The sequence below is a fragment of the Clostridium estertheticum genome (genome assembly GCF_018861295.1).
Classification (GTDB): Bacteria; Bacillota; Clostridia; order Clostridiales; family Clostridiaceae; genus Clostridium_AD; species Clostridium_AD estertheticum_D.
The window spans coordinates 1-57671 of the sequence record NZ_JAHLDM010000013.1 but is presented as its reverse complement, the minus strand read 5'-3'; the positions used below and the strand labels follow the sequence as shown (position 1 = coordinate 57671).

Below are 57671 nucleotides of genomic sequence, written 5' to 3'. Positions count from 1 at the left end.
TGTTTTAAAAATTTCATTTATGTATTCATCAAACTCATGATAATGTATTTCCTTATCATTGTAAGTCGCATATCTCGATATATAATCAATATGGCCTAAGCTATCAATGAAGTCATACTGCTTAACATTCGCAATCATACTTAAAAAATATTTGTCATAGGCTTCTTTTTTTGTCTTACCTTCATAATATTTTGAGCAGTAAATATCTTCCCCACCTGCTGCGTGTATAGACCCAATTATATAGTCAAAAGGATATTTGTTTGCAACTTCTCTATTTTCCTCTAAACAAATTTCTTGCATTCCAATTTCAATTCCAAGCATAAGCTTTTTACTCCTATATTTTTCATAGTCATTAAAATACTTATCTATATCAAACCCAATATCTACTCCTGCTTCAAATTTTAAATCTAGATGCTCTGTAAAAGTCATACCTATACCACTTTTTCTTGATTGTTCCAAAGCATTCTGAACTTTCATTTCAGAGTCATTTGAAAAATCTGTGTGTATATGTGAGTCAATCATAATTCATCCCCCTAGCATTTTTTTCTAATGTTTAACAACCTTCAATTATATTAATACCTTAATTATATCAAAAGCTAGCATAAAAACATACAGCAGCAACCTAAGTAAATTAGGTTACTGCTACTTTTTATTCTTTCTATTTATATAATGGGAATCTACTACATAACTCTTTTACTTTTTCTCTAATTGGTACTAAATTTCCTTCTCTATTTTCTATAGTTTCATTTATGAGTTCAGCTATTATTTTCATTTCTTCTTCTTTAAATCCTCTTGTAGTTACAGCCGGTGTACCAATTCTTATACCACTTGTAATAAATGGACTTAAAGTTTCATTTGGTACAGTATTTTTATTTACTGTAATCCCAACGATATCTAATAACTTTTCAGCTTCCTTACCAGTAATATTTTTATTTGTTAATTCTATTAATAAAAGATGATTATCTGTACCACCAGATACTAATTTAAATCCATATTTTTGAAGTTCTTTTCCAAGTAGCTTAGCATTTTTAACCACTTGATCAATATAAACTTTAAATTCTGGTTTAAGAGCTTCTCCGAAACAAACAGCTTTGGCTGCTATAGTATGCATTAAAGGTCCTCCTTGCATACCTGGGAAAATTGATTTATCTATTGCCTTTGCATATTTTTCTTTGCATAAAATTACTCCACCTCTAGGACCTCTCAAAGTTTTATGAGTTGTTGTAGTAACAAAATCAGCATATGGAACTGGCGACTCATGTGCGCCCGTTGCAACAAGGCCTGCTATATGTGCCATATCTACGAACATATACGCATTAACCTCATCACATATTTCTCTAAATAGTTTAAAGTTTATAGCTCTTGGGTAAGCACTAGCTCCAACAACTATCATTTTAGGATTATGTTTCTTAGCCAAAGCTCTAACTTTTTCATAGTCTATTGTTTCTGTCTCTAAATCAACACCATAAGGAACAAAATTATATAATATTCCAGAGAAATTTACCGGACTTCCATGAGTTAAATGTCCTCCATGGCTCAAATTCATACCTAGTACTGTATCTCCTGGTTTAAGCACAGAGAAATATACAGCCATATTAGCTTGAGATCCTGAATGAGGTTGCACATTAGCATGTTCTGCACCGAAAAGTTCTTTAATTCGTGTGCGAGCTAAATCTTCTACTTTATCAACTACTTCACAACCGCCATAATATCTTTTTCCAGGATATCCTTCTGCATATTTATTAGTTAATATAGATCCATTTGCTTCAAGTACAGCTCTACTAACAAAATTTTCTGAAGCAATTAGTTCAATATGATCCTCCTGTCTTGTATTCTCTTCCTCAATTATTTCATAAATTGCTAAATCACTGTTTTTTAAATATTCTTCCATGTTCATACCCTTCCTCTCGTCTTTTAAATTAAACAATCTAATAAAATGATTCCGTTAATAATTATAAAAATCAATAAAAATAATACTCTGAAATTTCAGAAATAAATAGTATAAGTATATTATAAAATTTTATACGATAATTATCAACTAAAACATGCTAATTTCATGAATTTTTATTGTTTTTCTTATAAAATATTATTAATATAAGAAATTAGCGCTACCTAAATCACATTTTTTAATCATAAGTTACATATTAAAATCCGCAAAATAATAAATAAGATAACTTAATTTTCTAACTAATAAGAATTTATTAGCTTTATGGTATATACTGATAGAGCAATTTTATTATTATATACTATATAATATCTAAAGTTAAATTTATTCAGAAAGGAGATTATATGTATACTGACGATATCATTCAAATCGCTGCTGAAGCCGGTAAAATCATTTTAGAAAATGGTGGGGAAACTTATAGGGTAGAGCAAACAATAACTATGATATGTAAGTCTTACGGCGTATCACGAACCGAGAGTTTTGTTACTCCTACGGGCATTATGATTTCTATAACTAATAGTAAAAATCATACCATTTCATTAATTAGAAGAATTCACATTAGGACGGTTAATCTTCGCAAGGTTTCCATGATTAATAATCTATCAAGGCAAGTTGTATCGGCCCCTTTATCAATAGTTGATATAAAAAAAGAAATTGAATATATTAATAATTTACAACCTTATTCTGAAAAGACTACTACTTTTTTTTCAGCTTTCTGCGCAGGATTTTTTACGTTACTTTTTGGTGGAAATTATAAAGATTTCTTTGTAGCCTTTATAATCGGAGCCCTTATTAATTATTTAAGTTTATTTTTAGATAAATTTGAAATAAATAGTTTTTTAAAAAATACGCTTAGCGGTTCTGTAGCTGCACTCATAGCGCTAATAGCTAATTCACTTCATTTAGTAGGTAATATGGATACTATAATAATAGGATCAATAATGTTATTAGTACCTGGCATAGCCATTACAAATGCAATAAGGGATACTATTGCTGGAGATTTAGTTTCTGGTATATCTAGATCAATAGAGGCTTTATTTATAGCTGTTGCCATATCTTCTGGCACGAGTATAATTTTCAAAATTTGGTTCTTATTGTTTGGAGGTACTCTTGTATGATTCTTAATTCTTTTTACGCATTTTTAAGTTCTCTATGTTTTGGAGTACTATTTAACATCCGTGGTAAAAACCTAATAATTGCATCACTTGGAGGTGGACTTGCTTGGCTAACTTATCTTATTTCTGGAAGACTTCAACCATCCCTCGTTTTTTCATTGTTTCTTGCATCAATGGTTGGTAGCATATATTCAGAAATAATGGCAAGATTATATAAAAATCCTGTGACTATGTTTGTAATCTGTGCAATTATACCCCTTGTGCCCGGTGGTGGAATGTATTATGCCACCCTTGAAGCTGTAAAAGGTAATTTTACTGTTGCCCTAACCAAAGGCGCTGAGACACTATTTAGTGCAGGTGCAATTGCAGTTGGAATAGTATTAGTAGCTTCAATAAGTACGATTTTTAAAAAAATAAAAATAAAGAAGTAAAATTTGATATCAAATTTTACTTCTTTATTTTTACTTTAAAAACATAAGAAAAGTTGAGACTAGCTCTTCAATTTTAGCTTTTTCTTCATTCTTTTCTTCATCACTACCATTATCTTCATGTAAAAGACAGTTCTTTGTATATCTTTCTAAAACAAGTCCACCAACTTTATTCATAGCGGCTCTTGCTGCGGCAACTTGAACCAATACGTCTTTGCAGCAAGCTTCACTTGTTATCATCTTTTCTATACCTTTAACTTGTCCCTCAATCTTTCTCAATCTAACTTGAATATTTTTTACTAATTCGTCATTTATTGATTTATCATCATCATTTATCATTTTACCTCAGCTTTTGTAATACCAAGTTCTTTTAACTGTTTGTCATCGACCATGTTTGGTGCCTCACTCATTGGACAGTAAGCATTTTGATTTTTCGGGAAAGCAATAACATCCTTGATATTATCTGTTCCTGCTAAAAACATTATCATTCTATCTAGTCCAAAAGCAAGTCCGCCGTGAGGTGGTGGTCCAAATTTAAATGCTTCTAGTAAGAAACCAAATCTTTCCCATGCCTTTTCCTGCGTAAATCCTAAGACTTTAAGCATAGTTTCTTGAAGCTTAGAACTATGTATTCTTATACTTCCTCCACCTAATTCTTCTCCATTTAAGACTATATCATAAGCCTTAGCACGAACTCTACCTGGATCTGATTCAAGATACTGTAGATCCTCATCCATTGGCATTGTGAAAGGATGATGTGCTGCTATATATCTATTTTCTTCTTCGCTATAATCAAATAAAGGGAATTCTGTAATCCATACAAAATTAAATTCCTTATTATCTTTTAAAATTTCTAGTTCTTTAGCTACATGTAATCTTAAGGCTCCTAAACTTTGTAGTGTTATACTATCCTTATCTGCAACAATAAGGACTAAATCTCCAGTTTTTGCCTCTACCTTATCGAGTATTTCTTGCATTTGCTGGTCACTAAAAAACTTAGCCATAGGTGATTTTATTCCATCTTCTTTACATGCAATCCAGGCAAGCCCTTTTGCTCTATAAGTCTTAACAAACTCACCAAATTTGTCTAGTTTCTTTCTTCCCATATCTGCAGCATTCTCAACTTTTATAGCTCTTACTGAGCCACCATTTTCTATAGCGCTTTTAAACACTACAAATTCAGAATCTTTTACAACGCTTGTAATATCGTTAATTTCCATTCCAAATCTTATATCTGGCTTATCTGAACCATATTTACTCATAGCTTCTTTATACTTCATTCGCCTTATAGGAAGCTTAACATCTTCATTCACAACTTCTTTAAATACTTTTTTAATTAGTGCTTCGTTAATAGCCATAACATCATCTTCTTCAACAAACGACATCTCTATATCAATTTGTGTAAACTCTGGTTGTCTATTAGCTCTCAAATCTTCATCTCTAAAACATCTTGCAAGTTGAAAGTATTTATCATATCCAGACACCATTAGTAATTGTTTAAATAGCTGTGGTGATTGTGGAAGTGCATAAAACATACCTGGGTAATTTCTACTTGGGACTAGATAATCCCTTGCACCCTCAGGAGTACTTTTTGTAAGCATAGGTGTTTCTATTTCTAAGAATCCATTTTCATCTAAAAAGTCGCGAACAACCTTAGTTGTTTTAGATCGTATCATAAATATTTTTTGCATATCTGGTCTTCTTAAATCTAAGTATCTATATTTTAGCCGTATATTTTCTGCTGCATCTAGACCTTCTTTTATATATATAGGTGGTGTTTCTGATTCAGACAATATTTTTATGTTCTCGCCTTTAACCTCTACAAGCCCTGTTGGGAGATTTTCATTTGGAGATTGTCTTTTAACAAGTTCACCAGTTACAGCAAGGCAGTACTCTGGTTTTACTTTATCTGCTTTTTCAAAAGCTTCCTTGTTTATTTCTTCTCCAAATACTAATTGAAGTATTCCTGTTCTATCTCTTAAATCTATAAAAACAAGTCCCCCTAGATTTCTTTTTCTTTGAACCCAGCCCATTACTGTTATTGTATTTGATATGTGTGATTCTCTAAGATCTCCACACATATTGGTTCTCTTTAAACCATTTAATGCTTCTGCCATTTTATTTTTCTCCTTCCTTATGATAAATTATATTAACACTTAAATCAGTACCCTTAGGCGCTTTAATATCCATTATATTTTAAGTATATAATGTATTTAGTAATACAATTTTCTTATCAATCATTTCATCTGCTCTTTTTATGTATTCACGAACATCCTTTACGTTTGCGAACCTTTCATGTCTATTTTCATCTAAAAACACGACTTTAGAAACCGCATCTGCACCTAGTGCAATGACTGTCTGTTTTTCTTCAATCATTTGAATATTATAGATTCCTTCTTTAGAAAGAGCTGTGTATCCTATATTTTCCATATTGCCTATCATATTTTTCTGCTTATACATATAATATGGTTTCATATCAAGTTTTTTTGTTAATTCTACAGTAAGCCCATACATTTTATTTAATTCTTCTTGCCCTGGAACTTCAAACCTATAATTATTAAGCATATTTTCATGAAGTCTTGAAGCTCTTTTTATAGACATACCATGAATTGTAATACTATCTGGTTTAATCTTATAAATTTCATTACAAGTTTTAATCATATGTGAAATTTTTTCTCCAGGTAGACCTACTATCAAATCCATATTTATATTGTCAAACCCTAATTCCCTTGCCATTTCAAATTTTTTGAAAACATCTTCTACAGAATGATTTCTTCCAATTAATTCCAATGTATCATCATTCATAGTTTGAGGGTTAATGCTTATTCTATGTACCCCATATTTTTTCATAGTAATTAATTTTTCACGTGTTATGCTATCCGGTCTTCCACATTCTACTGTAAATTCGCGCACATTGTTTTGCAAAATAAATGCATCATATATATAATTCATTATAAACTCAAATTGTTCATTGTTTATTGATGTGGGGGTACCCCCTCCAAAATATACACATTCTATATTTAACTTCTTTACGCGTACATAATTACCTATACTCTTAATCTCATGAGCCAAAGCCTCAAGATAAGGCATAACAATATTTTTACATTTACCTATAGGATTAGAAGTAAAAGAACAATATATACACCTAGTAGGACAAAATGGCATATCAATATAAATACTTATATTATTTTTTTCTTTATTAACAATATTTCGCTCAAACTTTGCAACATCGATACAAAGTTGTGCTTTATCTTCTCTTGTAACATGTTTTTCTTTAAACTCTGCGATTATTTTATCGTCTGTTATTCCCCTTTCGAGCAAGTCAAGAGCTTTTTTAGAGGGTCTAATCCCTATTATGGTACCCCAGGGAAGTTCCTGAGTTGTGTTTTTTGAAAAATATATAAAAACAGCCTTTTTAACTTCATCCTTAAGTTTATATGTATTATTAACAAAATACTTAAAGCTTTCAGGCTCGCCTTGTATATCTATTACAGTTTCTCCTACATTAATATTAAAATCATAATCTTCTTCTACGAATTTAATGTCCGGAAAAAAATAAAATAAATTTATGATTTGAAATACATCATAATTAAATTGTTTATCACTTAATTTTACTTTTATCATCTTAACTCCTTAATAAACATAGTGTATAAAATTCTAATATATTATACACCATATTACTCCTGTAAAAATGGATTATTTAATTTTTCTTTATTTATAGTGCTACCAGGTCCATGACCAGGATAGACCAATGTGTCACCTGGAAGGCATAAAAGCTTTGATTTAATACTATTAATTATAGCATTAAAGTCTCCACCTACGAAATCTGTTCTCCCAATAGAACCTGCAAAAAGTGTATCACCAGTAAACGAATATTTGCCTGTTAAAAAGCTCATACCACCCGGTGTATGCCCTGGAGTATCTACACAAGTAATTTGAATGTTTTCAATTTTTATTATATCACCATCACTTAATAATTTATCTGCACCACCTTTAATAAGAGGTCCAAATAAATACTCACCTTTAGTTATTAAATCATCATCTTTTTTGCTTATACAAACTATTGCATTTGTTATTGCTTTAAGTTCGCAAACTCCAGATGTATGATCTACATGACCATGTGTTAAAAGTATATACTTAACTTTCGCACCCATATTGTTTATTACTTTAACAATATCATCAACATCTCCACCTGGATCAATCACTACCGCTTCACTTGTGTTCTTATCCATTACAATATAACAATTGGCTCCATATATTCCTGCTATAACTTTTTTAATTTCCATTCTAATCCTCCTAGAAATCTTTTTTACTCTCTAAAAGTAGAGTTACTGGGCCATCATTTTGGATATAAACCTGCATATCCGCCCCAAATTCTCCAGTTTTAACTTCGCCTATTACTTCTGAACACTGTTTTACAAACTCTAAATACAATTTTTCGGATTGCTGACCACCAAGGGCTCTCATAAAACTTGGTCTTCTGCCTTTCCTACAATCTCCATATAATGTGAATTGTGAGACTATAAGAAGTTCTCCGCCAACATCTATTAAAGATTTGTTCATTTTATCATCTTCATCAAAAATTCTAAGATTTAAAATTTTATCCTTTAAGTACTTTATATCATCAAATGTATCTCCATCGCATATTCCAACTAAAACATTTAAACCCAGCCCTATTTCACTAACTACTTTGCCACTCACTTCAACCCTTGATGATTTAACTCTTTGAACTACTGCTCTCATAAATACATCTCCTAAATAAAATAAAACAATTCTTAATTTTTAATCCTATAAACTTCTAATACACCAGATAATTTAGCTATTTTCTTTTGTAATTCTTTCAAATTATCTATACCTGCAACTTTTAACTTTATATTTATTAAGGCAACATTATTTTTTAAAGTTTTTGCATTTATTGAATAAAGTTGGGTTTTAGTTAATGTTATTATCTCCATTATACTAGATAATAGACCATATTTGTCATCTGCTTTAATTTGAATTTCGGTAATATAACCTTTCCCCTCTGAAGCTCCCCAGCTTACTTCAACCACCTTATTTGCATCATTATTCATTAGAGATTTAGCGTTTTTACAATCACGTCTATGAACAGAAACTCCACGTCCCATTGTTATATAACCTATTATTTCGTCTCCTGGAACTGGGTTACAGCATTTAGCGAAACGTACAAGTAGATTTCCTTCACCTTTAACTATTAATCCTGAATAATCCAATTTCTTTTTATCATCTTTGCCTATAGTCTTAGTTATCTTTTCCTCAATATCCTCAACCGTCATATTTTCTTGTTTGTTTTTATTCTCATAAACTTCTTTCAATCTATTAACTACAGTTGAAGGCATAATATCTCCCACTCCAACATATGCAAATAAATCATCTAAACTTCTAAAATTATATTTTTTATATATTTTTTCTATTGCTTCGCCCTTAGCAATCACTCCAAAATTATATTCTTGTCTTTTAGATTCTCGTTCTAATAATTCTTTACCTTTTTCAATGCTTTCTTCTCTTTTGGACTTTTTAAACCAGGCCTTGATTTTACTCTTGGCTTGATTACTTTTTGTTATATTTAGCCAATCAATATTAGGACCCTTAGCCGTAGGTGAAGTTATAACTTCAACTATTTCTCCAGTTTTTAAGTGATATTCAAGTGGCACCATTCTTCCATTTACTTTTGCACCCATACACTTATTACCAATATCTGTATGTATTCTATATGCAAAATCAATTGGAGTTGCATCTAATGGCAAGTTAATAACCTCACCTTTTGGTGTAAATACGAAAACTTCATCTGAGAATAAATCAATTTTAAAACCTTCCATAAATTCTTCTGCATCAAAAGTTTCTCCTTGCCATTCAAGAATATCCTTTAGCCATGAAAGTTTAGAATCAAGATTTTTATCATCACTTTGATCTGTACCCTCTTTATATTTCCAATGAGCTGCAATACCATACTCTGCAGTTTTGTGCATCTCATAGGTTCTAATCTGTATTTCAAAAGGTTTTCCATGTGGTCCTATTACTGTTGAATGAAGTGACTGATACATATTAGGTTTTGGCATAGCAATATAATCTTTAAATCTTCCTGGAATTGGTTTATAAACTGTATGTACTATCCCTAAAGCCGCATAGCAATTACCAATATCATTAACTAAAATTCTAACTGCAGTCAAATCAAAAACTTGATCTATAGTCTTATTTTGGGTAACCATCTTTCTATATATACTGTAAAAATGCTTTGGTCTTCCATCAAGTTCAGCTTCTATTCCAACAATATTTAAGTTATATTTTAATTCCTCCATTATATTGTTAATGTTATCTTCACGCTCAACTCTTTTTTCAGCAATTTTTCTTACTAGATTATAATATTCATTTGGGTTTAAATACCTAAGTGATAAATCCTCAAGTTCCCATTTTATTTTAGACATTCCAAGCCTGTGTGCCAGCGGAGCATAGATATCCAACGTTTCTTTTGCCTTTTGTTTTTGTTTTGCAATCGGCATATATTTAAGCGTTCGCATATTATGAAGTCTATCTGCAAGCTTAATAAGAATAACTCTAATATCTTTTGCCATAGCAAGTAACATTTTACGAACATTATCAGCTTGTTCCTCTTCCTTAGTCTTATATTTTATGAGACCAAGCTTAGTAACGCCTTCCACTAAATTTGCTACTTCTATATTAAATTCTCTGCTTACATCTTCAAAAGTATATACTGTATCCTCAATTACATCATGAAGTAAGCCCGCAACAATTGTACTAGTATCAAGTCCCATTTCTGCTAAAATACATGCTACTTCTACTGGATGAACTATATATGGTTCACCAGATTCTCTCTTTTGCTCTTTATGTGCAGCATAAGAAAAATTAAATGCTTTAATAATAAGGTCTTTGTCTACATTATTACAATTATTTTCAATCTTAGATAATAATTTTTCTAACATGCTTATACACTCCTAAAATCAAAGGCTGGTTAAATAACCAGCCAATACTTTTTACTAATATTATATAGTAATTTGTAGAATTATGCAATTTTAATTTATTCACTAAATAAACTAGACTAACTATTATATTTTACAAGAGACATTATATCATAATCCTTAAGTTTCTCTTTCCCATGAAGATCTGTAAGCTCTATTACAAAGTTTAAAGAAATAACATCTCCACCCATTTGTTCTATAAGTTTTGTTACCGCTGCAACTGTCCCACCAGTAGCAAGTAAATCATCTACAATAACTACTCTTTGTCCAGGCTTTATTGCATCCTTATGTATTTCAAGTTTATCAGTTCCATATTCAAGTTCATACTCAATTTGCAGCGTTTCATAAGGTAACTTACCAGGTTTTCTAACTGGTACAAATCCTGCTCCAAGAGCATAGGCTACAGGTACCCCAAATAAAAAGCCTCTTGCCTCTGGTCCCACTATAACATCTATTTGCTTATCTCTTAAATACTCAACAATATCATCTATTGTCTGCTTAAGAACCTTTCCATCTTGTAATATGGTAGTTATATCTTTAAAACTAATACCTTCCTTGGGAAAATTTTCTATTACTCTAATACTATTTTTAAGTTCCATTGTTATCCCCCTAAATTAAATAATTTACACAAATACATAAAAAATACATTATTTTTACTCTTGCCATATACTAAACATTATATACTATTTTTAAGTTCCTTATCTAAATATTTTGATATTTGCAGTGCCCTATTTTTCTCTGTTGTTATAAATAACTCAACAACAATTTTAGCATTATCCATTTTTCCAACAGGATTAATTGTTGGTTTTACTGTGGATGCTAATTTTAGAACTGTTGCCTCATTAATAATATTAATATTATGTATTTTTATCAATGCACAAATCCCATAATTAGTTGTACAATTTAATTGTTTTATACCTTCTTCGACTATTATTTTATTTTCACTTTCAATCTTTTTCCTGCTATATATAGTACCTATCATTACCAAATCCATATATTTGTTTATAGATTTCATCTTGTAGTAAGTTGAAATCGCTTGAGCTAGTTTAAACGTCATCCCGCAGGTGCATAATTCCTTAAATGGGTAATTGCATCCCTTTTGCTTTGGGTTGACAACTATAGTGTGTGGGACGTGTTTAATTGGTTTGTGAAAATCAGTTATTATAACATCTATCCCAATACTTTTACATAGTTCTACTTCACTAAAAGAATTAGTACCACAACCTAACGTTATTATAAGTCCAGGTCCTAAATATTTTATATGACCTGTAATATCTTTTTCAACTAAATCGCGATTTTCACTAAGTTCACCTGGTATAAAATACTCAACATCAGCATTTACAAACTTTAAAACTAACATCAACAAAGATATTGCAGTAATACTATCCACATCATAAAATCCATATAAGACAATTTTTTCTCTATAATTTATCGCTTTTATAATCCTTTTTAATGCATCCTCCATTCCCTTTAATAAAAATGGATTATACATGTTATATTCTATAAAATCATTATTATTCTTTTGTATGTTTTTAAAAAAATCCACCATAAAAACTCCTCGATATTAATAGAAAATATATAATTGTAGTTTTCTATTATGTAAAATAAAAAAAACAAAGAAGTAATTAATACATCATACTTCTCTGTCCTTTGTTTTTAATTGTTTAAATCGAACTATTAATTGCGATTATGCAGTTACTTTCTTAGTTCTTTTCTTAAGAAATGCCCACATAGGACTTGCTATAAAGATTGAAGAATAACATCCAACTCCTATACCAATTAACAGTGGACCACTAAGATCTCTTATAGCTGGTACGAATACCCATACCGAAAATATACAAATTAAAACTGTAACAACTGTATTTATTGATCTAGCCATTGTTTGTGTAACACTAGTATTAGTAATCTCTTCTATAGTTGCTTTTCTCATAATTCTCTGGTTTTCTCTTATTCTATCAAATATAACAATAGTATCGTTAATAGAATAACCAACTACAGTAAGAATAGCAGCTATAAAAGTTGCATTTACTGGTATTTGAACTACTGCATATACTGTAATAGTAATTAAAATATCGTGTACTAATGCAAGTATTGCAGAAGCTGCAAATTTAAATTCAAATCTAAAACCGACATAAACTAACATGAAAAGCATAGCAACAATTAAAGCAACCACTGCTTTTGACTTTAATTCAGAACCAATAGATGCACCAATTGTATCTTCTGAAACTAAAGTACTAGATTTAAATTGTGTCTTAATTTCTTTTAACATGGTTGCTGTTTCATCAGCTGAAAGAGCATCGCTTTTTACAGTTATTTCGATTTCTTTAGCATCATTTATTGTTTTGGATAAATATTCATCCTTTGCGTGTTTATCAATTATTTTATCTACATCTGACTTATCAAATTTTTGATTCATATTTATAGTAATTGCTGTACCACCTTTAAAATCTATACCTAAATTTAGACCTTTAGTTGCTATGACCCCCATTCCTATTACAATTATAATTAGAGATATAGAAAACCATAATTTAGTCTTTTCAACTATCTTTAGCATATGTTTACCCCCTCTTTACGCCAAAATGAGATGTTTTACTTATTAGTCCCATTTCAACTGCTAATTTCAATAAAAATTTAGTACATGTAAGTGCTGTAAATATACTTATAATTACACCAACTACTAGTGTTAGTGCAAAACCTTTAACCGAACCCGTTCCCATCATATAAAGCACTAAACCCGCAACTATAGTTGTTATATTTGAATCTAATATTGATGGAAGTGCTCTATGGAAACCAGCATGTACTGAAGATTTTATTGATTTTCCTGTTTTAAGTTCTTCTCTTATTCTCTCGAATATTAACACATTAGCATCTACTGCCATACCAATCGTAAGTAGGAATCCAGCAATACCTGAAAGTGTTAAAGTAGCATTCATAGCTGAGAATGCTCCGAGAACCAAAACAACATATAACAATAAAGATATATTTGCAATAACCCCTGGTGCTCTATAATATAAAAGCATAAATAGGAATACAAATAATATTGCTACGACTCCTGCCTTCATACTTTGTGCCATTGCTGCTTCACCTAAAGTAGCACCAACTGTTTTAACTGAAACGGCTTTTAAAGATACAGGTAATGCTCCTGATTTAATAATTTGAGATTTTGTTGTAGCTTCTGCTAATGTTGCAAACCCATTAATTTCGGCCTTACCATCGGTAATAGCTACTTGCACTTTAGGAGCAGTTAATACATCTGCATCCATGTAAACAGTAATTACTTGTCCTATAAATTTCTGAGTTGCTGCTGCAAACTTTGTCTTTCCTGAGTCATGAAGTACAAGATTTATAACAGGTTTATTATCTTGACCGTATGCTGCAGTGGCGTCTTTTACATCTTTACCAGTAAGAATTGTTACTTTATCAGGACCAACAAATTTTAGTTCTCCTGATTTAGCGACCGTATCAAGAATTTCTTTAGAATCAAATTTACCTGGTATTTCGATTCTAATTCTATTAAGACCTTCTTTGGCAACTAATGTTTCACTAATTCCCATTTTGTTAACTCTCATAGAAATAAGTTCAATAGCCCTGTCTAAAGTTTTTGCATCAACCGCTCCACCTTTAACTTCTTCTAATACTGAAATTCCACCTTGTATGTCTAACCCTTTGTTTATTGTTTGAGTAAATGGTTTAACCCTATAGTCTCCTATTGTAAATCCGTGAAATCCTGTAAATGCTAATAATCCAACAACACAAACACTGATTAGAAACAGTATCGTACTTTTCTTCTTTTTCATGTTTATCCCCCTCACTGTTTACTCATAACTGCAATTATATTATGATTAACAATTTTAGTCAATCTTACCTAAATATAATTTACTTATTCATAGTTTGTGCTTTTAAAGCTATAGCACATTCTATCCTCTTTTTTTGCATCTTGCATCCAATTTCATATGGTGTATGCATATCTCCATTGAAATTAAAGTTATTTGCCTGACATCCACCACTACAATAAAATTTAGCCCAGCACTCTGTGCAAGTAGGTTTATTGTAAATATGGGCTTCTTTAAATTCTTTAACCATCTTTTTATTAGTAATCCCAGTATATATATCTCCTATAAGGAAATCTTTATTACCAACAAATTGATGACAAGGGTATATATCACCATCTGGCGTAATCGCTACATATTCATGTCCAGCTCCACACCCTGCTATTCTCTTATATACACAAGGTCCACCCTTCAAATCAATATTAAAGTGATAAAATTTAAAGCTTGTCCCATCCTTATATCTCTTAAGCATATCTGCATATAATTTATCATATTGCTCAAATATCACTGGTAAATCTTCCTCTCTAAGTGAAAGTTTATGCTCAGGTGGAAGTACTACTGGCTCTATAGATATTTCTTCAAATCCTAAATCAGCCATATGCTTTATATCTTCAAAAAAGTCAGTATTTTCTCTAGTGAATGTTCCCCTAACATAATACTGCTTTGATTTATCTCTCATATCAACCATTTTTTTAATTTTAGGAAGAATGTTATCATACGAACCACTTCCATCTACCTTTACTCTAACCTTATCATTAACAGCTTTTCTACCATCTATGCTAAGTACTATATTGCCCATATTTTCATCCATATATTTCATGATCTCATCATTAAACAATGTGGCATTAGTAGTCATAGTAAATCTTATGGATTTTTTATAAATTTTCTCTTGAACCCTAGCATATTTAACTATTTCTTTTATCATTTCAAAAGCCATAAGTGGTTCTCCACCAAATAAATCTATCTCAATATTTTTTCTAGGTCCAGATTTCTCTAAAACAAAATCTATTGATTTCTTTCCAACTTCTACTGACATTGCTTTTCTAGCGCCATGGTACTCACCTTCGTCAGCAAAACAGTACTTACATCTTAAGTTACAATCATGAATTATATTTAGACACAGTGCCTTTATATATGGCTCTTCTTTTTCACCACTTAATGCAATTGATTTGTATAAATCTCCTGTGTACAAAGTTTCTTCTTGAATTAAGCTTTGAATTTCGTCATATACTTCGCTAATATCTTCTATTGAATATTTATTTTTAAAATCTTCTATTAAATCTTCTTTTTTTCTAAGTTCATTTTCATCTAAAAGATCATAAACTATTTCATCTACCATATGTAGTGCTCCAGAATTTACATCAATTACATAGTGTTCATTATCTTGGATAAATTTATGAATAAGTGACAATTTTCTTCCTCCTAACTAAATTTAAAGCAGTAACCCTAAGTTACTGCCCCCGTTAACATTATTAGTTTTCACAAGCTAAGTTAGCTACTGTGCAAGAAGTTTTACATGCTGACTGACATGAATTAGCACATTCCTTGCATCCTGGTTTTTTTAAACTTTCTTTGATTGTTGCTGCATTTATAGTTTTTATATGTTTCATTTTTATTCCTCCATATCATAAAGTTGACCTGTACATCATATCATAATATTCTAGCTAAATAAAGTAATTTTATAAATTTATTCCAAGCATTCCTGATAAGGTACCTATACCTAAAGCGAGTGACGTTCTTACTATTTCGCGCGTCCCAATAGCAGCGCTTCCACCACCAAAGACTTTAACTAAGTACAAAATTAACATGTAAGTCGCAGCAACCATAATACCCATTAGCCAACCTTTTTCCCCTGCTTTTTTCGCAGCGAATATAGATCCGTAAAGTACACTCACGAGTGTTATTACAATATAAAAAACGGATGTAACCTTCATGCTAGCTGGTAAAACAGTTGTTACTATAGAATAAATAACTAATATAATTAAGGTTAAAATCGAAGCCCTAAATACTCCTTCTCCAGCGTAAGAATACTTTTTTTTATTTTCCATGTAAATCCCCCCTTTTCTATAAATTTCAATAAATAAACAATTTTTTTATTGAACTCTATAATATTAATTATGATTTGAAAAGGGGTTTTATTACATAATTTACTATTTTTTCTCTACTACTTCATTAGTATTTAAATTTATAACAGTTCCAATTCCACTTTTTGCTAATTTAATTCTAGTTCTGTCTGGACCACTTTCTAGTATAATATACTCATCTTGGATGTTGATGATTTTTCCCATCACACCGCCTTTAGTCAGTACTTCATCATTTACTTTTAAGTTGTTTAAAAGTGCAGCATATTTTTTCTTTCTTTTGTTTTCTGGTATAAATATTACTAGATAAAATACTGCTAGCATTAATACCATTGTAAACACACTTCCTAATTGTCCCATCTATTTTCTCCTCCTTTCAATAATTGTTTCTCTAACTTATAATAAAATAATTTTCCTATAAAGATATATCTTATAGGATAATCATATTATAGTAAATAATTATTTTCCTTCATTCCACTGAGCAAGTTTCTCAGCCTTAAATTCTTCAAAGCAATCATTATCAATAGCATCTCTAATATCTTCCATAAGTTTATTATAAAAATATAAATTATGAAGTACACAAAGCCTCATTGCGAGCATTTCTTTTGCTTTAAATAAATGTCTTATGTAGGCTCTAGTATAATGTTTGCATGTTGGGCATTGGCATCCCTCATCAATTGGACCAGCATCTAGCTCAAATTTAGCATTAAACATATTTATTCTACCATCTTTCGTAAAAACATTTCCATGTCTTCCGTTTCTTGCTGGCAATACGCAATCAAAGAAGTCTACTCCCCTTGATACAGCCTCTAATATATTACTCGGATAACCAACCCCCATAAGATATATCGGCTTATCCTGTGGCAAATGCGGAACAACTGCATCAATAATTCTATACATTTCTTCGTGGGATTCTCCAACCGCAAGGCCACCAATAGCATAGCCATCTAGGTCCATTTTACTAATTGTTTTAGCATGCTCTATTCTAATATCCTCATATGTTCCACCTTGATTTATACCAAATAACATTTGTTTGTTATTTATAGTGTCACTTAAAGAATTTAATCTATCCATTTCAATCTTACACCGTTCGAGCCACCTTGTAGTTCTTGCTACTGAATCTACAACATATTCTTTGGTAGAAGGATTAGGTATACATTCATCAAATGCCATAGCAATAGTAGATGCTAAATTGCTTTGTATTTGCATGCTCTCTTCTGGACCCATGAATATTTTTTTCCCATCAATATGAGAATTAAAGTAAACGCCTTCTTCTTTAATCTTTCTCATTTTTGATAAAGAAAACACTTGGAAACCACCTGAATCTGTAAGAATAGGCCTATCCCAATTCATGAATTTATGAAGTCCTCCCATTTTACGCACAACCGTATCTGTTGGTCTTAAGTGTAAATGATAAGTGTTAGACAATTCTACTTGGCAGTTAATTTCTTTTAAATCCATAGTGGATACGGCACCTTTAATTACGGCTAGTGTACCTACATTCATAAATACCGGTGTTTGAATAATACCATGAGGTGTTGTAAATTCACCACGTCTTACTTTACCACTTTTCTTAAGTAATTTATACATAATTAACCCACTTTCTATACACTAATTACGAGTTAGCTCTTTATTTACTATTATTTTTTAATATAAAAACATTGCATCTCCAAAACTGAAGAATCTATATTTTTCTTTAACCGCTATTTCATATGCTCCCATAATTAAATCTTTATCTGCAAAAGCGCTAACCAACATTATTAATGTAGATTCTGGCAAATGAAAGTTAGTTATTAATGCATCAACAATTTTAAACTTATATCCTGGATATATAAAAATGTCTGTCCATCCTGATTTCGCACATACTCTTCCACTATCATCTGCAATACTTTCAAGCGTTCTGTTAGAAGTTGTACCTACTGCAATTATTCTTCCACCATTTTCCTTTGTTTCATTTATTACCTGCGCCGTTTCACTATTTAACATATAATGTTCTGAATGCATTTCATGTTCTTCTACTTCTTCTGCTTTTACAGGTCTAAAAGTACCTAGACCTACATGTAATGTTACAAAAGCAATTTTAACGCCTTTAGCCTTGATTTGTGCAAGTAGCTGCTTTGTAAAATGAAGTCCAGCAGTTGGAGCTGCGGCTGATCCTTCCTCTCTCGAGTATACAGTCTGATATCTCTCTTTATCTTCTAATTTTTCAGTAATATAAGGAGGAAGTGGCATCTCTCCAAGTTTATCTAAAATCTCTTCAAAAATTCCGTCATATTCAAATTCAACGATTCTGCTTCCACCCTCTGAATCACTAATAACAGTTGCTTTAAGCTCTCCATTACCAAAAATAAAGGTTGCTCCTATCTTTGCTTTTTTACCAGGCTTAACTAAAGTTTCCCACTTGTTAATGTCTATTCTTTTAAGAAGTAAGAATTCCATCTTACCACCTGTTCCCTCTTTAACTCCAAGTAGCCTTGCTGGCAATACTCTAGTATCATTTAATACTAAACAATCACCTGGATTTAAATAATCTATTATATTCTTAAAATGTTTATGCTCTATTTCTTTTTTAGTTTTATTAATTACCATAAGCCTTGACTCATCCCTTTTCTCAAGTGGATGCTGCGCTATAAGTTCCTTTGGTAAGTCAAAATAAAAATCCTTTACTTTCAAAATATTACACCCTTTCTTTATGCAAAAATCATTTAAATTTTATGTCTATCATAATTAATATTATGAATTATTTAAGTTTCTTTGCTTTTTATGTCTTTTGTGGTCTATTTAAATGTTGATATGCTTTTTTAGAAGCTATTCGTCCCCTTGGTGTTCTTATTATAAACCCCTTTTGAATTAGATATGGTTCATAAACATCTTCAAGTGTTCCTATCTCTTCTCCTACAAAATAAGATAATGTTTCAATACCTACTGGTCCACCATTAAAATTATCTATAATAGCTTCAAGCATTTTGTTATCTATCCTATCAAAACCTTCGTCGTCTATTTCAAGGAGTTCTGATGCAGATTTTGCTATATTAAGATCTATAATTCCATTTCCCTTAACATCACAATAATCTCTTACCCTTTTAAGCAAACGATTTGCAATTCTTGGAGTCCCCCTTGAACGTCTTGCAATTTCCACCGCAGCATCACTCGTAATATCTACTTTCAAAATAGCTGCTGAACGTATTACTATTTCTTTTAACTCACCTTGAGAATAATATTCCATAGCACTTAACACTCCAAATCTATCACGAAGTGGGGCAGTTAATAACCCAATCCTAGTAGTTGCACCAATGAGTGTGAATTTTGGAAGATCTAGTCTTATGGATTTTGCAGATGCTCCTTTTCCTATAACAATATCAAGTGCATAATCTTCCATAGCAGGATATAAAATTTCTTCTACAGATCTGTTAAGTCTATGTATTTCATCAATAAAAAGCACATCATAGTCACTAAGGCTAGTTAAAATAGCTGCTAAATCCCCCGCTCTTTCTATTGCTGGTCCAGAAGTTACTTTTAAATTACCTTTCATTTCTTTCGCAATAATATTCGCAAGAGTTGTCTTACCAAGGCCTGGTGGTCCATATAAAAGCACGTGATCAAGAGCTTCATCTCTATTTTGAGCTGCTTTAATAAATATACTTAATTTTTCTTTTATTTTGGATTGACCAATATATTCTCCAAGTTTTTGAGGTCTTAGAGAATACTCTGCATCCACATCTTCCTGCGTGATAGACGAAGTAATAATTCTTTCCTGAGTATCATCCATAGTATATTCCCACCTTAGTTCATTAAATATTTCAAACAATCTTTAATTATATTTTCAAGTGATTGTTCATGACTTACAGCACTCATTGCCTTTTCCGATTCTTTTTCAGAATATCCTAGTGAAATAAGAGCACCCAAAACCTCCATAAGTTTTCTATCTTCTATTAAATTCATTCCTGAATTCTGTGATAGGTCTTGAGTGGTAGACTGCTCAAGATGTATCTTTTCTCTAAGTTCCAAAATTATTCTTTGAGCAATTTTCTTGCCTATACCCGGTGCCCGGATTAAAGTTTTTTCATCACCTGATACAATAGCATACTTTAAATTTGTTACACTGCAAATAGAAAGTAATGATAAACCAGCTTTTGACCCAACCCCATTTATACTAATTACAAGGCTAAACATCTCTATCTCATCTTTTGTTAGAAACCCATACAAACCAATAAAATCTTCTCTAACAATTTGTTTTATATATAATAATACCGTTTCATTTGTTTTAGGCATCTTAGCCATAGTACTTCCAGAAGTATATATTCTATAACCCATACCGTTATTGTCAAGTATAATATAGTCTTTATTAAAACCTACAAAAATGCCTTTTATATATTCGAACATAATACTTCCTCCTTGCTGCTTCCTTTAGGATGCTAATTATTAATTGTTATCCTTATATTTTTATAGCAACATATATTACTTTACCACCTAAACGTTATTAATTCAATAAATAAGATACATGAAAATAAAAAAATATGGTAAAAAGCCTTAAGATACATATTTCTTAAGGCTTTTTTATTAGAAAAATACATTTCTTAAAGTTTTATCCTTTTAGAAAATATATTTCCTAATGACATAATACATATTTTATTATTTTAACGACATTTCAAATTAATTTATCATGACTTTAATAGACCCATAGCATAATCAAAAGCCTTTGCTGGAGATTTGAATTCTCCTTTTTCATATTCTTCGCTATCTTCCACATCTTTTTTAGTATCATCATCTTTGCTATATTTTCTACCGCGAATAAGATCTTCCACTAGTCCATCTTTTTCTTTCAGGTCGATTATTTTAATATGTTGTAATTCGCCTTTGTCTATAGCTTCAAAATCATATTTTTGCTGTTTACCATCTGCTGAATAAACGTTAGCATTAAATAGTTTACTCGCTGCTATGTTTCCATTTTCATCTGTTTTATATATTGTTACCATGTCGCTATACACACCTAGAAAATATCTATTGGCTTTATAACTATATCTATTGCTATTATTAACAAAAACCACTTCATCAGTACTCATATTAAAAACTGTGTAACCTTGATTCTTAAAATATTCATTAAGTTCTTCTTTATTTTTTTTAATTAATACTTTCGAACTATTAAAATACTTTTCAAGTACCATATTTCTCACTACATTATCTTTATATTTAATCTTAAAAATGAATTTTGTGTCTGTTGTTACCCTAGCCAAATTAGTGGTTACAGATGTTTGTAATGAATTACCATTTTCAATAGCTTTAGATGTAAATTTTAAATATGGTAAATTGCCACAAGCTTCAAGTTTTAAATCATTTTTGTTCATATAATGTATTAGAGAATAATTGGCACAAACAAAAGCTATTAAGATTATTGTTAAAAGTGAATATAAAATTTTTTTATTTTTCATATTTCCCCTCCTTATTTGGAATTATGTCCAAACAAAGGATTATTCATTCAATAAATTAAAAATATATCACAATTATACATAAAATTATATTTGTTTTATTATTTATCTAGACCTTTTCCAGAATCAGTAACATTATCTAATTGAAGCGGATAAGGTTCAAAGAAAGTTTGATTGATAAGATTTTTCTCTTCAAAACGTATAGCATTTGATTTTATAACATAAAGTGGAACACTAAAAGGTATTTTACTTTCTCTGTATTGTTCTATTGTATTTAAAATAAATTCTTTTTCTCTATGTGTTAACTTATCTGAGAAATATCCCATAGATTTTATAAGCACATTTATATTAGATGTATATCTTGGTAACTTATTAAGGGCAAGATTAAGGTTTATTGCATATTCTTCATAAACTTGCTTTGCGCTTACTTCCCCATGGCTACCTATAATTCTCCCGAGTATTTTTAGTTGCTTTTGGTTGTATGACATAAGAAGAAGCTTGTTTGTACTATGAAACTCAACTAAATCTTCTATAAGCATACTTTCTTCTATAACTCTAAAATTCTTCATAATATATAATTTTGTTAAAAAATGCTGCCTTATATTATAGTTTTTAACCCTTCCATCATCCTCGATGGCGGCACTAGGAAATTTATTTATTACTAGTTCACCAAATAATCCTTTTCCTTTAACCGATGATGAACCCTTTTGTGCACTTTTATAAATTTTAACTTCCTTTATGCCGCAAGATGGGGATTTACTTTTCAGTAAAAATCCATCGACTTTCGGAAGATTTTTGAGGAATTCCTCTCCAAATTCAAACATTTCCGTGCTTAATTCCCTCTCAGTAACGTGTTGCACTAATTTTACAGGTGATAGTTCATCTTCTTTAACAATCCTTATAGCTTCCCTAGGTGTATCGAGTCCTATTTGTATCTCTGGGCAAACCGTTATAAAATCCACATATTCCTTTAATTTATCTACTAAGTGACAGCCGTCCATCTGACCATTATATCTGCACGCTTCAAAGCCTAAGCATCTACTCACAACAACTACTGGTTTCACATTATTTATTCTTTCCTTATAAGACAATTTCATATAAAAACATCCTCTCAACAATTCACTATAATTTTTCATTTGATTATATATTTATGTTACTTCAATATTTATACTACTTCAATATTTATTTTAGTTTTCCTCTTTTTTATGATGCTCCATAACTTTCTTTTTAATCAAATTTTTATGTCTATCAATGTAAAAGCATGTAAGATTGATTTAGATAGTATATAATAAGGTTTATAGGTTATATCCTGAAAGGAGTTATTATGACAGTTTATAGATTATCAAATGAATTAATATTCCCTCACCCATCTCTTTCAGATGATGATGGATTACTCGCCATTGATGGAGATTTATCGCAAGAGAGATTATTACTTGCATATTCTAATGGAATATTCCCCTGGTACTCAGATGATGAACCAATACTTTGGTGGTCACCAGATCCAAGATTTATTGTTTATCCAAAAGATATAAGAACCTCCCACTCTATGAAAAAAACACTTAAAAAGAATATATATAAAGTTACCTTTAATACTCACTTTAGGGATGTTATATCTAATTGTTCAAATCTCAGGCGTGAGGCTGGCACATGGATTACAAATGAAATGATTGAAGCTTACTGCAAACTTCACACGCTTGGCTATGCCCACAGTGTAGAAACTTGGTTCAATGATGAATTAGTTGGTGGACTATATGGCATAAGCATAGGAAAATGTTTTTTTGGTGAATCAATGTTTTCTACTATGGATAATGCATCTAAAGTTGCCTTTATTACCTTTGGTAAAGTACTAGAAAACAAGGGATTTTCTTTAATTGATTGTCAGGTTCATACAAATCATCTTGAAAGTTTAGGCGCCGTTTACATGCCTAGAGAAAAGTTTTTAGAACTTGTGAAAGATGGAATATCAAAATTGCCTTTAAAATTATCATTATAAGCTACCTAATATTAAAAATGCTAAATATAAAAAATAAATAAACATGAAGACATAGATATTCATGTTTATTATTTAAATTACTAAAATATTTTAATTATTAAGTGAAATATTCAATTATTACCAAATCAAAATTATTGTTTATCAGTTCTGAGATATAATTCTTTATTTCCTCGCTCTCTGGTTTCTTATATACATACTTGAATTTTCCATATGGTCCCCATTTTAACAACCTTTTTTCTTCATCCATATCAAGCTTAGTATTTTCAAATCTCTGCACTATAAGTTCTTTTGCAGCCTTTGTAAATCTATGTTGAATAAGTTCAAAACTTATTTCCTCATGATAATCTGCAAGAGCTATTTTTAATGTTTCAAATAGTTCCTTATACTCCGCCCTCCAATTATCATATATCATAATGGGTGCAATTATAAATCCTATTGGATACCCAGAAGAAGCTATTTTTTTGACTGCGCCTATTCGTTCTTTAAAACTTGAAGTATTATGTTCAAAATTGTCTATTACATAAGGCGTGTTTAAAGTAAATCTAAATTTTGTGTGTTTGTTATGTTTTAGTTTTAAAAATGGATCAACATCATCAAACTTTGTTACAAGTCTAAGTCTTCCCTTCTCACTCCTCCCAAAAAACTCTATGCATTTTTTTAAATTTCCACTTAGATGCTCAAGTGCAATTGGATCAGTTATACTAGCACATTCAAAAGAAGTAATACTTGGCAAGTTAGCATCTATATAAGTTTGTATATTTTCTAAAATCTCTTCAATATTTAGGAATATTTTCATGAAAGGCTTCTCACCTTGAGTAGTTTGCAGATAACAATATTCGCAATTTGCAGGGCATGAACTTGAAAGTGAAAATTGGTAATCTGCGGATGGTTTACAACTCACTAATTTTCTTTGACCATTTGTTGTAAAAAGAACAGTCTTTTTAGCTGCTACATAGTTTTTCTCGGGAGACCCAGAGTCTATTACAACTTTTTTTGAATTAACTATAGGTACCTTTAATTCTTCTAGATATTTTATTATTTTTTTCGATTCCTCATATTTTAATAATTTCGGGTCCATATAGGCAATATCTGGTATAAATAACTTCATTAAATTCACCTCATAGGTATTGTTTTATTAAATAAAGTTATTTATACACTTATCCTATTTATAAAATTACATCTTTGAAAAACCTATCTAATATTGTACTTGTTAATCACCTTGTTTTTTAGTTTTTTACCCAATGTCTCACCTAAAAATCTATCAATCATATCATCCTTAGTAGCTTTACCTTCTATAAATATATTGAATTTTTTACAAAGCTTGCTTAAATCACTTTTACTTATATCATAAGTTTTAATAAAACTTTTTGCAGTTTTAATACTAGTCATAGCAATTATTCGTTTATACATTTCATCATTAGTCATGATAACACCTCTAATCTTTTATTTATCAAATACATTAACATTATATCATCTTAACCCTTATCAATACATCAATTATAATAAAATCTATTACTTAATTATATTTTAAAACAAAATAACTGATTGTAGGATAGTCCTACATCCAGTTATTCATTTTAATTTCTCGTAATATACTTTAATGACATTTCAGAAGGAAAGTCTTCCACTTATATAAGTGAGAGTTACATACCCTAACTAATATAAAATTTCAGAAGGAGTATAAATCTCCTTCTGAAGTCATTAATATCGCAGCTCCGTAGGAGATGATTTAACGACATTTTTCATATACACTTATATTAAAATGGAGTGCAGTTGAAAGTTTAGAAGTCTCAATCGCTTTTTCTCTCATAGCATTGTCAAAAGTCCAATAATAGGGGGTCATTCTTATAAGATTTTTTACACTTTCCCTATCTTCTAAATGAATGTCATACTTAACTTCTGATTTTTCCATTAATTTAAAACCCTCAAAAGTTGTTTCTTTTTCCGCGTGTTTTCTAGCATTTACATATAATATCTCTTTTAAACCATATAAATGCTCAATCCCAGGTGTTACAACTATCAATTTTCCATTATCTTTTAGAACCCTTTTAAGTTCTAGATCATCAGAAGGTGCAAAATTTCTAATAATGACATCTATAGTATTTGTCATTATGGGTAAATTAAAATTACTGCTTACTATAAAGTTTATTTCTTTATCCCTCTTAACTGCATAAGTAACTGCGGATTTCGATATATCTACCCCAAAAAAATTAAATAACTTACTTAAAAGACATTTAGATTCATTTGCATATATTGCTTCCTTAAGTCTCGATAAAAAATATCCTTCTCCACACCCGGCATCAAGTATGTTTACATCTTTTTCACTTATATTCGATATTATTATCTCATTAAGTCTATCTGAAAAAGTGTGATAATACCCTCTATTTAAAAAATCTTTACGACCTTCCATCATTTCCTTACTATCTCCAGGATCCTTGGTTTTCTTTTGATTAGCTAATAAAAGATTAATGTATCCTTTACTAGATATATCATAACTATGATTATTTAAACATACGCATTGTTTTTCATTTTTTTCAAGACTTAAATTGCAAACAGGACATTTTAATATAGACTGCATATTTTCTATTGCCACAAAATCACTACCTTCCAAAGAATGAACTAAAGTACCTTGTGTGTGTGTCTTACATAATTAATCGTCTGTAAATTTAGGTTTACTTTTTTCGCTAAGATTCACTCCGATTAAATCTAATAAGAATATAACTATTGGTATACCTAGTAGAAGACCCCATGTCCCCATAAAATGTTCTGATATTATTAATGTTGCAAAAGTAAAAAATATTGGAAGATGTGTACTATCAGACATAAACTTTGGATTTAAAATATAACTTTCAATCGCATGAATCACAAAAATCATAATAAGCACAAATACAACTTTAACTACCCCACCTATTTTTAAAGCAATTAAGCATAATGGTATTAAAGAAATAAATACTCCAGCCACTGGTACAAGACTTAAAATAAATATCATAAATGCAAGAGCAAATAATTGTGGAAAACCCATTATAGTAAGTCCTATAATTGATAATACAGTATTTGTAATTGCTATCATTATTTGAGCCTGGATTACTTTACCAAAAGAATTTAAGAAGTTGTTTCCAAAATAACTAAAATAATTATATGCACCCGATACTCTACTATGTTTAAACTTGTGGACAAAATTTAAAATACTCTTCTTTTCTAATATAAATACTAGACTTAATAGGAGTGCCATAAAAAAATTAATACTCCATTTGCCTAAATTTGTTACCAAAAGCATAATACTTTGAATACCTGATTTAGCATAACTTGCTATGTCAATTTGATTAACTATTGGTGATAGATAAGGCATAACACCTTTTGTGCTTTTCGCAAAATCAATATACTCCATCTTGTCTAAAATAAGTAAACTTTCAGATATTGCTAATGGTATATATTTTACTGCTAGGAGGGCTATAGTTGCTGTAATAAACACATATATAATTATCGTAATAATAGTTGGACTTACTTTTATAATTTTGTTGATTTGGCAAACTAATAAACTTTGCATACTGTTCACTAAATAAGTAATCATAAAAGTTAATAAAATTAAATCAAAAATGGATCTTATTAAATACGCGAATAATACTAATACTAAAAATAACATTATTTTTATAACTGACTCTTTCCTCCATAACTGCTTTATCGATTGCATTTAAAATACTCCTTCATTTTGTTTTATTAGTTGCCTTCAATATGTACTACATTTTCTCCTACTTATATCAAAATAATAAATTATTTTTCGACTAGTTCATTATAGCAAATTTTTTAACTTATTTCTATTAATTACTCCTAATAACATTAATCATTATAATTATAATTTTTTTTGTTTATAACTCTCTATTTTAATTACAAATAAATATAATTTAAAGTTTTGCTTTTATAATTTACTATAATGCCCTAAGCATAAGAAAAATGGTGTATAATATTAATGCGTCTAATAATATTAGATCCTAAATAGAAAGTTTGGCGGTGAAAATAAATGAAACCAATAATTATGTTTGTAACTGAATGGTGTCCATACTGCAAAAAAGCACTTGGTTGGATGGAAAATATAAAAAAACAAAATCCACAATATGCTGATATTGAAATTAAAATAATCGACGAAGAGCTAGAGCCTGATATAGCAAAACAATATACATACTATTATGTACCTACTTATTATGTTGATGGCATAAAGGTTCATGAGGGAGTTACCTCTAAAAGTATTGTTAATAATATATTTGAAAAAGCTTTTAAATAAAATGGTTTCTTAATTAAAAATCAATAAAAACATTATGAAGATGGTCTTAACTTATCCTCTTGATGTTTTTATATTTTATAATTATAAACCTCTATTCTAAAGTTATTTTCTAATTTTATGTAATTTATCACTCTTTCAATCTTTATAGTAGATAAATCATTATTTTTCGACATACTTAAAGTACTTTTTCTTATTTCTGCTAATGCTGATTTATAAATGGTTATTTTTCTATTATATCTATCTATCCTATTATTAAAATCACTTCTCTCTTTTCTTATTTTATTTTTTCTTTCATCACATTGTTTTATTTTTGTTTTTATACTTAACTCATTAGAATAATTTGAATAAACTTTTTTATATTCCCTAACAACTAATTTTTTGATAATTTTAAATCTTTCTCTACTCAGAAAAATATTAAGTGCTCCATATAATATTCTGCTTTGTTGCTTTTCTTCATTAAGATTATTCTCTAATTCCTTTATATAAAGTTTTACTTCTTTAATATTTTTCCTATTAACTTTAATCTTATCTCTTAGCTCTATTTTATTCTTTTCATTATCCACAATTCTAGATTTATTTAAATTTATACTTTCAATAAGTTCTTTTTTATTCAATTCTAAAGATTCACGCTTAAACTTTTGCATCTTAAATAGTTTGCATATGTCCATTCTATAATTAGTTAAGCTTTCAACTAAGTTTTTTAATTCTTCTGATTTTTCTACAATAGAATCGTTCAAATCAAATTCCTTTACAATAGAACTAAATATAACATTATCTTCTGATGTAAAAATCATAATTTCTAACCCCCTTATTAATAATATTAATTTTTGATTTTTTATTGATGTATACTTTTTTAATTATGAGATATACTATTATTGTAGTCGACAAGCAAACATTAAACTTATAATAGGGAGATGTTAGTTATGTTAAATAATAAATTATTTATAATTTTAGGCGCAGGCAGTATTGCTAGGGCTAAAAATGGAGACTACTAATTAATTCTGTATGAAACTTAAAATACAGAGTAGTAAAGCCAATGATTATTTAAAAATAATCATTGGCTTTATGCTTTTTATCCTATTTATCTTGTTGCTCCCGTGTTTTTAGATTGTGATCTCCCTTGCTGATTTCTTCCGTTTCGTCTAGCATAACCATTAGAACGTGATTTTCCAGTAGACACTTTCTTTGCATCATCCTTACTTGCTATTACCACTGTATTACTTGCAGGATAAGGATGATCCTCTATTACTGGTATTGATTTTTTTATAACCTTCTCAATATCCTTAAGGAATGGTTTTTCTTCTACATCACAAAATGATAATGCAATTCCACCAAGTCCTGCTCTTCCAGTTCTTCCTATCCTATGAACATAGGTCTCTGGAATATTTGGTAAATCAAAATTAATTACATGAGATAGTTCATCTACATCTATCCCTCTTGCTGCAATATCTGTAGCAACGAGTACTCTTGTTATTCCCTGCTTAAAATTATTTAAAGCAAGCTGCCTCGCACTCTGTGATTTATTACCATGTATAGCTTGAGCCTCTATACCTTCATTGTTTAAATCCTTAGTGATTTTATTCGCTCCATGTTTTGTTCTTGAAAATACTAAAGCAGAAACTATAGATTTATCTTTTAACAAATGAATAAGCAATGATTTTTTATCTTTTTTATCTACAAAATATACTGCTTGTTCAATAAGTTCTATAGTTGACGAAACAGGTGTTACTGCTACTTTAACTGGATTCACAAGAATATTATCTACAAGCTTTGAGATTTCACCAGGCATAGTTGCTGAGAATAACATAGTCTGTCTAATCTTAGGCAATTGGGCTATTATTTTTTTTACATCACGTAAAAATCCCATATCAAGCATACGGTCTGCCTCATCAAGTACAAACATCTCAACATGATGTATATTTATAAATCTCTGCTGCATAAGATCAAGTAATCTACCAGTGGTTGCAATTAAAATATCTACTCCATCTTTTAACGCATCAGTTTGTTTTTTTTGTGATACTCCTCCAAAAATTACAGTACTAGTAAGATTCATGTACTTACCATACGAATCGAAACTTTCTCCAATTTGAATTGCAAGTTCTCTTGTCGGTGCGAGTATTAAAGCTTTAATATTTTTGGGTCCTTTTATAACCTTTTGTTTTCCACAAAGAATTTGTAGTATAGGAATAGCAAATGCTGCAGTTTTTCCAGTACCTGTTTGAGCACAGCCTAGAAAGTCCTTACCTTCTAATATGCTAGGAATTGAGGCCTCTTGTATAGGTGTAGGTTCCACATATCCCTCATCATTTAATGATTTTTTTATTGGTGTAATAAGATTTAAATCTTCGAATAACATTTTTTCTCCTTTGGAAGTGGCTGTCTTGAACTTTAAATGTCACAAATCACTAATATCCTGTTATGAATCTTCTTGAAAATTGGAAACAACAACTTTCTTCCATGATTATATTGCATCTAAGAAACCACCCTTTATTAGTGATATGAGCATATTCAGGCTGATTAATCTTCATTTAACTCTGACTTTATAGGTCTTTGATATATAAATAAATATGTTTCATTTTTATCAACTTCAAATTTATAATTTTATAATTTAAATATTCGTAACACTCATATTTTTTAATTATAACATATTTCTAGTCTTCTAGCTATTATTCTGATTTTTATAACCCATATTAGACAATCTAATAAGTTTTTTTAATTTTTTTTATATACTAATTTAAAATGAATATAAATGACGAATTATCATAAACTACACTTATAAAATATATTTTATTTACAAAAGGAGACATTTTTATGAATGAAAACTTTAATTTCCCCATGAGTATACCTAAGCAACAGCAAGACCAACAACCAGGTTTTGAAACATTAATGAACCCAAGACCTATCTTTGAATATCCAAATTGCATGGGTTCTGAAAAGTTAATGAATAAAGTTGCCCTAATCACAGGTGGTGATAGCGGGATTGGCAGAGCAGTTGCTCTTGCATATGCAAGAGAGGGTGCTGATATAGCCATAGTATATCTTAATGAACATGAAGATGCGCAAGAGACTAAAAAACTTATTGAATCAAAGGGTAGAAAGTGTATTTTGATTCCTGGAGATATTGGCGACGATACTTTCTGCGTAAATGCTGTCAGTCAAACAATAAAAGAATTAAGTAAAATAGATATTCTTATAAATAACGCCGGAGAACAACATCCTCAAAATAGTATTGAAGATATTACAAAAGAGCAACTAGAGAGAACTTTTAAAACTAATATTTTTGGAATGTTTTATATGGTTAAAGCAACATTACCATACTTAAATGAGGGGGCTACAATTATAAATACTTCCTCAGTCACTGCCTACAAAGGGCATAAATCATTAATTGATTACTCCTCAACTAAAGGTGCGATAACTACATTTACTCGTTCGCTTGCTCTTTCCCTTGCAAGTAGAAAGATACGGGTAAATGCAGTAGCTCCAGGTCCCATATGGACACCACTTATCCCCTCATCTTTCAGTGAAAGTGAAGTTGGTGAATTTGGAAGCAATACACCTATGGGAAGACCTGGCCAGCCAGTTGAGCTTGCTGAAACATATTTGTTTTTAGCATCAAATGGTTCATCATATATAAGTGGTGAAACTATTCACGTTAATGGTTGTACTGTTATAAATGGATAATACATCCCACTAATCAATTAGCATAGTTTATATTATTTTCGTACTCCGAAAGTGGTTTAACAAAATAAAAAATGATCAAATAGGCAGCAATTCTTTGCTGCCTATTTGATCTTATGTATATTCCTCCAAACTATCATTTCTTAATCATGTATTAATACATATAGACATATTTTTTTATATTTTGGAAAAATCCATATATTTTTTGTTAATATATCCACACATATAATAATAGTTCATTGGCAATTATATATAGCAAAAGTATTATTAAAAGTGATTTGACTTTTATAAATTTGTACTACTAATATTATTTTTATAAGGGGGAAAATTTCATCATGAGAAAAACGCTTATCGTTACACTTATTGTAATTTTACTTTTTAATATAGGAAATATATCAATAACCTCTGCTGCAGATGATACAAGCAAAAAAGAAAACAGCAATATATACGATATAACAATGAAACAAGATATTTTATGCTTAATGATTGCTTATCCTGAATATATTAAAAATATAGAGAAAAATAACGGTTATGTATATCTAAACATGAAATCAGGCAGAAAACTATGCTACGATGATAAAAAAGTAAAGAACATTCAAGAAAAGCTTGTAAACCCAGACATCCAAGACACTTTAGATCAAATTTATCCTTTATCTCCTATTAACTCTATTATGAGAACAGATTTTGATCCAGGACGTTATAGATCTTACGGATTATTATCTGAAGTTTATGGTACATCAAAACAAGTCATAGAAAATAACCTTACAAAAGTTAATATTATTTACAATAATTATCAATTTAACAAGAGCAATAACGCATCTAATTCATTACAAGCAGTAATGGAAGAATTAAGGCCTTTATTAAAAATGGATCAAAATTTGCGAAACTGTCTTTTGCCTTGCAGTGGTACCTTTAACTATCGAGTAATTTCAGGTACTAATAGATTAAGTCCACATTCTTTTGGAATTGCTATTGACCTTGCCAGTGACAAAAGAGACTATTGGAAATGGTCTAGTAAAGATGCTGGAGAAAAAAGACTATCATCATATTCCAATGAACTTGTAGAAATCTTTGAAAAAAACAACTTTGTTTGGGGTGGTAAATGGTCCCACTTTGATATTTTACATTTTGAGTATAGACCTGAAATAATTTTAAAAGCACGCTATTTTCCAAATAGCAACGTTCTAAAAAAGATATGGTATGAAGGCGCTCCAATACAAGAGATTTCTATAAAAAATGCGATATATAAAATCGATTCATTAATAAAATAATAGGAGTATAATATTATGAATTTACGTAAAATTGAAAAATCACAATCATTCAAACTTAAATTACTTATATTTGTCATCCTTCTTTTATCAATGCAAGTATATATTAGTAGTTATGCAAATACTATTACTGATGAATCAAAAAAAGAAGTAACTAATTATATAAACCAAATTTTTAAAAACAGAAATAAAGCTATATTAAATGGTGATTTAGAATTAATACAATCATTTTATAATATGGACACAAAATATGGCACCTGGGCATATGAGTATGAAAAGAAAAAAATGGATTACATTAATAATTGGGCCGAAAAACAAGGAATTAAATTTACGGATATTGTTCCAACTTTAATTATAAAAAGAATTAAAGAAAACAATAATAATTTTTCAATATATTTATTGTGTTCAACTGAATATAAATATATATATATAGATCAACCAAAACTTGAAAACACATCAAGAATTGGAACATACCACAACTTGCAACTTATGAGTAAAGATGGTTCTTGGGTTATCTCTAAAGAATGGTACAAAGACCCTTTCGCAAATTCTTTAGATCTAAGTAATATAAAAGCAGATTCAATAAAAGAATATATATTATTTCAAAAACCAAGAGATTTAAAAACCATAGGTCAAAGACGAATAGATGCTGTAAAATATGCTGATAAATATTGTGGTGCTGCCAGCGATAGTGAGTATAAATATAACATGCTTTATCGCGACTATAATCCTCAAGGTGGAGATTGTGCAAATTTTGCATCCCAAATTCTTTTCGAAGGGGGAAAATTCAGAAAAAATTCCACATGGAATTCAGATAAAAACGGAGCAACAAAAGCTTGGCTTAATGCCGATAGCTTTAAAAGATATATGATATATAGCGGTAGAGCATCTGTGATTGCCTATGGAAGTTATGACAAAGTATATAAAGCTAGTTATAAATTACTACCAGGTGATATTGTTGCTTATGAAAAGAAAAATGATATTACCCATATTTCTGTTGTTACAGGTGCTGATTCACGAGGATACTCATTAGTTAGTTGCCATAATTCTGATAGAAGTAAAGTGCCTTGGGACCTTGGATGGAGTGATAAGAACATTAAATTTTGGTTGATTAGAGTTCACTTTTAATAAATTATAAGGAGATGAAATTATATGAAAACAGAAGAACAAATCAAATCAGAAGTAACAAGGCAAGTTATTGATAATATGAAAACATCTTTAAATGATGAATTAACTGAGGTTGAAAAGGAATTTGAAGAAACTTATAAAAGTAAACTTGAACAAGAAATACAATACACTTTAGAACTCTCTGAGACTGGTCTTGCACATAATTCAAGTAAAACAATAAAAGTAGAAAATAAAAAGTTGCTACAACAATTAGATAATATAAGAAGCGACAAAATTAAAGTTGAGAATAAAATAAAAACTTTAAATGAATTTGAGAATATATAAATCTTATAATCTTTTAGCTCCAATTTAACATAAGCCTATGAGTTTTATAGGCTTATGTATTTTTTTACTACGCTAGTTGACTTATGCTTTTTAATATAGTATTATTTATTTTAGTAAATAGATTATATTATGATATATTTATATTTTGTAATTGATAAGGAGAATTAACTTACCATGAATATTTCTACTAAAGGAAGATACGGTTTAAGAGCAATGGTAGATATAGCTGTGCATTCATTTGGTGACTATATACCATTAAAAATTATCGCTGAAAGACAAGCAATTTCTGAAAATTATTTAGAACAAGTTTTTTCAATACTTAGAAAAGCTAATCTAGTGAAAAGTGCGAGAGGATCACAAGGTGGTTATACCCTTTCAACTGAAGCATCAAAAATCACAGTAGGTGAGGTTTTAAGAATACTTGAAGGTGACTTAAATATCGCAGGTGATGATGATGGAGCCTCTGGTCTTGATAATAACATAAAGGTTTGTATAGACACTATCATATGGCAAGAAGTTAATAAACAAATTAATAAAGTTATGGATTCTGTAACTCTACAGGATCTAGTAGAAAAATATAAAAGTCTAAACGCAGAGTATACCTTAGACTTTATAATATAAATAAAGAATAATGGCACCTGTATTATACAAGTGTTGTTATTCTTTATTTATGTTTATGACCATTCTATAATTTACATGTATATATTAATTCTTAAATATAATCTTAATTTAAATGTTTAATCACCTTATAAGTTTACATTTCATATATTGAAATGCAAATGATAAAAAGGGAGAACATATATGGAATTAATTTTATCTGCATTATCATTTAGCTTATCCTCTAACCTAGATAACGTAGTTATAGGAATTGCTTACGGAATAAAAAAAGTAAAAATAGGGATAATTGCAAATCTCATAATAGCAATTGTAACATCTACAGCAACATTTTTATCTATGATAATTGGGGTTTATATATCCGATTTTTTGCCTCGCACTGCAGCCAATGGATTAGGTGCTATTGTTATTATTATTTTGGGTTTATATTTTGTATCCCAAAGCATAATAAAACTTGTTAATAATACTAAGTCAAAAGAACTTGCCTTAAAAGATATCACTGATATGATAGAGTATGCTCAAAAATCAGACTTAGATAATTCTGGGGATATAAGTAATAAAGAAGCACTCATTATAGCATCTGGATTAACCTTTAATAATTTAGGAACAGGGATTGCCGCAAGTATAACAGGAGTTAGTATCCAGTTTACAGTAATATCAACATTTATATTAAGTTTTCTTGCAATCAAATTTGGTGAAGCCGCAGGTAATCATGTCTTGGGTAAAATTTTAGGTAAATTTGCCCCATTGTTTTCAGGTATATTGCTAATATTGCTTGGTATTATTGAATTTATAAATTAACATTTTTAAATTTATATCATATAGATTATTAGTAAATACTATTTGAAATGTCCAAAACCATAAACAGACCTAATACACTATAAGATATTTTATATTGTATTAGGTAAAATGAGATTGTAAAATTTATTAGCTAATCTTTCTCTTTTAGATTTATTTCAACTAAATTATAATAAACATAGATAATTATTGTTATTAAGAGTAATATTAGGAATATAAACATTTATTTTTAAACAAAGGAGGAATAATTTTGGATGTAAATCAAATATCACAATTATCACAGCTTATGGGTATTGGCGGCACACAATCAGTTACAGGGGTTTCAGGAAGTGATTCTAGTACCGGTTTTGAAGCTTTGCTTAAGCAACTAGTGGATAGTTCACAAAAACAGACTTCAAATAATGTTGGGTCAATTACTCCTATCATAAACAATAAAACTAGTGGACTCGATAGTATATCATTACAATCCCAAAAGGCTCAACAACTTCAACAGATGGTCATGCAACAAATGATGCAAATTATGACAACTCAAGATGCAGACAGTAGTTCAAGTACTGGTACAGATGGAAGTAATAGTAGTTCAGAAAGTCTCTTTCCAAGTACAAACAACAATAAAGACTTATCTCAATTAATACAGACTATAACGCAACAACAAAACAGTACTGGTAATAACACTAATATTAATAATAATTCAAATTTAATAAGCACGGTTCTAAGTAATAGTACTTTATAAATTTTAAATTATATGTGTTTTATTGACAAATTAAAAGCACCCATACTTTGGGTGCTTTTAATTAATTATTTTTACTTTATGCTTATTACTTCTTCATTTAGTTCAAATAAGTCCTGCAAAATTCCGTCAATAATATTTTCATCAATAAATGCTTTCAATTTTGGATTACGTTCTTCTGTATTAATATACTGAAGAAAATACCCACCCACTTTTTTTGCAATACTTAATTTAATAGATATATTTTGCTCTATACCATCCTTATTAAATAAAATAAAAGTAACGTTATTATCGGTATATTTTATACATACTTTTTTATAAAACTTAATATCTATATATTCATTTAAATCTGTTATTGCTCGAATATTTTTTATATTATATTTATCCAAATTTTCATTAAAAACATCCACAAAATTTTGCATTGCTTTTCTAATTATAGTTCTATCAATAGTCATATTTCTAAATTGCAAAACTAATTCTTCCTTCCAATTCATCTTATTCACTCCCCCTATAACATATACGCCTACTTGATTTAAATAATTTTAAATGTATATAAATATCCACAATATATATCCTCCTATTAAACTATTCATAAGAAATAAAAAAGATACTGTATTTATGTGTATTTAACTATATTTTACATAACGAATATACCCTATAGGATAGACCTTTAATTGTCTACTCTATAGGGTATATTTTAATCTTGATTAGTTCTTAACTACCTAACACCTTCACTCACAAGGATATATATAATTGGCTGCAGTACGTACTTCTATTTCATTTGGGTCGCTTATATCATCGTCTGGAAGCACAAATACTAGTTTACGTTCAATTGTACCACATTCATTGCTACTACATTCATTTCTACATATTATAGTAATAAATCCTCTAAATGCAAGTATTCTATGGAATTGGTCATATATAATACATGCAACAGCAACTTTTTTATCAAAGCATACATTATTTACTTGTATTCTTACAGTTAATAGTCTAGCACCATGTTTTTCCATGTCTACTGGATCTGCATTAATAACACTACATAAATCACATGAACATTTATCGCATTTATCATTTTTACCCATTTAATAAAACTCCTTTTCATATAAAATTTTACATATATCTATTCAATATATTTTCAACTTTTACATTGATATATGTTCTCCTAAATAAGATTAATATCTTAATTCAGATCTGAAATTAGTTAAATTATTGGGTTTATATAATTTTGATAATGTATACTCTACACTATAATATATTCAGTTGTAAATATTTTTGTGAATAAAATCAAAGATAAAGAGCCCTAAGAAATTACTCAGCGCTCTTTAACTATTTTTAAAATTAATAATTACTACCTCACTACATCTTTTACATACTAATACAGCAGTTCCATCATTACAATTCTTAAATTCAAATTCTGTAATAGGTTTATCTGTTTTCAAGTCTTCAATATTTCCACACTTGCACAGCAACTTCATTCTAAATCCTCCATTCACTCAAACATCTTAAATTATTGTACATCAAATCTTAAAAAATATCCACTAACGAATAGTTAATACATTCCTAAGCTTTTGATTTTAAGTGTCAATTTTAATTAAAGAGCATATTATATAATGACTAAAGTCAAGGAGTGATATTATGTCGACGTATGAAAAGAGACAACCTTATACTGATTGTTGTAATGATTATTATGATAAGTGTGATTGTTGTGATCCATGGTTTGAACCATGGAGTGATCCTTGGAGTGATCCTTGGAGTGACGATAATTGTTGTAGAAAAGAACATTTCAATAAACATTGCTATAAAGAAAACTAATATAAAAGCGGAGTTGATATTTAATCGCAACTCTGCTATTTTAAAATGTTAATAATTCTTTTATATTGCCTAAATAAAAAAGTTTCAACCTAAGCTAATCCAACTTCTATATCAATTATTCTTTATATTTTTCAATATATTCCAAAAGTGCCATACTAACTAAATCCATGCTTTTACAATCTTCATGCTTTTCTGTAAAATCCTTAAATTTATCCCAAACATATGAATATACTCTAATAGTATTTGTCGTCTTGAATTCTTCATCAAGCATTTCTTCATCAATCTTTAATTCTTGTGACTTCGATGTATCAATTATAATTTTATAATCAGTTTTTTGCTTTTCTATTTCAGTCTTATCTGCTACTTTTTTCTGTTCTTTTACAAAATCATAAGCTGAATCAATAGCTTCATCTATGCTATCAGAATTAAAGCTCACACAAGGAATTGTATCATCTAATGTTAAACAAAACTTAGAACTTGATTGGATTTTCACCTTAAATCCTGCATCAATTAATTTCTCTAATTTATTCATTGTTTGCACACCCTTTACTTTTATATTTATTTTAGATACTTTTTTTTTCGAGTATAATACATTTTTTAAATCAATTACGGTTATTTATAAATTTAGTATGCCATGCATTAAAGTATATTATTCCATAACACAACAATCTTGCAACTTCTTAAATACCTAAATATAGAATTGAGTAAAGTATTAATATATCGTCTAATTTTATAAAAAAACACCTTCAGATATATATAGTTTCATACATACATCTAAAAGTGTTATTTGTCATCATCAACCCATCACAACTCGAGTGTCTCTGCAATCGCTTACTTTAGCCAATAGCCTAGCCCTCAAATTCTTCAGGGTACTCCGCATTGTGATACACATCCTGAACATCTTCGTTATCCTCAAGTGTATCTATTAAAGCCTGAACCTTAACTGCACCCTCCATGCTAACAGGAGTCATATTATCTGGAATCATTGTAATCTCAGCTGACGCAAATTCAAAGCCTGCTTTTTCTAATACTTCTCTTACATGTCCAAAGGTTTCCGCAGTAGTTATAATTTCAAACATTTCTTCATCTGCATTAAAATCTTCGGCCCCAGCTTCAAGAGCTATCATCATGATTTCATCCTCGTCCATAACTTCAGTTCTCTCTATTATAATTTGCCCTTTTTTAGCAAACATCCAGCTTACACATCCAGCTGCTCCCATCTTTCCATGATGTCTATCAAAAGCATGCCTTACTGTCGCAACGCTTCTATTTTTTTTGTCTGTTAGCGTTACAACTACTACAGCAACGCCCTCTGCTCCATATCCTTCATAAACTATTTCTTCGTAGTTTACGCCTTCGAGCTCCCCAGCGCCTTTTTTAATCGCTCTATTTATTGTGTCTAGTGGCATATTATTATATTTAGCCTTTGCAACTACGTCTCTAAGATGAGCGTTAATTTCTAACTTAGATCCACCATTTTTAGCTGCCATTATTATTTCTTTACCTAATTTCGTAAAAACTTTACCTCTTATAACATCAATTTTACCTTTTTTTTGTTGAATATTATGCCATTTTGAATGTCCTGACATTTGAAATCCCCCCCAACTATTTTAATGTGGAATATTCCTAACCGAGCTAATAAATAGCAATACTTCTATGAATTAACTACAAGTACATTACCTTCATATTATATCATAGAAATAAAGCACTTTTCAAATAAATAAGAAATGTATATTTTACTTCTCTTTCTCATTTAAAAGTGTTGAATTTATAATTTCACTATCATATAGTCTATGTTCTAGCTTAAAGTACATTTTCTCTTTCTCTTCTTCAAACAAAGCCTTTCCTGAGCTAACCTCAGTTATTTGTGACTTTAGATTTTCCAAATTACTATACTGACAGAGTATTTTAATTTTTACAATGTCTGTATACTCTACATGTTCTATATAAAAGTTATCTTTAGCACAAACATGTTGCACTTTTCCTAGTAAATCATATTCAATTATTATTTCGAGTGAAACACCTTTAACTTTTTCAACTACCCCACCCTCTTTAATAGCTAGGGATGCACCTTTTGAATACGCTCTTGCAAGCCCTCCAGTTCCTAGAAGAATTCCTCCAAAATATCTAGTTACTACCACTACTACATCAGTTATATCACTTTTTTTTAACACTTCTAGCATCGGAATTCCTCCAGTACCTTGAGGTTCTCCATCATCACTATACCTTTGTATTTCTCTTCTTTCACCAATTATATATGCATAAACATTGTGCCTTGCTTGTTTGTGCTTATTTTTAATTGTTTGAATAAATTCCTTAGCTTCATCTTCATTTTCAACTCTTTTTCCATGACCAATAAATATTGATTTTTTTTCTTTAAATTCAGCAATTGATTCATCTTTTATAGTAAAATAGCTCATTTCAATTATCCCACCTATGATTAAATGTTCTAAATCAGATTTAATTTGTCCTATCTTTATATCTCTATTTGCCCCATCAGCAGTAAAAAACTCTGCGCAGCATTAATTATGTATTGTTTGTCTGTGTTTTCATATATATACTTTATTTTTACAATAGCTTTTTCACTCTTTATTTTACCCAGGGACTTTATCGCATAACTTATAACTTGTGGATTTTCATCCTCAAGTGCTCTAAGTAATGCTCCTTCAGCTCTTAAGTCACCTAATTTTCCCATAGCTGAGACTGCCATTCGTCGCACATTTATAAACTTATGCACGGATGCCTTAATTAATATATTTAAAGAAGATTTTTCATTTAATTCCCCTAAGATCCAAACAGCAACTTCTTTGTCCTTCGGATGCATCTCCACATAATTGTTCCTTATTAACTCAATTAATTGGTTTTTATTATCCTCACTTATTGAATTTAAAAAATATATTTTATCTTCTTTCCCTGCTTTAGCAATGCTCTTAAAAAGTTCATCAGTATCATTGCTATGCACTAAAAATCTATATTTAATTTTACCATCTATAATGTGTTTTTGTACAATGGCATTATCCAAATTTCTAATTTTACATATGGCCTCCATGGTTTTTCCCTCTAAAAATAAGAAATAGGATATTTCCTCATTAGAATATTTACTAATAGATAACCAGTCAATTTCAACTAATCCCTTTTTCAAAAACGTCGCTCCTTACCTTATAGTTATTTTTCACTTAGTATCTCTGAGATAATCTTAATTCCTTCTTCTATTTCAGGCTTTTTTATCTCCGAAAAACTCAACCTAAAATAATTATTGCCTTCTTTTGCATTTTTATAAAATAGTACCCCTGGTGTAATTAAAACCTTCTTACTCATACATCTATAAAACAATTCCATTGAATTAATTTTTAGATCCATAGCTATTTTAAAATAAAAATGAATTCCTCCTCCAGGCGTATAATAACTAGCCTTGTCACCTAAATATTTTTCTATACATTGCAACATAAAATTATATTTATCTTTATATGCCATATTTAGGCGGCTTATGTGTTCTTTCCAAAGATCCTTATTTATATATAAATCTAAAGCACGTTGCATAAGACTAGATGTTGATATGTCTGTATTAATTTTAGAATTTTGAATATACTCCTTACATTTTTGTGGTGATATCATATATCCTAGCCTTATCCCAGGTAAAAATATCTTTGAAAAACTCTTTATATAAATAACTTTATCATTTACGTCTAAGCTCTTAAAACTTTTATATTCCTTATTATCATATATTAGTTCAGATAAATAATCATCTTCCACTATATAAAAGTCATATATTTCTGCTAGTTCTAATATTTTTACCTTTTTCTCAAAACTATAAGTAGCGCCTGTTGGGTTCTGAAAATAACTCATTGCATAAAAACATTTAATTCTATTCTTTTTTAATATTGCTTCAAATTGGATTAAATCCACACCATCTTCTAATATATCAACTTCAAATATATTAGCTCTTCTCCATTTAAAAACCGTCAGTGCACCACCATATGTTGGCTTTTCTACAATTACATTGTCATGAACGTTAATTATCGATTTTGAAACTATATCAATTCCCTGTTGTGCACCTGAGAGTATCAATATATCTTCACTGCTTACCCTATTATTCCAAAAGAAAGTACTTATACTATTTCTAAGTCCCTCATACCCAAGTGATTCCTTATATGCAAAAGCCTCCGTACCGTCTCTATCTAATACCTCATTCAGCACGTCTTTAAACACTGTCACTGGAAAAAATTCACTACTTGTAATTTCTCCTGTAAAATCCACATAACTTTTTAGATTTTGACTAGATATTTTTTTTAATGTATTAGAGTATTCCTTTTTAAACTTAATGTTTGTGTCTCTTCTTTTAGCATAAGTACCACTTCCCATCTTTTGATATGCATAGCCCTCAGCTTCAAGTTTTTTATAAGCGCTTACTATAGTAACCTCATTAACTTTCAACATTTGGGCTAGTTTCCTTATTGAGAGTAATTTTTCACCATCATCAATATTATTTTCATCAATTAATTTTTTTATATGCTTTGATATTTCTAGATATTTAGGAATGTCATTACTAAATTTTATTTCATATCTATACATATTTTCACCTGCTTATTTGAAATGTCGTTAAACGAAATACACATTTTGCTTAATCAATATATTGTCCTTATCTATCTTAAAATCTCTACTTTCTTTTTTAATAATATCTCTTTTCCATAGTTTATTAAGAACTTCTTCCATATCAATATCAAATTCCTTAAACAAATCATCCGACATAATTTCTTCGGCACTTACAAACTTATCTTGTTCTCTCATATAGTTCAAAAGCAAATTGCAATTATCCTTAATACTTAAGTCTACACTCTGTTCTAAAAACGTCATTGTTTCTTGGATTATCTCTTTTATGTTTGATTTTTCAAAAAACAATTTATCAACGCAAAGTTTAAAGTCTTCATTTAAATTAAGTGCCATAGTCATAACATCCTTGCTAATCATATATCCAGATGAATTAACAAACAGCTTTGAGTACTTTTCTATACATCTTGTTGCAGAACTGTATGAAGTATATATAGCATCACTCCATAAATACTTTTTACATACTCCCATTTCTTTTAACAATTTACCTAAAAAACTAATGCCCCAACGTTCTCTATCAACATCAGGAAAAAGCCTACCACCGTCATACCTTACTGTTATATCCATATCTTTTGAAAATATTAACCTTGATGAAGAGAAAATCCTATGCAAATATCCCCCCTTTAAATTATTAGAATAAACTTGAATAAATTTTTCCTTACTCATAAGTTTAACATGAACTGAAATTCCCTCTTCCTGCGAATATAAGTTCCTAATTTCATCATAATTTTTATCAACAATTACGATAAAATCAATATCTGATTCTTCCCATAAATCACCTGTTACCATACTTCCAAAAACCATTACTGATAAAACAGATTCATCAATTTTCATCCTGTCAACCACACTATTAAACGCCTTCTGATATTGCAAAACAGTTTTTATCATTCTCTTCCCCCACTAATTTTTAATATAATTTATATGTTATTCCTCTATCCTTCATTATAGCACTATACTTAAAAAATAAAGAGAAACAAGTTTAATATTTATTAAACTTGTTCTCTCCATTCCCATAAAAAAATATTTTCAATCACATTTTGATAATTTCAGCATATTATCAACTTTACATCTTAATACTTTAATTACATCTGATGATATTTCATCAACGCTGTCTGTTAATTCTAGGGCGTTCTTAATTTTTGAACTACGGCCGAAACTTGTATTCGTCAAACTAACTGCAGTAGCTGAAAAATCAAGGGATGCAATTGATAAAGTATATAGAGTATCTAACAATGGTTTTACATCATTTTCAAAATAAGCTCTTGCTTTGAAATCCAGTGGTAATTTATCTAATTCAAATTTTAAAACATTTATGTCTACAACCTTATCTGCCAATAATTTAATGCAAGAATTATTAGATGTATCCGCCGAAGTAGCTAATAACTGATCAGTAGAATTCCCACTACTTACGCTCCCTATCTGTTTGTTCATATCCTTTATAATTTGTTGTTGTATTTGTTGATAATTTATACGATCTTGAATTGATCTTTTATCTTGATCTTCTTCATTATCTGAATTCGACTTTTTATCTCCCATATCTACTCCTACATTCTTTAATAACTGTTATAGACTAATATTAAATTATATAAAATAGATTTAGATTTTATTACACTTATAAAAAATTTTCATTAATAAACACAACTAAGTTAAAATATATTTTTTACATTTATTATAAACTTCATCGTCTCCTCGTACTGACATAAGTGTTCCTTCCTCGTTGTACTCTTCTGAATCAACCATTGAACCCCTATGTAAATATGCAACCATAGACTGATCAGTGTATGGAATAAGCACCTCAATTTTTTTAAGAGTGTATGGAAGATCTGTGCAAACATGTTTTAATAGTCCATCCAAATTCGTACCATTTTTAGCCGATATCTCTATACATTTTAATTCCTTATATTTTTCTTTAATTTTTAAAATATTTTCTGGCGATGCTTTATCAATTTTATTTAACACCAATATCACTGGTTTATCAATTACGTTTAATTCTGTTAATACACCATCTACAGCCTCTATTTGTAGCTCTGCAGTTTCAGATGATACATCTACCACATGTAACAACAAATCGGAGTATGCCACTTCTTCAAGCGTTGATTTAAACGCTTCAACTAAGTCATGAGGGAGTTTTCTTATAAAACCTACTGTATCCGTTACTGCTGCCACTCTATTATCAGGTAATACTAGTGCTCTTGTTGTTACGTCTAGTGTTGCAAAGAGCATATCTGCTTCAAACACTTTGTCCTTTTGAGCAACACTTTTTAATGCTGCTACATCACACAATGCATTTCTAAGCGTTGATTTACCAGAATTAGTGTATCCTACTAAAGATACTTTTGAGATACTCTCGCGACTTCTCTTCTCCCTTTGTACACTTCTCGTTGTTCTTATTTTTGCTAATTCTTTGTTTAAATCAAAAATACCTTCTCTTATTCGTCTTTTATCAATTTCTAACTTTTTCTCTCCTGGTCCTCTTGTTCCAATTCCAGCACCTGTCCTTGAAAGCATTGTTCCAAGTCCAGTTAATCTTGGTAATCTATATTTTAATTGTGCAAGCTCAACTTGTATTTTTGCTTCCCTGGTTCTTGCTCTTCGTGCAAAAATCTCTAAAATTAGCGTAGTTCTGTCTATTACCTTACACCCAAGAACTTCTTCCAAGTTTCTAACTTGAGAACCTGATAATTCGTCATCAAATATAACTAGATTTGATCTTAATGCTTGCCTTATACCTGCTATTTCTTCAGCTTTTCCTCTACCTATATATAAAGCGGCATCTATTTTATGTCTATTTTGAAGTATAGAGTCTACAGTCTCTACATTACATGCTCTTGCAAGTTCTGTGAGTTCTACTAAATCCTCTTCACTGCCTATCCCTACTAAAATAGCTCGTTCTGTATCATCTTCAATAACGTCACACGTTTTCATTAATTTTTCAATGTATTTAATTTTGTCTAAAATATCATATTCAATTACTTCATTTAAACTTATTGGACCCACTTCTTCTTCTATTAAAATACCCTTATCTATTCCACAAAAACCTATGTTGTATTTTAAATTTTCCTTTTCCGGACTTACTCCAATAGCCACTATACAATCTAATTTTAGTTTTACAAGTGCTGACATATCAAGCGCTGATAGTCTAGAATTGCCATTTGGATGGGTGTGTATTATTTTAACCCCTGATAAACGTCCTTCTCTTATATCAATTATAGGCAGTTCAACAGTACTACTATCGCCAATACCCATACTTATAATCTGGCCCTTTCTATCTATAGCCGCACTAACTTCTCTATCTAGATTTTGTGTTACCTCAACTAATATATCTACTAATTCAACAGATAAAATAGAATCTTTAGAAACGCTTAATTCACAAGCCTTTTCTAATTTATTTAAAATTGAATTTTTAACTCCATCTATATTGCCATATATCATAGTACATCACTCCATTCTACTAATATTTTATCTAATTTTCTTATTCTTATACTTGACAAGTTTCTTATAATTTTATACTATTGAGACCATATTGTAAATATGTAAAGAGGGCGGGATTAACATTGAATGATAAAAAAATAAATATTCTTATATCAAAAGATCAAATTAATGAGCGAATTGAACAACTTGGTACTGAAATTTCCAAAGATTATTTGGGAAAAAAATTATATGTCCTATCATTACTTAGAGGTAGCTTTATATATACTGCTGATCTTGTACGTCAAATCACTGTACCTACAAAAATAGGCTTTATGACAACTTCAAGTTATGGAGATGACGAAGAATCAAAAGGACTCGTTAATATTGTAAATGACATACCTGACAATATTTCTGGGTTTGATGTATTAATAGTGGATGATATTGTTGATACTGGTTTAACTATGGATTTCGTTGTGAATCACGTTAGATCTTTAGGCGCTGCTAGTGTTAAAACTTGTGTTCTTTTAAATAAGATAGAAAGAAGAAAGGTTGAAATAACCCCTGATTACTATTGCTTTGAGATTCCAGATCTTTTTGTAGTTGGTTATGGCTTAAATTATGGAGACTATTATAGAAATATACCATACATATTTAATTGGGAAGATTAATTTAAATGCCCTATAAATATATAAAAGTATAAAAAATAGAGTGCGCACCGCGCGCTTTATTTTTTATACTTTTGTTAATTGCTGTTTCCAAGTTTAAATCCAGTTCCATTTAAATCTAATTGAACTGAAGTATTAGGTGTTTTACCAACTATAATAGTTTCAGCAATTGGCACCTCATTTGTTACCTCAATATCATTACTTCTCAAAGGTATAATTACTCTAACAGTAGTTTTCACCTTAACATAGATCTTATGTCTTGTTTGATTTATACCTGCACTTTCAAACTCAGATGAATATTTAGTTTCTACATGTCCTATAGGCTGCATTTTGATATTAACACTAGGTCCATAATAAGATAGAATATTATTTCTTGTTATGTATCCTATTGGAACCCTTATTCCTACATCGCCCAATTTCATTAATTCCTTTTGTGACTTTAGTGCAACATCGCAAGCTATTTTATTCATTTTCAAAGTATCTGCTTTCAGCATTACGATATTTCCAACAGAATCCTTATCCACCTTTATTATCTCATCATAGTTAAATTGATTTGAATATTCATCTATAATTGCTTTATTTACAATCTCAGTTGCTTTTGCTCTCATTTCTGAATCTGCGACTGCCATTACAGTTGGCATTGTAGTTTTATCAAAAATATATATGAATATTGTAAAATTAATCATAACTATGGCTATAATTATTAATATTCTACCTTTAATTTTATTATTAATATTCATTACCCCCATTTAAGGTTATACATTATTATATGTAACTCATTTAAGGTAAAGAATTCAAATATCATTTCAAAACACAATATTTTATATTAAGTTTTATTTAAATAAATAATATAATTATATGGTATAATATTAAAAGCTAATTATAGCTAAACAACGTGAATTTTTAGAGGTCAAGGTAAAAATTGTCAGTTTTTATCTGCTTCATAAAAATACAAGGAGGATGCTCAATGGATAAAAAAGAAACTTCTCAGAAAAAGAAAAAAAAAGCTGGGAAGCATGTTTTTAAAAAACTTATTTTTACCATTCTAATTATAGCCTTAACAATCAGTGTAGCCATCGGTGGAGTAGTCTTAGCTATGATTAAGACGGCTCCTAGTTTAAATATTAATGAATTTTTAAAATTAGATGAAATTACTGTATTATTAGATGATTCCGGAAAGCTTATGGATGAATATGTCATCTCGCAAAGAAGAATTAATGTACCTATTAGTGATGTTCCAGTTAATCTTCAGGAAGCATTTATAAGTATTGAAGATTTCAGATTTGCAACGCATCCAGGTATTGATATAAAAAGGCTAGCTGGTTCTATATTTAATGATATAAAAATAAAAATAACTGGAAGTAGTCAAAGTCTTCAGGGAGCTTCAACAATAACTCAACAGCTGGTCAAATACAGAATATTTTTAGAAGATTCTATGGAAAACAGGACTTCTATAAAAAGAAAAGTTCAAGAAATTTATTTATCACTACAAATAGAAAAAGTATTAACAAAGTCCCAAATTTTAGAGACATATATGAATACTATTTTCCTAGGAGGAAATGCTCATGGTATAGAAGCGGCGTCACAACAATATTTTAATAAATCTATTAAAAACTTAACCTTAAAACAGTCTGCTTTTATAGCTAGTGCTGCACAAAACCCTAGTGTTTCATATTCTATGGCAACTAAATCATATGATACTAAAACAGCTTTTGATTCAGCTAGAACCAAAGCGGTCTTAGCTAATATGTATAAATATAATAAAATTAGTAAAGTACAATTTGACTCAGCCATGGCTGAAAAATTAACTTTTAGTTTTTCAAAAAAAGATGCAAACAAAATGAACTATGAGTTCTTTTCAAGACCTGCACTCCTTCAAGTTACTAATGATCTAATGAAAAAATATAAGATTAGCCAAAAGGAAGCATCTTCAATGCTTATGTATGATGGTGTAAAAATTTATACAACCATGGATAGGAATATGCAAAATACATCGCAAAGTTTAATTGATGCTCCTATGAACTCTTCACAAGAAAAACTACAAGCCTCATGTGTTATCATGGATTATCATACAGGTGAAGTTAAAACTATTATAGGTGGCCGTAATGTTAAAGTTCCTGGTTCTTACAACAGAGCTGCCTATGACGATAAATTTTTAAGGGCTCCTGGATCAAGTATTAAGCCCTTAACCGTATATAGTCCAGCTATTGATACAAAAATAGCTACGGCATCTACTGTTATTGAGGATTCACCCGTATCTGCAAGTATTGGATATAACCCTAAAAATTCACCTGATATATATCGAGGGTATTTAACTCTAAGAGATTGTTTAAAATATTCTGTTAACGTGGCCGCTGTGAAAATAGAAAATATGATTGGTATCAAGACTGGAGTTTCCTATGGTGAAAAGTATGGATTGCAGCTAGATAACGTAGATAAGATTAGTCTGTCTGCTATGTCTCTTGGTGAATTAAATGGTGGAACTAATCCTCTTACTATGGCAGCTGCATATGGCGTTTTTGGTAATAGCGGGAATCGTACTACTCCAAGATTATATACTAAAGTAATCGATAGAACTGGTAAGGTACTGCTTGATACAAAACCTGAAACAACACCTGTTTTATCACCTCAAAGTGCTTATATCATGTATGATTTATTAAAAGGACCTGTAGGCCCAGGTGGCACTGGAACGAACGCTGTTTTTAGCGACATGCCTGTTCGAGGTAAAACTGGTACTTCTTCTAATTCAAAAGATTTATGGTTTGTTGGTTTAACTCCATATTACTCTGCCGCAGTCTGGATTGGAACTGATAAAGCAGATAAAATTGAAGGATTGGGCAGTAACGATGCTGCACAGTTATGGGGGAAAGTTATGAAATCTGCTCATACTTCTCTTCCAGTAAAGAACGTTGATATGCCTTCTGGTATATCTTCCTTGTCTGTATCAAAGGATTCAGGTAATATACCTACAGATTTAACTATTGCAGACCCAAGGGGCAATAGAGTTTACTCTGAGCTGTTTATTGACGGGACTCAGCCTACAACTCTTGACAGCATACATGTTTCTGCTAAAGTCACAAGGGATGCAAGTGGTAGCTATGTTTTGGCATCAGAATATACTCCAATTTGGAAAATTGAAACAAAGGTTTTTATAAAGAGAGATTATGTTCCTAATGCATATTTAGAAGACTCTGCTTTTGTATTACCAACAGCAGTTGATACCTCTTCAGGTTCCTTTTCTGCTCCTTCAGTTGTCACTCCAAATACTCCATCAACTACCCCTAAAATAACACCTCCTGTTACTACTCCTAAAACTAATGAAGGAAATAACACTACGAATGGCGGTGGTCAACTTAACCCAAATACACCTATTAACAATACTTATCCTAATCAAAATAATGACACTATTACACATAAAACAAACTAAAAAAACAACTATTAAAATATTATGTATTTTAATAGTTGTTTTTTATTTAGTTTTAGGATTAAAAATCAATGCCATTATATATCCAAAGAAAATTGCAGCAGTAATGCCGCCTGCAGTACCCTTTATACCTCCTGTAAAAGCACCTATAAGACCAAACTCATCTACTTCTTTCATTACACTCTTAGCCAAACTATATCCAAAACCAGGCAGAGGTATACTCCCACCCGCTTTTCCATATTTGATTACTACATCATATATATTAAATGCTCCTAGTATTACACCACCCGTTACAAATACAACCAGTATCCTAGCAGGAGTAAGTTTAGTTGTATCCATAAGTATTTGACCTATTACACATATAAGTCCTCCAACTATAAAAGCCATAATGTAATTATTCATTTATTCACCCCCAAACTCTATTGAAACAGCATGAGCAATTCCTGGTATTGTTTCACCCTGCAAAGTTGAAGTAGAACTTAAAAGAGCTCCTGTTGAAACTAACAGGATCCTTTTAAATTTTCCCTTCAGCATATTTTTAAGCAAATAACCTGTTGCAACTACTGCAGAACAACCACAACCACTACCACCAGCGTTAGTTCCTTGCCTTGAAGCATCAAAAATTTTCTCACCACAATCAATATAATGACCTCTCATATCGTACTTGTATTCAAGCAATAATTTTTCTGTAAACTCCTTTCCTATAATACCTAAATCTCCAGTAGCAATAACATCATAATCTGAAGGTTTTCTACCAGTATCCATAAAATGTTGTTTAATAGTGTCCACTGCTGCTGGTGCCATTGCAACTCCCATATTATTCACATCAATTATTCCATAGTCTTTAACTTTTCCAGTTGTAATATGAGTAACATAAGGGAATTTACCTTTTTTACCTAAAACCATTGAACCTGCACCTGTCACGGTCCATTGTGCTGTTGGTGATCTCTGACTTCCCATTTCAAGTGGTAATCTAAATTGCCTTTCCGCTGAAGAAAAATGTGAAGAGGTAGCTGCTACAACATAATTAGCTAGGCCACCTTCCATTATCATTGAACCAACGCTTAAAGACTCTGCCATAGTTGAACAAGCTCCATATAGACCTATAAACGGTATGTCTAAATCTCTAGCAGCAAAACATGAAGATGATAACTGGTTTAATAAATCACCCGCTAATAAATAATTGATATCGACTTCCTTTAACCTTGCTTTTTTTATACTTTTTGATATCGCAGTATATAAAAGACTTGTTTCAGCTTTTTCAAAGCTTTCAGTTCCATTAAGATCATCTTCTATAATTTCATCGAAATACTCTTTTAATGGTCCCTGTCCCTCTTTAGGACCAACTATATTATAGGTACCAATAATTCTAGGTTTACTTTCAATTTCTACTGTTTGAAGACCAATTCTTCTACCCATTTCGCATCACCACCTTAAAAAATAATATAAAATCCCTACAATTACAGATGAACCAATTCCATAAACTAGAACAGGTCCTGCAATAGTAAACATTTTAGCTGCAACTCCAAAAACAAAACCTTCTTTTTTAAACTCCATTGCAGGTGAGACAATTGAATTTGCAAACCCAGTAATTGGTACAACAGAACCTGCGCCTGCAAAGTCACCCAACTTATCATATACACCAATACCAGTAAGTGCTGCACCTAAAAACACCATAACTATAGATACATATGCCCCTAGCTCATCCTTTGGAACACCAAATTTCGAAAAAATATCACTTATAAATTGTCCAATTACACATATTAATCCTCCAACCCAAAAGGCATTAAAACAGTGTTTTAGTAAATTGGGCTTTGGAATGTTGTTTGAATTAAGTTTATCGAATTTTTTTCTTATGGCTTTTTCTTTTACCTTCATAAAATCCTCCTTGTCACTTTTGAAAGTTATTATTGATTTGTTTTTTTATAAAAATATAATACTCTGATTCTTAATTTTAGTATTTGCATTAATATAGTTTTTAGTCAAAAAAATAAGATGCAACTAAAGATAAACGGCTTCAAATCAAACTTGAAGTTATTTGTCCATAATACATCTTATTATCTTTCTAAATTAATTTTTCCCTCATTATTTTCAAAACTTTCTTTTCTATTCTTGATACCTGCACTTGGCTAATTCCCATCATTTTTGCTACCTGAATTTGTGTATTATCTTTAAAGTATCTGAGCATAATTATTTGCCTTGATTTTGCATCAAGTTTTCTAAGTGCTTCTTTGAGAGAAATTTTATCTAAAACTTGGTTATCTTCTTCATATTTCTCACTTAGCTTATCAATTAACAATACTGGTGCACCATCATCTTGATGTATCGTATCAAATAAATACAGCATATTGCTAGCAGACTCTAATGCATATACTATATCTTCTTTTTCTATATTACAAAATACCGACAATTCGTCAATTGTAGGATCTCTACCCAATTTTTTGGTTAGAGTATCTTTATCATAATGCAATTGCCGTGCAGTATTTTTAACGCTCCTGCTTACTTTTATAATTCCATCATCTCTAAGAAATCTTTTAATCTCTCCCATTATCATAGGAACTGCATATGTGGAAAATTTCACATTATACTTAGTATCAAAATTATTAATTGCTTTTACGAGTCCAATACAACCTATCTGGAAGATATCATCATACTCATATCCTCTATTTAAAAATTTTTTACTTATAGATGAAACTAATGGCAAATTCATTTCTACTAAAGTGTCTAGTGCACCAGGTTCTCCATTTCTAGCCATTTGAATAAGTTGCATATTATCTTCATAATTATAGTTGCTTTTTTTCACTATTTTTTGATCCATAATATTCCACCTAACTTAAAGGATTAAATATTTTTTTCATTATTATACTTGTTCCCCTACCTTTGTCAGACTTTACTTCCAGACTGTCCATAAAAGTCTCCATTACAGTAAAACCCATTCCAGACCTCTCAAGGTCTGGACGAGAAGTGTATAGCGGCTCCATAGCTAGCTCCAAATTATCAATTCCTTTCCCCGTATCATTAACTATTACTGTCAATTCCGTGCCATTAATAATTGCCTCAATAGTGATCATTTCCTCTTCACTTTCATATCCATGAATAATTGCATTAGTAACTGCTTCTGATACCGCTGTTTTAACATCGGTGATTTCGTCAATTGTAGGATCTAATTGTGAAGCAAATGCTGCTATTGCTACTCTTGCGAAACTTTCATTCTGCGATTTACTTGAAAATTCTATCTTAATTTTATTGTAACACATACTAATCCCCCCACTAAATGTTGTTTACAGCTTGCTTTACGTCATCATATAACATGATAATCTTAAACATTCCTGACAGTTCAAATACCCTTTTAACTGAAGATTTAATATTAGTTACACATACTTTTCCATTTCTCATATGTAACTTTTTGTATCTTCCAATAACTACACCAATACCAGAACTATCCATAAATGTCACTTCTCCAAAATCCATAATTAATTTGTTATAACTATCTCGTTCTAACCTATCATCTATAATATTCCTAACTTCCTCAGCACTATGGTGGTCTAATTCCCCAGACATGTAAACTATCAACTTATCTTCACTATTTTCAAAATTTAAATGCATTCTCTTCCCCCCGAATCATTTGGAATTTAAATATTATTTTGATATCTTCTAAATAATGTATCCATATCCTATATTCGCTAACTTATAAGAAAATCCTTCTTTTTTTATGTAATATTTTTTCATTTCTTTATATTATACCCAATTTTGTACTTTTTAACATAATATGTGTTAAATAATTTTAATATTCTAAATTTACCGTATTAAAATAAATAGTAGCCAGATAATTAGGTCCCTAATTATCTGGCTACTATTTATTAATCATCTTTAATTATTTTGATGTGAATTTGCACTTAAACCTTTTTTCAAATTCCTGTATTAACTCATTCCTAAAATCTGGGTGAGCAATATTTATTAGCGCTTTTGCTCTATTTTTTAAAGTTTTACCTTTTAATTCTGCAATACCATATTCAGTAACTATATATTGCACATCATTTCTAAGTGTTGTAACAGCTGCTCCTTCATCAAGGTTTGGTTTAATTCTTGAAACTTTTCCTTTGCATGCAGTCGATGGCATTGCGATTATGGATTTACCATTTTGGGCCATAGATGCCCCGCGAACAAAATCAACTTGACCACCAGTTCCACTAAACTGAGTTTCTCCTATCATTTCTGCATTAACTTGACCCATAAAATCTACTTGAATAGCAGAATTTACACATACCATTTTATTATTTTTAGCAATAACATAGGGATCATTTACATAATCTACAGAATACATTTCAACCATAGGGTTATTATCTACAAAATCATATAGTCTTTTGCTTCCCATCAAAAATGTAACAACAATCTTTCCCTCATGAAGGGATTTAGCCTTGCCTGTAATTACACCTGCTTCAACTAGTTCCACAACTCCATCTGAAATCATTTCAGAATGAATTCCTAAGTCCTTCTTTCCTTTTAAAAATAATAAAACTGCATCTGGAATAGCACCTATTCCAAGTTGTAGTGTAGAACCATCCTCAACTAAAGAAGCACAATTCTCTCCAATAGCTCTTTCAACATCCCCAATTTTAGGAGAAGTAAGTTCTATTAGTGGATGATTTGATTCTACTATATAATCAATATCAGAGACATTTATAAAAGAGTCACCCATAGTTCTTGGCATTTCTTTATTTACTTCTGCAATTACCATTTTTGCGCATTCTGCTGCTGTCTTTGTGTAATCAACAGATAAACCAAAACTACAACACCCATGCTCATCAGGTGATGAAACTTGAATAAGTGCCACATCTACTGGTAGATAATTATTTTTAAATAGCTCAGGTATCTTAGAAAAAAAACAAGGCGTAAAATCTGCTCTTCCAGAAGCGATAGCTTCTCTTGTACTGGCACCTGCAAATAATGCATTGTGTTTAAAATGGCTTTCCATTCCTGGCTTAGTATACTCATCTTTTCCCATAGGAACCATATGCACAATTTCAACATCTTTATAGGAATCCTTATTCTTTAACATTGCCTCTATAAGCGTAACAGGTTCAGCACAAGCATGCCCTGTTGCTACCCTATTTCCAGACACTATCTTCCCAGCAGCTTGCTCTGCCGTAATAACCTTTGATTTGTATATTTCTTGTAAATTCATAACTACACTCTCCCTAATAATCAAATTTTGTCCATAATTTTAATTGATTTACTATTATTACTACATGTATTAATACATTTTTCATAGTTTTAGAGTATACTTTTGTGATTATTTTCACAATCTTTTTTAAAAAAAATCTCATGAATATGTATATTATACTTTTGTGATATATCTTGTCTTTAATTTCTCATTAACTTACTTCTTTCTTGTTCCATTATACACCACTTCTCTTAACTTGTACATGTAAAAAATTTATTATCAATACAAAAATTAAGTTTTCAGATTTAATAAGTCACTCTTACCATTCACTAGTACCTACCACAATATTAAAAACTTTTGAATAAAATGAAATAGTTTACAAAACATGTTGATAAAACTATAAAAGAATAGTAGAATAGACTTATTAAAGGGAATTTAAAAAGTTATTTATTATAATAACAAAAAATTTAATAGAAGGGAAGATGACTATGATTATTAAAAAAATTACAGATAGTGAGTTTAAGAAATATGGACATGTTTTAGAAAATTATGATTGTTCTAAATTAATTGAAAAAATGAAAACGACACCATTGCCAAATGATGTAGTCTATGAGCCATCAATTAAAGAATTAGAAGATTTAGAAATAGCGCAAGACTTAAAAATAAGAGAATTTGGTGAATTACCAATTCAAGTAGGATATTGTAATGGTAATAATTATTTACTAAACGCTGTGGAATATCATCGTTCATCTGAAATAAATGTTGCAGTTACTGATTTTATTTTACTTCTAGGTTGTATTCAAGATATTGAAAAAGATTATTCATATGATACTTCAAATATAGAAGCCTTTTTAGTTCCGGCTGGTACAATCATTGAGGTTTATGCAACTACACTTCATTATGCACCTTGTAATGCAAATGAAAATGGTTTTAAATGCGTAGTTGTATTACCTAGGGATACTAATTTGCCACTCAAAAATAAAATTAATAAATCTGGTGAAGATGTTTTACTCTTTGCTAGAAACAAATGGTTAATTGGTCACAAAGATACTGATTTAGGAACTCAAGGAGCATTTATAGGCTTAAAAGGTAAAAATATTTCAATAAAATAAGTTTAAAAATAACTATTCATAATAAAATAATCGGAGGAATGGAAAATGAAAAATTTACCACAATTAAAATTAGGAATTGTTGCAGTAAGTAGAGATTGCTTCCCAATGGAGTTATCTGAGAGCCGTAGAAAAGCTGTAGTTGAATCTTATAAAAAATCTAACGTTGATATATTTGAATGTTTAACTACTGTGGAAAATGAAACACATATGTTAAAAGCATTAAAAGAAGTTAAAGAAGCTGGTGTAAATGCATTAGTAGTATACCTTGGAAATTTCGGTCCTGAAACTTCGGAAACCTTACTTGCAAAACAATTTGGTGGACCAGTAATGTTTGTAGCTGCTTCAGAGGAAAGCGGTGATAATTTAATGAATGGCCGTGGGGATGCTTATTGTGGAATGTTAAATGCGAGTTACAATTTAGCACTACGTAATATAAAGGCATTTATTCCCGAATATCCTGTTGGAACAGCTAGTGAAGTTGCGGATATGATTTCAGAATTTGTACCAGTTGCTACTACATTACTTGGCCTCGACAATTTGAAAATAATCTCTTTCGGACCTCGTCCACAAGATTTCCTAGCATGTAATGCACCAATTAAGCAATTATATAATCTAGGAGTTGAAATAGAAGAAAATTCAGAACTTGATTTATACGCAGCCTTCAACGCTCATGCGGGTGATTCAAGAATTCCAGAAGTAATAGCTAGTATGGAAAAAGAATTAGGTAAAGGTAATAAAATGCCTGGTATTTTGCCAAAGCTTGCTCAATATGAAATAACATTACTTGATTGGATGGAAGAACATAAAGGTTCAAGAAAATATGTTGTTTTTGCAAATAAATG

Annotated in this window: 63 protein-coding genes (1 of these 63 running past the window's edge); 16 read left to right on the top strand and 47 right to left on the bottom strand. The window is 30.1% G+C overall.

Translation table 11 applies throughout. The features are described 5' to 3' along the window. Both KPL54_RS13780 and KPL54_RS13775 read right to left on the bottom strand, forming a co-directional pair. Positions 1-522, bottom strand: the 5' portion of a protein-coding gene (locus KPL54_RS13780; RefSeq protein ID WP_216107114.1) for a histidinol phosphate phosphatase. It extends 249 nt beyond the left edge of the window; 522 of the gene's 771 nt are visible here — the first part of the coding sequence; its start codon is at positions 520-522; its stop codon lies beyond the left edge, outside the window. 136 nt (positions 523-658) lie between these two features. After that, positions 659-1891 (bottom strand): serine hydroxymethyltransferase, encoded by a 1233-nt coding sequence (locus KPL54_RS13775; protein ID WP_375372993.1) that lies wholly within the window; start codon positions 1889-1891, stop codon positions 659-661. Between the two features lie 398 nt (positions 1892-2289). Here KPL54_RS13775 and KPL54_RS13770 point away from each other — a divergent pair, with 398 nt between their 5' ends. Next, entirely contained in the window at positions 2290-3063 is a 774-nt protein-coding gene (locus tag KPL54_RS13770; RefSeq protein WP_216107112.1) for a threonine/serine exporter family protein, read from the top strand. Then, complete coding sequence (locus tag KPL54_RS13765) at positions 3060-3491, top strand: threonine/serine exporter family protein (RefSeq protein WP_216107111.1); 432 nt, start codon at positions 3060-3062, stop codon at positions 3489-3491. Before KPL54_RS13770 ends, KPL54_RS13765 begins: the two co-directional genes overlap by 4 nt. A gap of 30 nt (positions 3492-3521) precedes the next feature. Here the strand turns inward: KPL54_RS13765 and KPL54_RS13760 are convergent, their stop codons facing one another. The 20 genes from KPL54_RS13760 to KPL54_RS13665 form a co-directional block, all read right to left on the bottom strand. After that, positions 3522-3827, bottom strand: coding sequence for a metal-sensitive transcriptional regulator (locus KPL54_RS13760; protein ID WP_216107110.1), 306 nt, complete (start codon positions 3825-3827; stop codon positions 3522-3524). Continuing rightward, the gene (gene aspS / locus KPL54_RS13755; RefSeq protein ID WP_216107109.1) at positions 3824-5605 is read right to left on the bottom strand and encodes an aspartate--tRNA ligase; all 1782 of its coding nucleotides are present in this window, start codon (positions 5603-5605) and stop codon (positions 3824-3826) included. The genes KPL54_RS13760 and aspS overlap by 4 nt, the downstream gene beginning before the upstream one ends. Before the next feature lie 79 nt (positions 5606-5684). Continuing rightward, positions 5685-7112, bottom strand: coding sequence for a coproporphyrinogen III oxidase (locus tag KPL54_RS13750; protein ID WP_216107108.1), 1428 nt, complete (start codon positions 7110-7112; stop codon positions 5685-5687). 53 nt (positions 7113-7165) lie between these two features. Next, positions 7166-7774: an MBL fold metallo-hydrolase gene (locus KPL54_RS13745; RefSeq protein WP_216107107.1), complete on the bottom strand. Its 609-nt coding sequence runs from the start codon at positions 7772-7774 to the stop codon at positions 7166-7168. Between the two features lie 10 nt (positions 7775-7784). Beyond that, positions 7785-8231 (bottom strand): D-aminoacyl-tRNA deacylase, encoded by a 447-nt coding sequence (gene dtd / locus KPL54_RS13740; protein WP_216107106.1) that lies wholly within the window; start codon positions 8229-8231, stop codon positions 7785-7787. A 32-nt stretch (positions 8232-8263) separates the two neighbouring features. Next, positions 8264-10447 carry a RelA/SpoT family protein gene (locus tag KPL54_RS13735; protein ID WP_216107105.1) on the bottom strand — a complete coding sequence of 728 codons (2184 nt, stop codon included), beginning with the start codon at positions 10445-10447 and terminating at the stop codon, positions 8264-8266. 116 nt (positions 10448-10563) lie between these two features. After that, positions 10564-11082 (bottom strand): adenine phosphoribosyltransferase, encoded by a 519-nt coding sequence (locus tag KPL54_RS13730; protein ID WP_071612980.1) that lies wholly within the window; start codon positions 11080-11082, stop codon positions 10564-10566. Between the two features lie 77 nt (positions 11083-11159). Beyond that, positions 11160-12032, bottom strand: a complete 873-nt coding sequence (locus tag KPL54_RS13725; RefSeq protein WP_216107104.1) for a DHH family phosphoesterase — start codon at positions 12030-12032, stop codon at positions 11160-11162. A gap of 138 nt (positions 12033-12170) precedes the next feature. Beyond that, positions 12171-13037, bottom strand: coding sequence for a protein translocase subunit SecF (gene secF, locus KPL54_RS13720; RefSeq protein WP_216107103.1), 867 nt, complete (start codon positions 13035-13037; stop codon positions 12171-12173). 4 nt (positions 13038-13041) lie between these two features. Beyond that, positions 13042-14280: a protein translocase subunit SecD gene (gene secD / locus KPL54_RS13715; RefSeq protein WP_216107102.1), complete on the bottom strand. Its 1239-nt coding sequence runs from the start codon at positions 14278-14280 to the stop codon at positions 13042-13044. 79 nt (positions 14281-14359) lie between these two features. Beyond that, a complete protein-coding gene (scfB, locus tag KPL54_RS13710; protein ID WP_216107101.1) occupies positions 14360-15724 on the bottom strand; it encodes a thioether cross-link-forming SCIFF peptide maturase in 1365 nt (454 codons plus the stop codon). Positions 15725-15785: 61 nt separating this feature from the next. Next, positions 15786-15923, bottom strand: a complete 138-nt coding sequence (gene scfA / locus KPL54_RS13705) for a six-cysteine ranthipeptide SCIFF (protein WP_071612985.1) — start codon at positions 15921-15923, stop codon at positions 15786-15788. 69 nt (positions 15924-15992) lie between these two features. Next, complete coding sequence (locus tag KPL54_RS13700) at positions 15993-16361, bottom strand: TIGR04086 family membrane protein (RefSeq protein ID WP_216107100.1); 369 nt, start codon at positions 16359-16361, stop codon at positions 15993-15995. Positions 16362-16463: 102 nt separating this feature from the next. After that, on the bottom strand, positions 16464-16754 hold the full coding sequence (gene yajC / locus KPL54_RS13695) for a preprotein translocase subunit YajC (RefSeq protein ID WP_216107099.1): 291 nt from the start codon (positions 16752-16754) through the stop codon (positions 16464-16466). Positions 16755-16853: 99 nt separating this feature from the next. Next, complete coding sequence (tgt, locus tag KPL54_RS13690; protein ID WP_216107098.1) at positions 16854-17984, bottom strand: tRNA guanosine(34) transglycosylase Tgt; 1131 nt, start codon at positions 17982-17984, stop codon at positions 16854-16856. 57 nt (positions 17985-18041) lie between these two features. Then, entirely contained in the window at positions 18042-19067 is a 1026-nt protein-coding gene (gene queA, locus KPL54_RS13685) for a tRNA preQ1(34) S-adenosylmethionine ribosyltransferase-isomerase QueA (RefSeq protein WP_216107097.1), read from the bottom strand. 88 nt (positions 19068-19155) lie between these two features. Next, positions 19156-20163, bottom strand: a complete 1008-nt coding sequence (ruvB, locus tag KPL54_RS13680; protein WP_216107096.1) for a Holliday junction branch migration DNA helicase RuvB — start codon at positions 20161-20163, stop codon at positions 19156-19158. A gap of 14 nt (positions 20164-20177) precedes the next feature. Further along, positions 20178-20777, bottom strand: a complete 600-nt coding sequence (gene ruvA / locus KPL54_RS13675) for a Holliday junction branch migration protein RuvA (RefSeq protein ID WP_216107095.1) — start codon at positions 20775-20777, stop codon at positions 20178-20180. A gap of 278 nt (positions 20778-21055) precedes the next feature. Beyond that, positions 21056-21823, bottom strand: a complete 768-nt coding sequence (locus KPL54_RS13670) for a hypothetical protein (RefSeq protein WP_216107094.1) — start codon at positions 21821-21823, stop codon at positions 21056-21058. A 98-nt stretch (positions 21824-21921) separates the two neighbouring features. Next, entirely contained in the window at positions 21922-22917 is a 996-nt protein-coding gene (locus tag KPL54_RS13665) for a YbgA family protein (RefSeq protein WP_216107093.1), read from the bottom strand. Positions 22918-23144: 227 nt separating this feature from the next. Here KPL54_RS13665 and aat point away from each other — a divergent pair, with 227 nt between their 5' ends. Then, on the top strand, positions 23145-23813 hold the full coding sequence (gene aat / locus KPL54_RS13660; RefSeq protein ID WP_216107092.1) for a leucyl/phenylalanyl-tRNA--protein transferase: 669 nt from the start codon (positions 23145-23147) through the stop codon (positions 23811-23813). A gap of 97 nt (positions 23814-23910) precedes the next feature. Here aat and splB read toward each other — a convergent pair whose 3' ends face one another. The 4 genes from splB to KPL54_RS13640 form a co-directional block, all read right to left on the bottom strand. After that, positions 23911-24921, bottom strand: coding sequence for a spore photoproduct lyase (gene splB, locus KPL54_RS13655; RefSeq protein WP_216107091.1), 1011 nt, complete (start codon positions 24919-24921; stop codon positions 23911-23913). An 83-nt stretch (positions 24922-25004) separates the two neighbouring features. Then, positions 25005-25238, bottom strand: coding sequence for a hypothetical protein (locus tag KPL54_RS13650; RefSeq protein WP_216107090.1), 234 nt, complete (start codon positions 25236-25238; stop codon positions 25005-25007). A gap of 304 nt (positions 25239-25542) precedes the next feature. Continuing rightward, the gene (locus KPL54_RS13645; protein ID WP_216107089.1) at positions 25543-26406 is read right to left on the bottom strand and encodes a putative RNA methyltransferase; all 864 of its coding nucleotides are present in this window, start codon (positions 26404-26406) and stop codon (positions 25543-25545) included. Positions 26407-26463: 57 nt separating this feature from the next. After that, the gene (locus KPL54_RS13640; protein WP_216107088.1) at positions 26464-27504 is read right to left on the bottom strand and encodes an AI-2E family transporter; all 1041 of its coding nucleotides are present in this window, start codon (positions 27502-27504) and stop codon (positions 26464-26466) included. Between the two features lie 327 nt (positions 27505-27831). Between KPL54_RS13640 and KPL54_RS13635 the strand changes: the two genes are divergently transcribed. Then, positions 27832-28092, top strand: a complete 261-nt coding sequence (locus KPL54_RS13635) for a thioredoxin family protein (protein WP_216107087.1) — start codon at positions 27832-27834, stop codon at positions 28090-28092. A 68-nt stretch (positions 28093-28160) separates the two neighbouring features. Here KPL54_RS13635 and KPL54_RS13630 read toward each other — a convergent pair whose 3' ends face one another. Together KPL54_RS13630 and KPL54_RS13625 are read right to left on the bottom strand one after the other, a co-directional pair. Then, a complete protein-coding gene (locus tag KPL54_RS13630; protein WP_216107086.1) occupies positions 28161-28886 on the bottom strand; it encodes a hypothetical protein in 726 nt (241 codons plus the stop codon). Positions 28887-29173: 287 nt separating this feature from the next. Continuing rightward, positions 29174-30448 (bottom strand): DEAD/DEAH box helicase, encoded by a 1275-nt coding sequence (locus tag KPL54_RS13625; protein ID WP_216107085.1) that lies wholly within the window; start codon positions 30446-30448, stop codon positions 29174-29176. Positions 30449-30903: 455 nt separating this feature from the next. Between KPL54_RS13625 and KPL54_RS13620 the strand changes: the two genes are divergently transcribed. From KPL54_RS13620 to KPL54_RS13590, 7 genes are all read left to right on the top strand, one after another. Continuing rightward, positions 30904-31773, top strand: a complete 870-nt coding sequence (locus KPL54_RS13620; RefSeq protein WP_216107084.1) for an SDR family oxidoreductase — start codon at positions 30904-30906, stop codon at positions 31771-31773. Positions 31774-32105: 332 nt separating this feature from the next. Next, positions 32106-33041: a M15 family metallopeptidase gene (locus tag KPL54_RS13615; protein ID WP_216107083.1), complete on the top strand. Its 936-nt coding sequence runs from the start codon at positions 32106-32108 to the stop codon at positions 33039-33041. A gap of 15 nt (positions 33042-33056) precedes the next feature. Then, the gene (locus tag KPL54_RS13610; RefSeq protein ID WP_216107082.1) at positions 33057-34166 is read left to right on the top strand and encodes an amidase domain-containing protein; all 1110 of its coding nucleotides are present in this window, start codon (positions 33057-33059) and stop codon (positions 34164-34166) included. A 24-nt stretch (positions 34167-34190) separates the two neighbouring features. After that, positions 34191-34490 carry a hypothetical protein gene (locus KPL54_RS13605; RefSeq protein WP_071613003.1) on the top strand — a complete coding sequence of 100 codons (300 nt, stop codon included), beginning with the start codon at positions 34191-34193 and terminating at the stop codon, positions 34488-34490. A gap of 174 nt (positions 34491-34664) precedes the next feature. Beyond that, positions 34665-35111: an RrF2 family transcriptional regulator gene (locus KPL54_RS13600; RefSeq protein ID WP_216107081.1), complete on the top strand. Its 447-nt coding sequence runs from the start codon at positions 34665-34667 to the stop codon at positions 35109-35111. Between the two features lie 180 nt (positions 35112-35291). Next, complete coding sequence (locus KPL54_RS13595) at positions 35292-35906, top strand: sporulation membrane protein YtaF (protein ID WP_216107080.1); 615 nt, start codon at positions 35292-35294, stop codon at positions 35904-35906. Between the two features lie 247 nt (positions 35907-36153). After that, positions 36154-36636 (top strand): hypothetical protein, encoded by a 483-nt coding sequence (locus KPL54_RS13590; protein WP_216107079.1) that lies wholly within the window; start codon positions 36154-36156, stop codon positions 36634-36636. Positions 36637-36707: 71 nt separating this feature from the next. Here KPL54_RS13590 and KPL54_RS13585 read toward each other — a convergent pair whose 3' ends face one another. The 3 genes from KPL54_RS13585 to KPL54_RS13575 all read right to left on the bottom strand — a co-directional run bounded on the left by KPL54_RS13585 (position 36708) and on the right by KPL54_RS13575 (position 38108). Continuing rightward, entirely contained in the window at positions 36708-37127 is a 420-nt protein-coding gene (locus tag KPL54_RS13585) for a hypothetical protein (protein ID WP_216107078.1), read from the bottom strand. Positions 37128-37364: 237 nt separating this feature from the next. After that, a complete protein-coding gene (locus tag KPL54_RS13580; RefSeq protein ID WP_216107077.1) occupies positions 37365-37715 on the bottom strand; it encodes a hypothetical protein in 351 nt (116 codons plus the stop codon). Positions 37716-37955: 240 nt separating this feature from the next. Continuing rightward, positions 37956-38108 (bottom strand): hypothetical protein, encoded by a 153-nt coding sequence (locus tag KPL54_RS13575; RefSeq protein WP_216107076.1) that lies wholly within the window; start codon positions 38106-38108, stop codon positions 37956-37958. A gap of 160 nt (positions 38109-38268) precedes the next feature. Here KPL54_RS13575 and KPL54_RS13570 point away from each other — a divergent pair, with 160 nt between their 5' ends. Continuing rightward, positions 38269-38445, top strand: a complete 177-nt coding sequence (locus tag KPL54_RS13570) for a hypothetical protein (RefSeq protein WP_216107075.1) — start codon at positions 38269-38271, stop codon at positions 38443-38445. Positions 38446-38560: 115 nt separating this feature from the next. Here KPL54_RS13570 and KPL54_RS13565 read toward each other — a convergent pair whose 3' ends face one another. The 8 genes from KPL54_RS13565 to hflX form a co-directional block, all read right to left on the bottom strand. Further along, positions 38561-38977: a hypothetical protein gene (locus KPL54_RS13565; protein ID WP_216107074.1), complete on the bottom strand. Its 417-nt coding sequence runs from the start codon at positions 38975-38977 to the stop codon at positions 38561-38563. Positions 38978-39293: 316 nt separating this feature from the next. Further along, a complete protein-coding gene (locus KPL54_RS13560; protein ID WP_216107073.1) occupies positions 39294-40034 on the bottom strand; it encodes a YebC/PmpR family DNA-binding transcriptional regulator in 741 nt (246 codons plus the stop codon). Positions 40035-40181: 147 nt separating this feature from the next. After that, positions 40182-40865, bottom strand: a complete 684-nt coding sequence (locus KPL54_RS13555) for a YigZ family protein (RefSeq protein ID WP_216107072.1) — start codon at positions 40863-40865, stop codon at positions 40182-40184. Between the two features lie 56 nt (positions 40866-40921). Further along, positions 40922-41587 (bottom strand): HEAT repeat domain-containing protein, encoded by a 666-nt coding sequence (locus tag KPL54_RS13550; protein WP_216107071.1) that lies wholly within the window; start codon positions 41585-41587, stop codon positions 40922-40924. Between the two features lie 23 nt (positions 41588-41610). Next, a complete protein-coding gene (pdxR, locus tag KPL54_RS13545; protein WP_216107070.1) occupies positions 41611-43017 on the bottom strand; it encodes a MocR-like pyridoxine biosynthesis transcription factor PdxR in 1407 nt (468 codons plus the stop codon). 27 nt (positions 43018-43044) lie between these two features. Next, positions 43045-43941 carry a nucleotidyltransferase domain-containing protein gene (locus KPL54_RS13540; protein WP_216107069.1) on the bottom strand — a complete coding sequence of 299 codons (897 nt, stop codon included), beginning with the start codon at positions 43939-43941 and terminating at the stop codon, positions 43045-43047. Between the two features lie 138 nt (positions 43942-44079). Then, positions 44080-44589: a hypothetical protein gene (locus KPL54_RS13535; protein ID WP_216107068.1), complete on the bottom strand. Its 510-nt coding sequence runs from the start codon at positions 44587-44589 to the stop codon at positions 44080-44082. A gap of 105 nt (positions 44590-44694) precedes the next feature. Next, on the bottom strand, positions 44695-46485 hold the full coding sequence (hflX, locus tag KPL54_RS13530; protein ID WP_216107067.1) for a GTPase HflX: 1791 nt from the start codon (positions 46483-46485) through the stop codon (positions 44695-44697). A 122-nt stretch (positions 46486-46607) separates the two neighbouring features. On the opposite strand from hflX, the gene hpt reads away from it, so the two are divergent. After that, on the top strand, positions 46608-47132 hold the full coding sequence (gene hpt, locus KPL54_RS13525) for a hypoxanthine phosphoribosyltransferase (protein ID WP_216107066.1): 525 nt from the start codon (positions 46608-46610) through the stop codon (positions 47130-47132). Between the two features lie 74 nt (positions 47133-47206). Here hpt and yunB read toward each other — a convergent pair whose 3' ends face one another. Next, positions 47207-47869 carry a sporulation protein YunB gene (yunB, locus tag KPL54_RS13520; protein ID WP_375372992.1) on the bottom strand — a complete coding sequence of 221 codons (663 nt, stop codon included), beginning with the start codon at positions 47867-47869 and terminating at the stop codon, positions 47207-47209. 227 nt (positions 47870-48096) lie between these two features. Between yunB and KPL54_RS13515 the strand changes: the two genes are divergently transcribed. Beyond that, entirely contained in the window at positions 48097-50556 is a 2460-nt protein-coding gene (locus KPL54_RS13515) for a transglycosylase domain-containing protein (protein WP_216107064.1), read from the top strand. Between the two features lie 42 nt (positions 50557-50598). Here KPL54_RS13515 and spoVAE read toward each other — a convergent pair whose 3' ends face one another. The 7 genes from spoVAE to KPL54_RS13480 form a co-directional block, all read right to left on the bottom strand. Next, positions 50599-50955 carry a stage V sporulation protein AE gene (spoVAE, locus tag KPL54_RS13510; protein WP_216107063.1) on the bottom strand — a complete coding sequence of 119 codons (357 nt, stop codon included), beginning with the start codon at positions 50953-50955 and terminating at the stop codon, positions 50599-50601. Beyond that, positions 50956-51972, bottom strand: a complete 1017-nt coding sequence (gene spoVAD, locus KPL54_RS13505; RefSeq protein ID WP_216107062.1) for a stage V sporulation protein AD — start codon at positions 51970-51972, stop codon at positions 50956-50958. A gap of 6 nt (positions 51973-51978) precedes the next feature. After that, positions 51979-52431: a stage V sporulation protein AC gene (gene spoVAC, locus KPL54_RS13500; RefSeq protein ID WP_216107061.1), complete on the bottom strand. Its 453-nt coding sequence runs from the start codon at positions 52429-52431 to the stop codon at positions 51979-51981. Between the two features lie 187 nt (positions 52432-52618). Then, entirely contained in the window at positions 52619-53371 is a 753-nt protein-coding gene (gene sigF, locus KPL54_RS13495; protein WP_216107060.1) for an RNA polymerase sporulation sigma factor SigF, read from the bottom strand. A gap of 10 nt (positions 53372-53381) precedes the next feature. After that, entirely contained in the window at positions 53382-53810 is a 429-nt protein-coding gene (gene spoIIAB, locus KPL54_RS13490) for an anti-sigma F factor (protein ID WP_216107059.1), read from the bottom strand. Between the two features lie 13 nt (positions 53811-53823). After that, positions 53824-54159 carry an anti-sigma F factor antagonist gene (spoIIAA, locus tag KPL54_RS13485; protein ID WP_216107058.1) on the bottom strand — a complete coding sequence of 112 codons (336 nt, stop codon included), beginning with the start codon at positions 54157-54159 and terminating at the stop codon, positions 53824-53826. A gap of 268 nt (positions 54160-54427) precedes the next feature. Then, entirely contained in the window at positions 54428-55738 is a 1311-nt protein-coding gene (locus KPL54_RS13480) for an acetyl-CoA hydrolase/transferase family protein (RefSeq protein WP_216107057.1), read from the bottom strand. A gap of 467 nt (positions 55739-56205) precedes the next feature. Between KPL54_RS13480 and KPL54_RS13475 the strand changes: the two genes are divergently transcribed. Together KPL54_RS13475 and KPL54_RS13470 are read left to right on the top strand one after the other, a co-directional pair. Beyond that, entirely contained in the window at positions 56206-56829 is a 624-nt protein-coding gene (locus KPL54_RS13475; RefSeq protein WP_216107056.1) for a DUF4867 family protein, read from the top strand. 45 nt (positions 56830-56874) lie between these two features. Beyond that, the coding region (locus KPL54_RS13470; protein ID WP_375372991.1) for an L-fucose/L-arabinose isomerase family protein at positions 56875-57671 on the top strand (797 nt) is incomplete at its 3' end.

Bases quoted from the DNA above. Each gene is read 5' to 3' on its own strand.
- KPL54_RS13775 (WP_375372993.1), bottom strand. From the start codon at position 1,891: ATGGAAGAATATTTAAAAAACAGTGATTTAGCAATTTATGAAATAATT.
- KPL54_RS13770 (WP_216107112.1), top strand. From the start codon at position 2,290: ATGTATACTGACGATATCATTCAAATCGCTGCTGAAGCCGGTAAAATC.
- KPL54_RS13765 (WP_216107111.1), top strand. From the start codon at position 3,060: ATGATTCTTAATTCTTTTTACGCATTTTTAAGTTCTCTATGTTTTGGA.
- KPL54_RS13760 (WP_216107110.1), bottom strand. From the start codon at position 3,827: ATGATAAATGATGATGATAAATCAATAAATGACGAATTAGTAAAAAAT.
- aspS (WP_216107109.1), bottom strand. From the start codon at position 5,605: ATGGCAGAAGCATTAAATGGTTTAAAGAGAACCAATATGTGTGGAGAT.
- KPL54_RS13750 (WP_216107108.1), bottom strand. From the start codon at position 7,112: ATGATAAAAGTAAAATTAAGTGATAAACAATTTAATTATGATGTATTT.
- KPL54_RS13745 (WP_216107107.1), bottom strand. From the start codon at position 7,774: ATGGAAATTAAAAAAGTTATAGCAGGAATATATGGAGCCAATTGTTAT.
- dtd (WP_216107106.1), bottom strand. From the start codon at position 8,231: ATGAGAGCAGTAGTTCAAAGAGTTAAATCATCAAGGGTTGAAGTGAGT.
- KPL54_RS13735 (WP_216107105.1), bottom strand. From the start codon at position 10,447: ATGTTAGAAAAATTATTATCTAAGATTGAAAATAATTGTAATAATGTA.
- KPL54_RS13730 (WP_071612980.1), bottom strand. From the start codon at position 11,082: ATGGAACTTAAAAATAGTATTAGAGTAATAGAAAATTTTCCCAAGGAA.
- KPL54_RS13725 (WP_216107104.1), bottom strand. From the start codon at position 12,032: ATGGTGGATTTTTTTAAAAACATACAAAAGAATAATAATGATTTTATA.
- secF (WP_216107103.1), bottom strand. From the start codon at position 13,037: ATGCTAAAGATAGTTGAAAAGACTAAATTATGGTTTTCTATATCTCTA.
- secD (WP_216107102.1), bottom strand. From the start codon at position 14,280: ATGAAAAAGAAGAAAAGTACGATACTGTTTCTAATCAGTGTTTGTGTT.
- scfA (WP_071612985.1), bottom strand. From the start codon at position 15,923: ATGAAACATATAAAAACTATAAATGCAGCAACAATCAAAGAAAGTTTA.
- KPL54_RS13700 (WP_216107100.1), bottom strand. From the start codon at position 16,361: ATGGAAAATAAAAAAAAGTATTCTTACGCTGGAGAAGGAGTATTTAGG.
- yajC (WP_216107099.1), bottom strand. From the start codon at position 16,754: ATGGGACAATTAGGAAGTGTGTTTACAATGGTATTAATGCTAGCAGTA.
- tgt (WP_216107098.1), bottom strand. From the start codon at position 17,984: ATGTATAAATTACTTAAGAAAAGTGGTAAAGTAAGACGTGGTGAATTT.
- ruvB (WP_216107096.1), bottom strand. From the start codon at position 20,163: ATGGATGATACTCAGGAAAGAATTATTACTTCGTCTATCACGCAGGAA.
- ruvA (WP_216107095.1), bottom strand. From the start codon at position 20,777: ATGTTCGAATATATAAAAGGCATTTTTGTAGGTTTTAATAAAGACTAT.
- KPL54_RS13670 (WP_216107094.1), bottom strand. From the start codon at position 21,823: ATGAAAAATAAAAAAATTTTATATTCACTTTTAACAATAATCTTAATA.
- KPL54_RS13665 (WP_216107093.1), bottom strand. From the start codon at position 22,917: ATGAAATTGTCTTATAAGGAAAGAATAAATAATGTGAAACCAGTAGTT.
- aat (WP_216107092.1), top strand. From the start codon at position 23,145: ATGACAGTTTATAGATTATCAAATGAATTAATATTCCCTCACCCATCT.
- splB (WP_216107091.1), bottom strand. From the start codon at position 24,921: ATGAAGTTATTTATACCAGATATTGCCTATATGGACCCGAAATTATTA.
- KPL54_RS13650 (WP_216107090.1), bottom strand. From the start codon at position 25,238: ATGACTAATGATGAAATGTATAAACGAATAATTGCTATGACTAGTATT.
- KPL54_RS13640 (WP_216107088.1), bottom strand. From the start codon at position 27,504: ATGCAATCGATAAAGCAGTTATGGAGGAAAGAGTCAGTTATAAAAATA.
- KPL54_RS13635 (WP_216107087.1), top strand. From the start codon at position 27,832: ATGAAACCAATAATTATGTTTGTAACTGAATGGTGTCCATACTGCAAA.
- KPL54_RS13630 (WP_216107086.1), bottom strand. From the start codon at position 28,886: ATGATTTTTACATCAGAAGATAATGTTATATTTAGTTCTATTGTAAAG.
- KPL54_RS13625 (WP_216107085.1), bottom strand. From the start codon at position 30,448: ATGTTATTCGAAGATTTAAATCTTATTACACCAATAAAAAAATCATTA.
- KPL54_RS13620 (WP_216107084.1), top strand. From the start codon at position 30,904: ATGAATGAAAACTTTAATTTCCCCATGAGTATACCTAAGCAACAGCAA.
- KPL54_RS13615 (WP_216107083.1), top strand. From the start codon at position 32,106: ATGAGAAAAACGCTTATCGTTACACTTATTGTAATTTTACTTTTTAAT.
- KPL54_RS13610 (WP_216107082.1), top strand. From the start codon at position 33,057: ATGAATTTACGTAAAATTGAAAAATCACAATCATTCAAACTTAAATTA.
- KPL54_RS13605 (WP_071613003.1), top strand. From the start codon at position 34,191: ATGAAAACAGAAGAACAAATCAAATCAGAAGTAACAAGGCAAGTTATT.
- KPL54_RS13600 (WP_216107081.1), top strand. From the start codon at position 34,665: ATGAATATTTCTACTAAAGGAAGATACGGTTTAAGAGCAATGGTAGAT.
- KPL54_RS13595 (WP_216107080.1), top strand. From the start codon at position 35,292: ATGGAATTAATTTTATCTGCATTATCATTTAGCTTATCCTCTAACCTA.
- KPL54_RS13585 (WP_216107078.1), bottom strand. From the start codon at position 37,127: ATGAATTGGAAGGAAGAATTAGTTTTGCAATTTAGAAATATGACTATT.
- KPL54_RS13580 (WP_216107077.1), bottom strand. From the start codon at position 37,715: ATGGGTAAAAATGATAAATGCGATAAATGTTCATGTGATTTATGTAGT.
- KPL54_RS13575 (WP_216107076.1), bottom strand. From the start codon at position 38,108: ATGAAGTTGCTGTGCAAGTGTGGAAATATTGAAGACTTGAAAACAGAT.
- KPL54_RS13570 (WP_216107075.1), top strand. From the start codon at position 38,269: ATGTCGACGTATGAAAAGAGACAACCTTATACTGATTGTTGTAATGAT.
- KPL54_RS13565 (WP_216107074.1), bottom strand. From the start codon at position 38,977: ATGAATAAATTAGAGAAATTAATTGATGCAGGATTTAAGGTGAAAATC.
- KPL54_RS13560 (WP_216107073.1), bottom strand. From the start codon at position 40,034: ATGTCAGGACATTCAAAATGGCATAATATTCAACAAAAAAAAGGTAAA.
- KPL54_RS13555 (WP_216107072.1), bottom strand. From the start codon at position 40,865: ATGAGCTATTTTACTATAAAAGATGAATCAATTGCTGAATTTAAAGAA.
- pdxR (WP_216107070.1), bottom strand. From the start codon at position 43,017: ATGTATAGATATGAAATAAAATTTAGTAATGACATTCCTAAATATCTA.
- KPL54_RS13540 (WP_216107069.1), bottom strand. From the start codon at position 43,941: ATGATAAAAACTGTTTTGCAATATCAGAAGGCGTTTAATAGTGTGGTT.
- KPL54_RS13535 (WP_216107068.1), bottom strand. From the start codon at position 44,589: ATGGGAGATAAAAAGTCGAATTCAGATAATGAAGAAGATCAAGATAAA.
- hflX (WP_216107067.1), bottom strand. From the start codon at position 46,485: ATGATATATGGCAATATAGATGGAGTTAAAAATTCAATTTTAAATAAA.
- yunB (WP_375372992.1), bottom strand. From the start codon at position 47,869: ATGAATATTAATAATAAAATTAAAGGTAGAATATTAATAATTATAGCC.
- KPL54_RS13515 (WP_216107064.1), top strand. From the start codon at position 48,097: ATGGATAAAAAAGAAACTTCTCAGAAAAAGAAAAAAAAAGCTGGGAAG.
- spoVAE (WP_216107063.1), bottom strand. From the start codon at position 50,955: ATGAATAATTACATTATGGCTTTTATAGTTGGAGGACTTATATGTGTA.
- spoVAD (WP_216107062.1), bottom strand. From the start codon at position 51,972: ATGGGTAGAAGAATTGGTCTTCAAACAGTAGAAATTGAAAGTAAACCT.
- spoVAC (WP_216107061.1), bottom strand. From the start codon at position 52,431: ATGAAGGTAAAAGAAAAAGCCATAAGAAAAAAATTCGATAAACTTAAT.
- sigF (WP_216107060.1), bottom strand. From the start codon at position 53,371: ATGGATCAAAAAATAGTGAAAAAAAGCAACTATAATTATGAAGATAAT.
- spoIIAB (WP_216107059.1), bottom strand. From the start codon at position 53,810: ATGTGTTACAATAAAATTAAGATAGAATTTTCAAGTAAATCGCAGAAT.
- spoIIAA (WP_216107058.1), bottom strand. From the start codon at position 54,159: ATGCATTTAAATTTTGAAAATAGTGAAGATAAGTTGATAGTTTACATG.
- KPL54_RS13480 (WP_216107057.1), bottom strand. From the start codon at position 55,738: ATGAATTTACAAGAAATATACAAATCAAAGGTTATTACGGCAGAGCAA.
- KPL54_RS13475 (WP_216107056.1), top strand. From the start codon at position 56,206: ATGATTATTAAAAAAATTACAGATAGTGAGTTTAAGAAATATGGACAT.